Origin of the sequence: Enterobacter sp. MEB024 (assembly GCF_030209635.1) — a bacterium.
Taxonomy (GTDB): domain Bacteria; phylum Pseudomonadota; class Gammaproteobacteria; order Enterobacterales; family Enterobacteriaceae; genus Enterobacter; species Enterobacter ludwigii.
Genome location: NZ_JARVRQ010000009.1, coordinates 1 through 57,671, shown reverse-complemented (window position 1 = coordinate 57,671; position 57,671 = coordinate 1). Strand labels below are relative to the sequence as shown.

Annotated in this window: 51 protein-coding genes (1 of these 51 running past the window's edge); 14 read left to right on the top strand and 37 right to left on the bottom strand. The window is 55.0% G+C overall.

What is annotated here, in order from left to right:
- Positions 1–86, bottom strand: partial view of a cyclic di-3',5'-guanosine monophosphate phosphodiesterase PdeC gene (gene pdeC, locus QRN24_RS15945; RefSeq protein WP_086533135.1) — the 5' portion only. 1,480 nt of this gene lie to the left of the window's left edge; 86 of the gene's 1,566 nt are visible here — the first part of the coding sequence; it begins with the start codon at positions 84–86; its stop codon lies beyond the left edge, outside the window.
- Positions 87–425: 339 nt separating this feature from the next.
- The gene (locus QRN24_RS15940) at positions 426–1,826 is read right to left on the bottom strand and encodes a sensor domain-containing diguanylate cyclase (RefSeq protein WP_284942877.1); all 1,401 of its coding nucleotides are present in this window, start codon (positions 1,824–1,826) and stop codon (positions 426–428) included.
- A 489-nt stretch (positions 1,827–2,315) separates the two neighbouring features.
- Between QRN24_RS15940 and QRN24_RS15935 the strand changes: the two genes are divergently transcribed.
- Positions 2,316–2,597 carry a YjcB family protein gene (locus QRN24_RS15935; RefSeq protein ID WP_020882839.1) on the top strand — a complete coding sequence of 94 codons (282 nt, stop codon included), beginning with the start codon at positions 2,316–2,318 and terminating at the stop codon, positions 2,595–2,597.
- 63 nt (positions 2,598–2,660) lie between these two features.
- Here QRN24_RS15935 and ssb1 read toward each other — a convergent pair whose 3' ends face one another.
- On the bottom strand, positions 2,661–3,188 hold the full coding sequence (gene ssb1 / locus QRN24_RS15930) for a single-stranded DNA-binding protein SSB1 (RefSeq protein WP_020882840.1): 528 nt from the start codon (positions 3,186–3,188) through the stop codon (positions 2,661–2,663).
- 251 nt (positions 3,189–3,439) lie between these two features.
- Here ssb1 and uvrA point away from each other — a divergent pair, with 251 nt between their 5' ends.
- Complete coding sequence (gene uvrA / locus QRN24_RS15925) at positions 3,440–6,262, top strand: excinuclease ABC subunit UvrA (protein ID WP_014168220.1); 2,823 nt, start codon at positions 3,440–3,442, stop codon at positions 6,260–6,262.
- 3 nt (positions 6,263–6,265) lie between these two features.
- Here the strand turns inward: uvrA and QRN24_RS15920 are convergent, their stop codons facing one another.
- From QRN24_RS15920 to dnaB, 8 genes are all read right to left on the bottom strand, one after another.
- Positions 6,266–6,619, bottom strand: coding sequence for an MmcQ/YjbR family DNA-binding protein (locus QRN24_RS15920; protein ID WP_014168219.1), 354 nt, complete (start codon positions 6,617–6,619; stop codon positions 6,266–6,268).
- Positions 6,620–6,621: 2 nt separating this feature from the next.
- A complete protein-coding gene (locus QRN24_RS15915) occupies positions 6,622–7,038 on the bottom strand; it encodes a secondary thiamine-phosphate synthase enzyme YjbQ (protein ID WP_014168218.1) in 417 nt (138 codons plus the stop codon).
- Positions 7,039–7,151: 113 nt separating this feature from the next.
- Positions 7,152–7,865, bottom strand: coding sequence for an acid phosphatase AphA (gene aphA, locus QRN24_RS15910; RefSeq protein WP_014168217.1), 714 nt, complete (start codon positions 7,863–7,865; stop codon positions 7,152–7,154).
- Positions 7,866–8,118: 253 nt separating this feature from the next.
- Complete coding sequence (gene tyrB / locus QRN24_RS15905) at positions 8,119–9,312, bottom strand: aromatic amino acid transaminase (protein ID WP_032679391.1); 1,194 nt, start codon at positions 9,310–9,312, stop codon at positions 8,119–8,121.
- Positions 9,313–9,387: 75 nt separating this feature from the next.
- A complete protein-coding gene (locus tag QRN24_RS15900) occupies positions 9,388–10,398 on the bottom strand; it encodes an AAA family ATPase (RefSeq protein ID WP_025206390.1) in 1,011 nt (336 codons plus the stop codon).
- A complete protein-coding gene (gene pnuC / locus QRN24_RS15895) occupies positions 10,395–10,952 on the bottom strand; it encodes a nicotinamide riboside transporter PnuC (RefSeq protein ID WP_151887081.1) in 558 nt (185 codons plus the stop codon). The genes QRN24_RS15900 and pnuC overlap by 4 nt, the downstream gene beginning before the upstream one ends.
- A 22-nt stretch (positions 10,953–10,974) precedes the next feature.
- On the bottom strand, positions 10,975–12,054 hold the full coding sequence (gene alr / locus QRN24_RS15890; protein ID WP_014168212.1) for an alanine racemase: 1,080 nt from the start codon (positions 12,052–12,054) through the stop codon (positions 10,975–10,977).
- A 16-nt stretch (positions 12,055–12,070) separates the two neighbouring features.
- On the bottom strand, positions 12,071–13,483 hold the full coding sequence (gene dnaB / locus QRN24_RS15885) for a replicative DNA helicase (protein WP_284942876.1): 1,413 nt from the start codon (positions 13,481–13,483) through the stop codon (positions 12,071–12,073).
- Between the two features lie 66 nt (positions 13,484–13,549).
- On the opposite strand from dnaB, the gene QRN24_RS15880 reads away from it, so the two are divergent.
- Positions 13,550–14,533, top strand: a complete 984-nt coding sequence (locus QRN24_RS15880; protein WP_014168211.1) for a quinone oxidoreductase — start codon at positions 13,550–13,552, stop codon at positions 14,531–14,533.
- A 185-nt stretch (positions 14,534–14,718) separates the two neighbouring features.
- Here QRN24_RS15880 and pspG read toward each other — a convergent pair whose 3' ends face one another.
- The 4 genes from pspG to QRN24_RS15860 form a co-directional block, all read right to left on the bottom strand.
- Positions 14,719–14,961: an envelope stress response protein PspG gene (gene pspG / locus QRN24_RS15875; protein WP_020882842.1), complete on the bottom strand. Its 243-nt coding sequence runs from the start codon at positions 14,959–14,961 to the stop codon at positions 14,719–14,721.
- 136 nt (positions 14,962–15,097) lie between these two features.
- Complete coding sequence (dusA, locus tag QRN24_RS15870; RefSeq protein ID WP_014168209.1) at positions 15,098–16,093, bottom strand: tRNA dihydrouridine(20/20a) synthase DusA; 996 nt, start codon at positions 16,091–16,093, stop codon at positions 15,098–15,100.
- Between the two features lie 82 nt (positions 16,094–16,175).
- Complete coding sequence (locus tag QRN24_RS15865) at positions 16,176–17,435, bottom strand: conjugal transfer protein TraF (protein WP_153853120.1); 1,260 nt, start codon at positions 17,433–17,435, stop codon at positions 16,176–16,178.
- A gap of 221 nt (positions 17,436–17,656) precedes the next feature.
- The gene (locus tag QRN24_RS15860) at positions 17,657–18,145 is read right to left on the bottom strand and encodes a cupin domain-containing protein (RefSeq protein WP_149377033.1); all 489 of its coding nucleotides are present in this window, start codon (positions 18,143–18,145) and stop codon (positions 17,657–17,659) included.
- 115 nt (positions 18,146–18,260) lie between these two features.
- Here QRN24_RS15860 and zur point away from each other — a divergent pair, with 115 nt between their 5' ends.
- Positions 18,261–18,773, top strand: coding sequence for a zinc uptake transcriptional repressor Zur (gene zur / locus QRN24_RS15855; protein ID WP_014168206.1), 513 nt, complete (start codon positions 18,261–18,263; stop codon positions 18,771–18,773).
- A 48-nt stretch (positions 18,774–18,821) separates the two neighbouring features.
- Here zur and QRN24_RS15850 read toward each other — a convergent pair whose 3' ends face one another.
- The 4 genes from QRN24_RS15850 to QRN24_RS15835 all read right to left on the bottom strand — a co-directional run bounded on the left by QRN24_RS15850 (position 18,822) and on the right by QRN24_RS15835 (position 21,637).
- Positions 18,822–19,031, bottom strand: a complete 210-nt coding sequence (locus QRN24_RS15850; protein WP_014168205.1) for a CsbD family protein — start codon at positions 19,029–19,031, stop codon at positions 18,822–18,824.
- A gap of 119 nt (positions 19,032–19,150) precedes the next feature.
- Positions 19,151–20,488, bottom strand: a complete 1,338-nt coding sequence (gene dinF, locus QRN24_RS15845; protein WP_014168204.1) for an MATE family efflux transporter DinF — start codon at positions 20,486–20,488, stop codon at positions 19,151–19,153.
- Between the two features lie 63 nt (positions 20,489–20,551).
- On the bottom strand, positions 20,552–21,160 hold the full coding sequence (gene lexA, locus QRN24_RS15840) for a transcriptional repressor LexA (RefSeq protein WP_014168203.1): 609 nt from the start codon (positions 21,158–21,160) through the stop codon (positions 20,552–20,554).
- 108 nt (positions 21,161–21,268) lie between these two features.
- A complete protein-coding gene (locus QRN24_RS15835; protein ID WP_014168202.1) occupies positions 21,269–21,637 on the bottom strand; it encodes a diacylglycerol kinase in 369 nt (122 codons plus the stop codon).
- A gap of 154 nt (positions 21,638–21,791) precedes the next feature.
- On the opposite strand from QRN24_RS15835, the gene plsB reads away from it, so the two are divergent.
- Positions 21,792–24,212, top strand: coding sequence for a glycerol-3-phosphate 1-O-acyltransferase PlsB (gene plsB, locus QRN24_RS15830; protein WP_020882845.1), 2,421 nt, complete (start codon positions 21,792–21,794; stop codon positions 24,210–24,212).
- 64 nt (positions 24,213–24,276) lie between these two features.
- Here plsB and ubiA read toward each other — a convergent pair whose 3' ends face one another.
- From ubiA to malK, 5 genes are all read right to left on the bottom strand, one after another.
- The gene (gene ubiA / locus QRN24_RS15825) at positions 24,277–25,146 is read right to left on the bottom strand and encodes a 4-hydroxybenzoate octaprenyltransferase (protein WP_025206398.1); all 870 of its coding nucleotides are present in this window, start codon (positions 25,144–25,146) and stop codon (positions 24,277–24,279) included.
- A gap of 12 nt (positions 25,147–25,158) precedes the next feature.
- On the bottom strand, positions 25,159–25,656 hold the full coding sequence (ubiC, locus tag QRN24_RS15820) for a chorismate lyase (protein WP_014168199.1): 498 nt from the start codon (positions 25,654–25,656) through the stop codon (positions 25,159–25,161).
- 180 nt (positions 25,657–25,836) lie between these two features.
- Complete coding sequence (gene malM / locus QRN24_RS15815; protein WP_020882847.1) at positions 25,837–26,790, bottom strand: maltose operon protein MalM; 954 nt, start codon at positions 26,788–26,790, stop codon at positions 25,837–25,839.
- Positions 26,791–26,904: 114 nt separating this feature from the next.
- Positions 26,905–28,215, bottom strand: a complete 1,311-nt coding sequence (locus QRN24_RS15810; protein ID WP_020882848.1) for a maltoporin — start codon at positions 28,213–28,215, stop codon at positions 26,905–26,907.
- Positions 28,216–28,257: 42 nt separating this feature from the next.
- Positions 28,258–29,367, bottom strand: a complete 1,110-nt coding sequence (malK, locus tag QRN24_RS15805) for a maltose/maltodextrin ABC transporter ATP-binding protein MalK (RefSeq protein WP_014168196.1) — start codon at positions 29,365–29,367, stop codon at positions 28,258–28,260.
- A 372-nt stretch (positions 29,368–29,739) separates the two neighbouring features.
- On the opposite strand from malK, the gene malE reads away from it, so the two are divergent.
- From malE to malG, 3 genes are all read left to right on the top strand, one after another.
- Positions 29,740–30,930, top strand: coding sequence for a maltose/maltodextrin ABC transporter substrate-binding protein MalE (gene malE, locus QRN24_RS15800; protein WP_020882849.1), 1,191 nt, complete (start codon positions 29,740–29,742; stop codon positions 30,928–30,930).
- 66 nt (positions 30,931–30,996) lie between these two features.
- Positions 30,997–32,541: a maltose ABC transporter permease MalF gene (gene malF, locus QRN24_RS15795; RefSeq protein WP_020882850.1), complete on the top strand. Its 1,545-nt coding sequence runs from the start codon at positions 30,997–30,999 to the stop codon at positions 32,539–32,541.
- Positions 32,542–32,555: 14 nt separating this feature from the next.
- Positions 32,556–33,446, top strand: a complete 891-nt coding sequence (gene malG, locus QRN24_RS15790) for a maltose ABC transporter permease MalG (protein ID WP_014168193.1) — start codon at positions 32,556–32,558, stop codon at positions 33,444–33,446.
- Positions 33,447–33,542: 96 nt separating this feature from the next.
- On the opposite strand, the gene psiE is transcribed toward malG, so the two are convergent.
- Positions 33,543–33,953 carry a phosphate-starvation-inducible protein PsiE gene (psiE, locus tag QRN24_RS15785; RefSeq protein WP_020882851.1) on the bottom strand — a complete coding sequence of 137 codons (411 nt, stop codon included), beginning with the start codon at positions 33,951–33,953 and terminating at the stop codon, positions 33,543–33,545.
- Between the two features lie 129 nt (positions 33,954–34,082).
- On the opposite strand from psiE, the gene QRN24_RS15780 reads away from it, so the two are divergent.
- Complete coding sequence (locus QRN24_RS15780; protein WP_284942875.1) at positions 34,083–34,598, top strand: GNAT family N-acetyltransferase; 516 nt, start codon at positions 34,083–34,085, stop codon at positions 34,596–34,598.
- A gap of 8 nt (positions 34,599–34,606) precedes the next feature.
- Positions 34,607–35,062 carry an acyltransferase gene (locus QRN24_RS15775; protein WP_063157172.1) on the top strand — a complete coding sequence of 152 codons (456 nt, stop codon included), beginning with the start codon at positions 34,607–34,609 and terminating at the stop codon, positions 35,060–35,062.
- Between the two features lie 38 nt (positions 35,063–35,100).
- On the opposite strand, the gene QRN24_RS15770 is transcribed toward QRN24_RS15775, so the two are convergent.
- The 5 genes from QRN24_RS15770 to pgi all read right to left on the bottom strand — a co-directional run bounded on the left by QRN24_RS15770 (position 35,101) and on the right by pgi (position 40,947).
- Positions 35,101–37,197, bottom strand: coding sequence for a YjbH domain-containing protein (locus QRN24_RS15770; RefSeq protein ID WP_014168189.1), 2,097 nt, complete (start codon positions 37,195–37,197; stop codon positions 35,101–35,103).
- Entirely contained in the window at positions 37,197–37,934 is a 738-nt protein-coding gene (locus QRN24_RS15765; protein WP_148576967.1) for a capsule biosynthesis GfcC family protein, read from the bottom strand. The genes QRN24_RS15770 and QRN24_RS15765 overlap by 1 nt, the downstream gene beginning before the upstream one ends.
- A complete protein-coding gene (locus QRN24_RS15760) occupies positions 37,931–38,569 on the bottom strand; it encodes a YjbF family lipoprotein (protein ID WP_020882855.1) in 639 nt (212 codons plus the stop codon). The genes QRN24_RS15765 and QRN24_RS15760 overlap by 4 nt, the downstream gene beginning before the upstream one ends.
- A gap of 118 nt (positions 38,570–38,687) precedes the next feature.
- Positions 38,688–38,930: an exopolysaccharide production protein YjbE gene (gene yjbE / locus QRN24_RS15755; protein WP_014168186.1), complete on the bottom strand. Its 243-nt coding sequence runs from the start codon at positions 38,928–38,930 to the stop codon at positions 38,688–38,690.
- A gap of 367 nt (positions 38,931–39,297) precedes the next feature.
- On the bottom strand, positions 39,298–40,947 hold the full coding sequence (gene pgi / locus QRN24_RS15750) for a glucose-6-phosphate isomerase (RefSeq protein WP_020882856.1): 1,650 nt from the start codon (positions 40,945–40,947) through the stop codon (positions 39,298–39,300).
- A gap of 375 nt (positions 40,948–41,322) precedes the next feature.
- On the opposite strand from pgi, the gene lysC reads away from it, so the two are divergent.
- The 3 genes from lysC to QRN24_RS15735 all read left to right on the top strand — a co-directional run bounded on the left by lysC (position 41,323) and on the right by QRN24_RS15735 (position 44,032).
- On the top strand, positions 41,323–42,672 hold the full coding sequence (gene lysC / locus QRN24_RS15745; protein WP_014168184.1) for a lysine-sensitive aspartokinase 3: 1,350 nt from the start codon (positions 41,323–41,325) through the stop codon (positions 42,670–42,672).
- Positions 42,673–42,764: 92 nt separating this feature from the next.
- Positions 42,765–43,709, top strand: coding sequence for a ketopantoate/pantoate/pantothenate transporter PanS (gene panS, locus QRN24_RS15740; protein ID WP_014168183.1), 945 nt, complete (start codon positions 42,765–42,767; stop codon positions 43,707–43,709).
- 50 nt (positions 43,710–43,759) lie between these two features.
- Positions 43,760–44,032: a YjbD family protein gene (locus QRN24_RS15735; RefSeq protein WP_014168182.1), complete on the top strand. Its 273-nt coding sequence runs from the start codon at positions 43,760–43,762 to the stop codon at positions 44,030–44,032.
- On the opposite strand, the gene rluF is transcribed toward QRN24_RS15735, so the two are convergent.
- The 3 genes from rluF to metH all read right to left on the bottom strand — a co-directional run bounded on the left by rluF (position 44,033) and on the right by metH (position 50,466).
- On the bottom strand, positions 44,033–44,902 hold the full coding sequence (gene rluF, locus QRN24_RS15730) for a 23S rRNA pseudouridine(2604) synthase RluF (RefSeq protein WP_284942874.1): 870 nt from the start codon (positions 44,900–44,902) through the stop codon (positions 44,033–44,035). It abuts the gene before it with no gap.
- Positions 44,903–45,036: 134 nt separating this feature from the next.
- Complete coding sequence (locus tag QRN24_RS15725; protein WP_020882860.1) at positions 45,037–46,668, bottom strand: Na/Pi cotransporter family protein; 1,632 nt, start codon at positions 46,666–46,668, stop codon at positions 45,037–45,039.
- Positions 46,669–46,782: 114 nt separating this feature from the next.
- Entirely contained in the window at positions 46,783–50,466 is a 3,684-nt protein-coding gene (gene metH / locus QRN24_RS15720) for a methionine synthase (RefSeq protein ID WP_284942873.1), read from the bottom strand.
- A 194-nt stretch (positions 50,467–50,660) separates the two neighbouring features.
- On the opposite strand from metH, the gene iclR reads away from it, so the two are divergent.
- The gene (gene iclR / locus QRN24_RS15715) at positions 50,661–51,488 is read left to right on the top strand and encodes a glyoxylate bypass operon transcriptional repressor IclR (RefSeq protein WP_020882862.1); all 828 of its coding nucleotides are present in this window, start codon (positions 50,661–50,663) and stop codon (positions 51,486–51,488) included.
- Between the two features lie 43 nt (positions 51,489–51,531).
- Here the strand turns inward: iclR and aceK are convergent, their stop codons facing one another.
- From aceK to metA, 4 genes are all read right to left on the bottom strand, one after another.
- On the bottom strand, positions 51,532–53,259 hold the full coding sequence (gene aceK, locus QRN24_RS15710; RefSeq protein WP_284942872.1) for a bifunctional isocitrate dehydrogenase kinase/phosphatase: 1,728 nt from the start codon (positions 53,257–53,259) through the stop codon (positions 51,532–51,534).
- Between the two features lie 88 nt (positions 53,260–53,347).
- Positions 53,348–54,652 carry an isocitrate lyase gene (aceA, locus tag QRN24_RS15705; protein WP_020882864.1) on the bottom strand — a complete coding sequence of 435 codons (1,305 nt, stop codon included), beginning with the start codon at positions 54,650–54,652 and terminating at the stop codon, positions 53,348–53,350.
- Between the two features lie 31 nt (positions 54,653–54,683).
- Positions 54,684–56,285 (bottom strand): malate synthase A, encoded by a 1,602-nt coding sequence (gene aceB / locus QRN24_RS15700; protein WP_032681929.1) that lies wholly within the window; start codon positions 56,283–56,285, stop codon positions 54,684–54,686.
- A gap of 270 nt (positions 56,286–56,555) precedes the next feature.
- The gene (gene metA, locus QRN24_RS15695) at positions 56,556–57,485 is read right to left on the bottom strand and encodes a homoserine O-acetyltransferase MetA (RefSeq protein ID WP_193163535.1); all 930 of its coding nucleotides are present in this window, start codon (positions 57,483–57,485) and stop codon (positions 56,556–56,558) included.
- Positions 57,486–57,671 lie beyond the last annotated feature (186 nt).

Sequence of the window (57,671 nt, the reverse complement as noted above, 5' to 3'; positions counted from 1 at the left end):
AACCATAGCGCAAGCATCACCGGCAGCATAACTACCATGATGATCCCTACCACCCTGAGCATCTTGCGCCGCGCGCTACGATTCATTTCCCGCCCTATATCCCTGCATGTTGTACGCCTGTAGTAATGAAGGCCGGATGCTTTGTTTAACAGGTGATTACGTTGCATGAATCATGCGAAGTTAGCAACTGACTTTTAGTATTAAAAATCTTAATTTTCGTTATGACGATAATATTTTCCCGTAAGCTAAACTGTAAGTATTCGTTCCGTTTCAATTAAGGAAAATAATTATCCAGCGGGTACGGGAGGTTTGAAGATAACACAACAGAGGATCGTTGATTAAGCCAAACTTCTGGCAGTGTGAAAAAACAACAACGGCAACATGACATTTTATGCTATTTACTCGCGCGTATTTTGTTTTTTGATTTATAAATAATCAGCAGCCACCACCGTTTTCCCCCGACCCGTACGCTTAGCGTCATATAATGCTTTATCGGCACGCATCAGTAATCCTGAAGTATCGCGTTGGCCCTGGCAAACCTCCACCGCCCCGGCGCTGAATGACAGCACCAGCTTTTTCTCTCCCACCACGAGCGGGTTGGTTTTGAGGGCAATACGTAGCCTCGCCGAAAAAAGGGCGCCCGCGTTGCCGTCGGTTCGTGCCAGCAGGAGCAAAAACTCCTCGCCGCCCACACGGCCAAGCGCAGCGTTCTCGGGGCTTAACTCACGGATAGCCTGGCAAAAGTGGATAAGCGCCCGATCGCCCACCTGATGCCCCCACCGATCGTTGATCTGTTTGAAAAAATCCAGGTCAAACATGAGCACGCAAAAATGGCTGTCAGCATCCTGCCTGGCATTTGCCGCCAGCGCGGATTCCAGCTGCTGTAAAATGGTTGAACGGTTAAAACACCCGGTAAGATCGTCCGTGGTCGCTTTCACTTCCAGCTGCTGTTCGGCTTTTTTACGTTCGGTAATATCAAGCCCGATATTCAGGACTGAGCTGTCCGGCAGCAGAATGTTTGACCACAAAACCGTCAACGGCGTACCGTCTTTACGCAATGGATGCCACTCGTACATATCCTTTAGCGGCGAGACATTTACCGACTCCCTGACCCGTCGCCGTTCTTCCGGGTCGGGGTAAAACAGTGAGAGCGGATCGGCATGGGCGCTAATCTCCGCCATTGTCCAGCCAAACACTTTTTCACACTCAGCATTCCACAGCACGCAGCGGTTAAATTTATCGAATGAGTTCATTAAAACAGGCGCTCGTTCAAACAGGGTTTTATATTGGGTCACCACACGCTGCATTTCCTGCGCTGTTTTTTCACGAACGATAATTTCTGAAAAATAGTCTTTTAATTTTTCGACCAGTACCGCAACAATACTTTTCAGGATGGCCAGAGAATATAACGGCTCAGCAAACGCCAGAAAGAAATAGCCGCTGCCTTGTCCGTTATGGGTTGAAAGCTTGCATAACACCCCGCTTTGCAATTGCGAATAACCCGGATGATGAGCGGAGAATAATGCGCGGCCGATATTCTCTTTCCAGTAGACGACCCGCCACGCACGGTGATGCTTCTCCAGCAGGGTACCGGCAAGAAAATCGGCCACCTCAAATGAGTGACAGGTCACTTCACCGGCACAGACCACGCGCTGTAGCCCGTCAGTATCAACGCTAATCCAGGCCAGGCTTGCCCCGAAGGCCCGGTTGATCGTCTCAAGCATCTCGCCCAGCGAACAATGGGCGTGAAGCTGGGGCATCAGATCTGCCAGCGCATGCAACGCCTGCAGGCTGTCATTAACAATCTCACGTCGTTTTTCTTTCATTTTTTTCGCAGATTATTAAGCGTTAAACCGGACGCAACTTTCTTCAGATTCAAAAATCGGCGAGCCAGAGTAGGATGCTGAATATCAGCACAGCTGGAGTGCGAGACGCTGTGTGTAATTAAAAACGTACAAAGAGAAAAAAACCAATAAAATTCAAAAACCTGAATTATAGAATGCGAGTAAATTTATTTATCCACTCAAGCATAATCCAAAGGGTTGTTGCTGTAAACGTTCTACAGCACACCTCAATTTGCAGAGGATTTGTTATCTCAATGAATTTATTACCTGGAAGCGATAAAAGGGGGTCATTAGCGTGCAAAGATATATTTTCCCCTCAATCCTCGTGCGACGCCTGGCTGTGATAATTCCTGCTTTTTTCACCCTTCTGAGGCTGGCGAATAAATCAACAAATGTGATATAGTTCACACATATTGTGTAACGAGAAACACTGTTTCATTCAGTTCGTCTGTTTTGTTGAGGATGGGTTTTATGGCAACCATTACTACCAGCATGGTTCTCCTGCGCTGGCCTTTGTTAAGTGCGGTGCTGATGTTCCTGGCCAGCACGCTAAACATTCAGTTTCGTAAATCTGACTATGCTGGCCTTGCTGTCATCAGCACCCTGTTGGGGTTGGGCGCAGCATGCTGGTTCGCAACGGGCCTGCTTGGCATCACCCTACTGGATCTCGCTGCCGTCTGGGAAAATATTAAAGTCGTCATGGTGGAAGCCATGAGCCATACCCCGCCAGACTGGCCGATGGTGATTACCTGATCCCTGAGATGAAGAAAAAAACCCAGACCGAGGTCTGGGTTTTTTGTTTTAAACCGTCGGATATCAGAACGGAATATCGTCGTCGAAGTCCATTGGGGGTTCGTTAGACGGTGCTGGCGCGGACTGCTGCTGTGGGCGAGACTGCGCGCCACCGCTGAACTGGTTGCCGCCCTGTGGCTGCTGAGGCTGACCCCATCCGCCCTGCTGCTGCTGACCGCCACCTGCTGGTGCGCCACCGCCCTGACGGCCACCGAGCATCTGCATGGTGCCACCCACGTTGACCACAACTTCCGTGGTGTACTTCTCAGCGCCGGCTTGATCGGTCCATTTGCGGGTACGCAACTGGCCTTCAATATAAACCTGAGAACCTTTACGCAGATACTCACCAGCCACTTCCGCCAGTTTGCCAAACAGCACTACGCGGTGCCATTCGGTCTGCTCTTTCATCTCACCGGTCGCTTTATCACGCCAGGATTCGGAAGTAGCCAGCGTAATGTTGGCAACTGCGCCACCACTCGGCATGTAGCGTACTTCCGGGTCCTGGCCCAGATTACCGACGAGAATCACCTTGTTTACGCCTCTGCTGGCCATGTTCGTGTCTCCTGAATACGTTTCTTAATAGTGTAAACGCGCGAGTGTACCATTTCCACGCTGCAATTTGCATAGTTGCGTAGTCGGTTCCGAAATCTCTCGCGAACTCGACATTGTTACACAGTGAATCAGAAAATGCATTCCAATACTGTATATTCAAACAGGTCATTTTGTGTCATAATTAGCCGTTTCTGACAGCCGTTTGTCCTTCAAACAAACCAGGCAATCCGTGTTCCAACCGGGAAAGGTGAATGGATAAGATCGAAGTTCGGGGCGCCCGCACCCACAATCTCAAGAATATCAACCTCATAATCCCTCGCGACAAACTCATCGTCGTGACCGGGCTTTCGGGGTCTGGCAAATCCTCACTGGCTTTCGACACTTTATATGCCGAAGGACAGCGTCGTTACGTGGAGTCACTCTCTGCATACGCACGTCAGTTCCTGTCACTGATGGAAAAACCGGATGTAGACCATATTGAAGGGTTATCACCTGCTATCTCCATTGAGCAGAAATCCACCTCGCATAACCCGCGTTCAACGGTTGGTACGATTACCGAAATTCATGACTACCTGCGTCTGCTGTATGCACGCGTGGGTGAACCGCGCTGCCCGGATCACGACGTCCCGCTGGCCGCGCAGACCGTAAGCCAGATGGTGGATAACGTGCTGTCGCAGCCGGAAGGCAAACGCCTGATGCTGCTGGCGCCCATCATTAAAGAGCGTAAGGGCGAGCACACCAAAACGCTGGAGAACCTGGCAAGCCAGGGCTATATCCGCGCCCGTATCGACGGCGAAGTGTGTGACCTGTCGGATCCGCCTAAGCTGGAGCTGCAGAAGAAGCACACCATCGAAGTGGTGATTGACCGTTTCAAAGTCCGTGACGATCTGGCGACCCGCCTGGCCGAATCCTTCGAAACCGCGCTGGAACTCTCTGGCGGTACGGCCGTGGTCTCCGATATGGACAACCCGAAAGCGGAAGAGCTGCTCTTCTCCGCCAACTTTGCCTGTCCGATTTGTGGTTACAGCATGCGCGAGCTGGAGCCGCGTCTGTTCTCGTTCAACAACCCGGCGGGCGCCTGTCCGACGTGTGACGGGCTGGGCGTACAGCAATATTTTGACCCGGACCGGGTGATCCAAAACCCGGAGCTGTCGCTGGCTGGCGGTGCGATCCGCGGATGGGATCGCCGCAACTTCTACTATTTCCAGATGCTGAAGTCGCTGGCAGAGCACTACAAATTCGACGTCGAAGCCCCGTGGGCCAGCCTGAACCCGAACGTGCACAAAGTGGTGCTGTTCGGTTCCGGCAAAGAGAACATCGAGTTCAAGTACATGAACGATCGCGGTGATACCTCCGTGCGCCGTCACCCGTTTGAAGGGGTGCTGCACAATATGGAGCGCCGCTACAAAGAGACCGAATCCAGCGCGGTTCGCGAGGAGCTGGCGAAGTTTATCAGCAACCGCTCCTGTGCGACCTGTGAAGGTACGCGTCTGCGCCGTGAAGCTCGCCATGTGTTTGTTGAAAACACGGCGCTGCCGACCATCTCAGACATGAGCATCGGTCACGCGATGGACTTCTTCAACAACCTGAAGCTCTCCGGCCAGCGCGCGAAAATCGCGGAAAAAGTCCTGAAAGAGATCGGCGATCGTCTGAAGTTCCTGGTGAACGTCGGCCTGAATTACCTGACGCTTTCCCGCTCCGCAGAGACCCTCTCCGGTGGCGAAGCTCAGCGTATCCGCCTCGCGAGCCAGATTGGCGCAGGCCTCGTCGGCGTGATGTATGTGCTGGATGAACCCTCAATCGGCCTGCACCAGCGTGACAACGAGCGTCTGCTCGGCACGCTTGTCCACCTGCGTAATCTCGGTAACACGGTGATTGTGGTTGAGCATGATGAAGACGCGATCCGCGCCGCTGACCACGTTATCGATATCGGCCCGGGCGCTGGCGTACACGGCGGTCAGGTGGTCGCGGAAGGAACGTTGAAAGATATTATGGCGGTGCCGGAGTCATTGACCGGCCAGTACATGAGCGGCAAGCGCAAGATTGAAGTGCCGAAACAGCGTGTACCGGCGAACCCGGAAAAAGTGCTGAAGCTGACCGGCGCCCGCGGCAATAACCTGAAAGATGTGACGCTGACGCTGCCGGTTGGGCTGTTTACCTGTATCACCGGCGTATCCGGTTCCGGTAAGTCGACGCTGATCAACGATACGCTGTTCCCGATTGCGCAGACGCAGCTGAACGGCGCGACGCTGGCCGAACCGGCGCCGTACCGTGACATCCAGGGGCTGGAGCATTTCGATAAAGTGATCGATATCGATCAGAGTCCAATCGGGCGGACTCCGCGTTCCAACCCTGCCACCTATACGGGCGTGTTCACACCCGTACGTGAACTGTTTGCAGGTGTGCCGGAAGCGCGTTCACGCGGGTATACGCCAGGACGTTTCAGCTTTAACGTGCGCGGCGGACGCTGTGAAGCGTGCCAGGGCGACGGGGTTATCAAGGTTGAGATGCACTTCCTGCCGGATATTTACGTGCCGTGCGACCAGTGCAAAGGCAAACGCTATAACCGCGAAACGCTGGAGATTAAGTACAAAGGCAAAACCATCCACGAAGTGCTGGATATGACCATCGAAGAGGCGCGTGAGTTCTTTGACGCGGTCCCTGCGCTGGCGCGTAAGCTGCAGACGCTGATGGATGTGGGCCTGACCTATATTCGTCTGGGGCAGTCTGCCACCACGCTGTCTGGCGGTGAAGCACAGCGCGTGAAGCTGGCGCGTGAGCTCTCCAAACGCGGTACCGGCCAGACGCTGTACATTCTCGATGAGCCGACCACCGGTCTGCACTTTGCCGATATCCAGCAGCTGCTTGATGTTCTGCATCAGCTTCGCGATCAGGGCAACACGATTGTGGTCATTGAACACAACCTGGACGTGATTAAAACCGCGGACTGGATTGTCGATCTCGGCCCGGAAGGCGGCAGCGGCGGCGGTGAAATCCTCGTCTCCGGTACGCCAGAGACCGTTGCAGAGTGCGAAGCCTCGCACACCGCGCGCTTCCTCAAACCGTTGCTGTAATTGTCACACGGAGAGTTGCTGTCGGGTCGCTTCCGGCAGCAGCTCTACCGCCTGCTGATAAGACGCGTCCACCAGATAGTAAATTTGCGAACCCGGCAGTGAACCGTCGAGATAAACGGTGCTCCAGTGCGCTTTGTTGAGATGCTTGCTTGGCCGGACGTCATGGTGCTGCTGGCGTAACAGCTCCGCCAGTTCCGGGCTGGTTTTCAGCGACGCCGCCGGGCGACCCTCAACCTCTTTCACCATCGCAAACAGAATATCCCCCACTTTAATCTGCGTGGCTTTCCAGTCGCTGTGAACGCTCTGCTCCGCGCCAGGTTTACTCATGCAGTACTGAAGTAGCTCCGAAATTGTCATCTTTATTCCCCTTGTAGCGTTGCGATAATTTTACGCGAACCACCGTGAATACGATGTTCTCCCAGCCAGATCCCTTGCCACGTTCCCAGCAGTAACCGACCATTGTGCACCGGCAGCATCAGCGATACGCCCAGCAGAGAGGATTTGATATGCGACGGCATGTCATCTGCTCCCTCATAGTCATGTTCATAAGGGGCGTTGTCCGGAACGGTTTTGAGAAAATGCTGCTCCATGTCAGACCGGACGGTGGGATCGCAATTTTCATTAAGCGTGAGAGAGGCTGACGTGTGCTGAAGCAGCAGATGCAGTAACCCCGTCCTGATGCGCGAGAGGTCGCGAATTTGCCCAATGACTTCATCAGTCACCAGATGAAATCCACGAGGTTTCGCGCTTAAGGTCAGGGTCTGTTGATACCACATGTGCTGCTCCGTTATGAAAGATGAATCTTTCTAAGTGTGCAGCAAGAAAGCGAAAGGTAAAACCCACAGCGGCGAGATTTGATTAAAAAAGAGGCAGCCTCGCCGCCCGGCGGTTAATACTCAGAATTAACAATCACTTCTTCGCCAAACTTTCCGGCCATGGGCAACGGTCGATACGTAGAGTTTGAGGCGCGTAACACCCTGATCCCTCTGGCTCCGACGTCATGCGCGGCGGTGATATCGTTATCTGAATCGCCATAGAAGACTTTGATGTTCTTCTGTTCCAGCCATTGGGTTTTGGTGTTTTGGCCGGGTTTGTCGCCGGCAAAAATAACCGGATTCATGCTGGAAGCCGGGATCTGAAAATCATCCTGCAGCGTTTTAGAGACGGTTTCGGTTTTGGTCTGGCTGCGTCCGGTCACAAAGTAAATGCTGTCACCGCGTTTAACGTGCATGGCGATAAGCGCGCGCGCCACCTCTTTAGGAATGCTGAACTCGTCCCAGCCGTTATTCATCTTTTCCCAGAACTCGGGGTTCTTCAGATACGCTTCGCTGTCCGGTGAGTAGGTTTTTTTGCCCCGCCAGAATCCCGGGCTGGAAAACAGGACCGTATCGTCGATATCAAAGCCTACAGCCATTGGCGGGCGCCCTAACAGGCTATTTTCGATTTGGGCTACGGATACCCAGTGAACAGGTGCTTGCTCGGCAAGCATGGCAGCTGTTGTGCCGGTGTAAAGCGGCGTCGGTGCGGAAGCGCGCGCGACGACGGCACTATTTAGCGAGAACAATAAGCAGGCGGCGCTGAGCGCCAGTGTGATCTTGCGCATGTTTTCCCCTGAATATTCAGTTTGTTATCGTTTTATTTTGAGTGAATGGTCAAAAAACTATCCGACCATAACCCCGGGGGGAGATGAAGGGAAGGAGTTTTTACTTATGAAGCTGAATAAAAAGAAGAAGATCACAAAGCGCGGATGAGGTCTGAAAGCCCGGTAGACGCAGCGCCACCGGGCAAGATTTTTGTGCGTCCTGACGCTCTCACCCGGCCCTCTCCCGCAGGGAGAGAGGGATGATAGTGAGTGCTTACATCACTGCGGCAAACGCCTGCGCAACACGATGAACGTTGCTGGCATTAAGCCCCGCCACGCACATACGGCCGCTGGAAATCAGGTAGACGCCGAACTCTTCACGCAGGCGATCGACCTGAGCCGCGCTGAGGCCGGTGTAGCTGAACATCCCACGCTGCTTAAGCAGATAGTCAAAATTATGCCCTGGGACGGCCTCTTTCAGCACGTCGACCAGCTCCTGACGCATCGTCAGGATGCGCTTGCGCATAGATTCTACTTCGGCGAGCCACGACGCTTTCAGCCGATCGTCACCCAGCACCGTGGCGACTACCTGCGCACCAAAGTTTGGCGGGCTGGAGTAAATGCGGCGCACGGTCGCCTTCAGCTGACCGAGCACGCGTCCGGCCGCTTCAGCGTCCTCACAGACCACTGACAGGCCGCCGACGCGCTCACCGTACAGGGAGAAGATTTTTGAGAACGAGTTGCTGACCAGCGCAGGCAGTCCGGCGCTGGCAACGGCGCGGATAGCGTAGGCATCTTCTTCCATGCCCGCGCCAAAGCCCTGATAGGCGATGTCGAGGAAGGGGATCAGGTTACGCGTCTTCAGCACGTCGATTACCGCATCCCACTGGGCATTAGTCAGGTCTGCACCGGTCGGGTTATGGCAGCACGGATGCAGCAGAACAATACTGCGCTCCGGCAGCGTATTCAGTTTTTCCAGCAGCGCGTCAACACGCACGCCGTTGGTTTCGCTGTCAAACCACGGATAGGTCTGCACCGTAAAGCCAGCGCCCTCAAAAATCGCCACGTGGTTTTCCCACGTCGGGTCACTGACCCACACGCCAGAATCCGGGAAGTATTTTTTCAGAAAGTCAGCGCCAACTTTTAATGCGCCCGAGCCACCCAGCGTCTGGATGGTCGCCACCCGTTTTTGTGTCAGCACGGCGTGATCGGCACCAAACAGCAGCGGCGCAATGGTGTTGCGGTAGCTGTTTAACCCTTCCATTGGCAGATAGAGCGAGGCTCCGTGCGGGACGGCGTTAAGACGCGCTTCCGCTTCTGCTACGGCTTGCAGCTGAGGAATAATGCCCTCCTCGTTGTAATACAAACCAATACTGAGGTTGACTTTGTCGCTGCGAGGATCTTCTTTGAAACGCTCCATTAAGGAGAGAATGGGGTCGCCGGCATAGGCGTCAACTTTCTGAAACACGCGATGATTCTCCGGAATTCGATGAGGCAGGGATTTCAACAATAAACCGGATATGACAGAAGATCGAGAGCGATATCAGATCCGTTCCTGCAGATGTCGTCGAATCTGTTCAATGCGTTCAGCAAGCGAACCAGAAACAGGCAGATAGGGGATATTTCTGTCAGTTAACGCGCGGATGTACCATGCCTGTTGTCGCTGGCGGAATGCAGCCCCCTGACGGGTACCATCCTGAACAAAAGGAAACTCATCGCCACAGAGCACCACCAGAGAATATGCGCGCCCGGCTAATTCCTCTAGCTCGCGTGGCGCGCTGCCAAACTGGTCGAGCATATAAAACAGCGTGGTTAAGGGCGAGGTATCGCAAACCAGGAAGGGAGCCGTGCTGGCCATCGCTTCACGACGCACCTGCTCGCGGGCAATATGCAGCAGATCATCGCATCCCAGCACGCCATTCTTCTCTTCCCAATATTCTCGGCCAAACTCGGCGACAAATGGGGCGTTGAGCGTCGTCGCCAGTGCGCGGGAAAGCGTGCTTTTTCCTGTCGATTCGCCCCCCAATAAACAAATCCGAAAGACAAAGCTACGGTAGACCTCCGGGGACATCATCGTGCGGTAGCGATGGACGTCAGAACGTATCAGGGTTCCCGAGGGCGCATCAGGCCCCTTCGGACGCTGGAGGCGGACATGCGTAACCTGCTTGCCAAAACGCTGGCTTAACACCGCCGCAAATCCGTCGCCGTAGTCTTCGGCGGTAAATACGGCCTGTGGCTGGCAGTGAAGTATTTTTTCACACAGCGTTGCCACGTAATGCCGGTGAAGATCGGCATCCGCATCATTATGCGGCAGTGGTTCAAGCGCATGGGTCGCGATGACCTCCGGTGTCAGCACAAGGTGATGACATTGCGGGAAGCGCGCGCTTAACCAGTGAAGGCGCTTGTCGGGGTCATAACCCGGGATTTCCGGACGCGAATAACTGATGATATAGACCGTCTCACACTGGGCCAGCGCAGCATTTATCAGCGCTTCATGCCCCACGTGTAATGGCGCAAATTTGCCCACAACCAGACCGTCGCGATAAGGCTTCACTGGGCGCGAATCTCCTTACGCCACTGATATAAACCGTGCCAGGCATTAAACCAAAACACCAGATATAAACCCGCGGTCAAATGCAGATCTCTCATCGCATATAACGGGACCGCCAGCGTGTTTACAGCCAGCCAGACGTACCAGTTCTCCAGGCGTCGCCCCATTAACATAAACTGTGCAAGCACGCTGAATGTCAAAATAACGGAGTCCACCCAGGGGGCCCAGGCGTTAGTGTAGCGATGCAAGATCAGGCCATAAATCGCGGCCACCAGCAGGGCGCAGGCGAGCAGGATGAAGAAATGTCTGAGCCGGGTACGCCGAACGGGCAATACCTCCCCGCGATGACCTTTGAGCCAGTGCACCCAGCCGGTGATGCTGGTGATGATGAAAAAGAGCTGCAGGGTAACGTCTGCGTAAAGCTGAACCGAATAAAAGACCCAGCCATAAAGCCCACTGCCGATGATGCCTATCCACCACGTGTGAATACTGTTTCTGGCAGCCAGCCAGACCGAGAGGGCATAAGCCAGACAAGCGGCCATTTCGGATGGTGACATTACCCCTCCCTGGAAAGGTCTGTTAGTCGATGTACTTCATCGCAACCCTTGATGTCAGGCGCGTGATAAGTTCGTAAGCACTCACTTTTGTGATTTCAGCGATGCGTTCAACAGGCAAACCCTCACCCCACATCACCACGTCATCACCCGGTTTATCCTGTGCATCTGGCCCGAGGTCAATACAGATCATGTCCATCGCCACGCGGCCCACGATGTTCGCTTCACGGCCATTGACCAGTACCGGCGTGCCAGACGGCGCGGCGCGGGGATAACCGTCGCCATAGCCCATCGCCACCACGCCAAGGCGTGTGTCGCGCTCACTGGTCCAGGTTCCGCCGTAGCCCACGGGCTCACCCGCTTTGTGATCGCGCACGGCAATCAGGTTAGACACAAGGGACATTACCGGCTGGAAACCAAAATCCGGCCCCCAGGGTCTGTTCTCCAGCGGAGAGACGCCGTAAAGAATAATGCCTGGACGCGCCCAGTCGAAGTGCGACTGCGGCCACAGCAAAATACCGCCAGACGCGGCAATGGAGCGCATTCCTGGCTTGCCTTCGCAGAAAGTATTAAAAATATCCAGCTGCTGCTCGGTCGCGCCACACTCGGGTTCATCGGCACGGGCAAAGTGGCTCACGATATTCACCGGCTGACGGACATTTTTGCACTGACACAGACGCTGATAAAACGCGTCCGCCTTTTCCGGGCGCACGCCCAGACGGTGCATGCCGGTATCGAGCTTCATCCAGACGGTGACAGGCTCACTCAGTTCGGCAGTTTCCAGCGCCGCGAGTTGTTCTTCGTTATGTACCGCGGTGTGCAGATGCTGGTCAGCAATGGTCGGCAGATCTGCCGCTTCAAAAAAGCCTTCCAGCAGCAAAATCGGTTGAGTGATCCCACCCGCGCGCAGGCGGATGGCTTCTTCAAGACGGGCGACGCCAAAGGCGTCGGCATCGGGGAGCGTTCGCGCGGTCTCAATAAGACCGTGTCCGTAAGCGTTCGCTTTCACGACTGCAACGAGTTTACTGGCGGGAGCCAGTTCACGCAGACGTTGCAGGTTGTGTCGCAGAGCGCGGCGGTTAATGACTACAGTTGCCGCTTGCATTTGAATTCCTTAGAAATTACTCATCATCATATTGAGGACCGGCGTAGTTGTCGAAACGCGACCACTGTCCGTTAAAGGTCAGACGTACCGTACCGATAGGGCCGTTACGTTGTTTACCAATAATAATTTCGGCGATCCCTTTCTGGTCGCTGTTCTCGTGATAAACCTCATCACGGTAGATGAACATGATTAAGTCGGCATCCTGCTCGATGGAGCCCGATTCACGCAGGTCGGAGTTGACCGGGCGCTTATCAGCACGTTGTTCCAGGGAGCGGTTAAGCTGCGACAGCGCCACCACGGGCACATGCAACTCTTTGGCTAACGCCTTGAGCGAGCGGGAAATCTCCGCGATTTCCAGCGTACGGTTGTCGGACAGCGACGGCACGCGCATCAGCTGAAGGTAGTCAATCATGATAAGGCCAATACCGCCATGTTCACGGGCGATACGGCGCGCACGGGAGCGCACTTCCGTCGGCGTCAGGCCGGAGGAGTCATCGATATAAATATTCCGTTTTTCCAGCAGGATACCCATGGTGCCGGAGATACGCGCCCAGTCCTCATCGTCGAGCTGGCCGGTACGGATACGGGTCTGATCCACGCGCGACAGCGACGCCAGAGAACGCATCATGATCTGTTCTGATGGCATTTCAAGACTGAAGATAAGAACCGGCTTGTCCTGCAACATCGCCGCATTTTCGACGAGGTTCATCGCAAATGTCGTTTTACCCATGGAGGGACGCGCCGCGACGATAATCAAATCCGACGGCTGCAGACCCGCGGTTTTCTTATTGAGATCGTCATAGCCGGTGTTCACGCCGGTGACACCGTCGTGCGGCTGCTGGAACAGTTGCTCAATACGCGCGACGGTAGCATCAAGCACATCAGCGATATTTTTCGGGCCTTCGTCTTTATTTGCCCGACTTTCCGCGATTTTAAAGACGCGGGACTCGGCGAGATCAAGCAGGTCTTCGCTGGTACGCCCCTGCGGATCAAAACCGGCTTCGGCGATCTCATTCGCCACCGAGATCATCTCACGAACAACAGCACGTTCGCGCACGATATCGGCATAAGCGCTGATATTCGCCGCACTTGGCGTATTTTTTGACAGTTCCGCCAGGTAAGCAAACCCACCCACGCTGTCCAGTTGCCCCTGACGCTCCAGCGATTCCGCGAGCGTGATAAGGTCAATCGGGCTGCCCGACTCCTGCAGACGTGCCATTTCAGTAAAGATATGACGGTGCGGACGGGTATAGAAATCCTCGGACACCACGCGCTCGGCGACGTCGTCCCAGCGTTCGTTATCCAGCATTAAACCGCCCAACACCGACTGTTCCGCTTCAATCGAGTGCGGCGGGACTTTTAATCCTGCGACCTGGAAATCACGCTCGCGAGGTTCAGTCTGTTTGTTGAAGGGTTTGTTTCCTGCCATAGTGAATGGAGTTACCGAGATAAAGAGTGGGTCGAAAGATTACCATATTTTTCTGACGGAGGGAGCATGGCAACGCGCATTGAATTCCAGAAACATGGTGGGCCAGAAGTGTTAAACGCGGTGGAGTTTACCCCCGCAGCGCCTGGTGAAAACGAAGTACAGGTTGAAAACAAAGCCATCGGCATTAACTACATCGACACCTATATTCGCGGCGGTCTCTATCCGCCTCCCTCCATGCCAAGCGGACTGGGAACGGAAGCGGCAGGCGTCGTGCTCAAAGTGGGCAGCGCCGTTAAGCATATTAAAGAGGGCGATCGCGTGGTGTACGCGCAATCCGCGCTGGGTGCCTACAGTTCCGTGCACAACGTGCCGGCCGATAAAGCCGCCCTTCTGCCAAATGCCATCTCGTTTGAACAAGCGGCCGCCTCATTCCTGAAAGGGCTAACGGTCTATTATCTGCTGCGCAAAACCTATGAGATCAAACCTGACGAGCAGTTCCTGTTTCATGCCGCGGCGGGCGGCGTGGGGCTGATCGCCTGTCAGTGGGCCAAAGCGCTCGGTGCAAAACTTATCGGCACGGTGGGCAGTGCACAAAAAGCCCAGCGCGCGCTTCAGGCCGGCGCCTGGCAGGTGATTAACTACCGTGAAGAGAGCATTGCTGAGCGCCTCAAAGAGATAACCAACGGCAAAAAGGTGCGCGTGGTTTATGACTCGGTGGGTAAAGATACCTGGGAGGCGTCGCTGGATTGTCTGCAGCGTCGCGGGCTGATGGTGAGCTTCGGCAACGCCTCGGGCGCCGTGACCGGCATTAATCTTGGCATTCTCAACCAGAAAGGGTCGCTGTATGTGACTCGCCCTTCCCTGCAGGGGTATATCACTAACCGGGAAGAGCTGATCGAGGCCAGCAACGAGCTCTTTTCGCTGATCGCCAGCGGTGTGATTAAAGTGGATGTGGCGGAGGCGCAGAAATACGCGCTAACCGATGCCAGGCGTGCACATGAGGTGCTGGAGAGCAGAGCGACACAGGGTTCAAGTCTGTTAATTCCCTGATCCCTAAAAAGAAATTGGGCTTCCCGTGGGAAGCCCTTTCTTTTTTTTAGTTCGGCTGTATGTAGGGTACAGCTCGATGAATTCTTTAGCGGCAGTCATAGTGACAGATTCGATAAGTAAATCCTATTCTGTTCTAAGCAATGCTGCCGGAAAAGTTGCAGGTATGTGACGAACACCTCAATACCTTAGTAACGAAAACGGTTATTGCGCTGATAAGTGGGCAGTTTTGGTGATTTAATCGCCCGTATTACCCACACCACGGCAATGGCCAGCAGCAGCCACGGCAGGAGCTTCAGCGTCAGGGCAAATAATCCCCCGATAAACATGACCACCGTCGCCACGACGATAGCCGCCAGAATCCCGAGCAGGGAAATCCCCGTCATCATCAGCATGACAAAAAAGCCAATCACAAAAAGTAGTTCTAACATGGTGCTCTCCCACGCGTTCCCAAATGATACCGCGATCATTACAAGAATCATGCCAACCATAACCCGCTGTTCTTAAAGCAAAACGCCCCGCACGGGTGTGCGAGGCGTGGTGAATTTGACGATCTTTTAGCGAAAATTATCGCTTATCAGCGACCAGACGTAGCGCGTGTTCCAGCACCTCGATGTCTGCACCGGCTTTATGCGCGTTCTCGCTAAGGTAGCGACGCCACTGGCGTGCTCCCGGGATCCCCTGGAACAGGCCCAGCATATGACGGGTGATATGACCAAGATACGTCCCGTTACTCAGCTCACGCTCAATGTAGGGATACATGGCGCGTACCACGGCCACCGGGTCGGTATCTGCGCCTTCAACGCCAAAGATTTCCCTGTCGACCGTCGCCAGAATGCCTGGATTTTGATACGCCTCGCGCCCGACCATTACGCCATCCATATGCTCCAGGTGTGTTTTGGCCTCTTCCAGCGATTTAATGCCGCCGTTGATCGACATCGTGAGCTGCGGGAAGTCACGTTTTAGCTGGTACACGCGCGGGTAGTCCAGCGGCGGGATTTCACGGTTCTCTTTCGGGCTAAGTCCGGAGAGCCAGGCTTTACGCGCATGGATGATAAACATCTCGCACTCGCCTTTCCCGGAGACCGTATTGATAAAATCGCAGAGAAATTCGTAGCTGTCCTGGTCGTCAATGCCGATACGGGTCTTGACCGTCACCGGAATGGAAACCACATCGCGCATCGCCTTGATGCAGTCTGCCACCAGGGATGCATTGCCCATCAGACACGCGCCGAACATGCCGTTCTGCACACGATCGGACGGACAGCCAACGTTAAGGTTAATCTCGTCATAGCCGCGCGCTTCTGCAAGCTTTGCACACTGCGCCAGCGCAGCGGGATCGCTACCGCCAAGCTGCAGCGCAACCGGATGCTCTTCTTCGCTGTAGGCCAGATAGTCGCCCTTTCCGTGAATAATTGCTCCGGTGGTCACCATTTCGGTGTACAGCAACGTATGGCGGGAGAGCTGACGCAGGAAGTAGCGACAGTGTCTGTCCGTCCAGTCGAGCATCGGCGCAATGGAGAAACGGTGTGCAGGGAAAGCAGTCTGTAATTCTGACGACATGGCGAAGTTTTAAGCATCTGGTGAAAAGGGGGCGCTACTATAGCACAAAGAAAAGCCGGAGGCGCAGCGCCTCCGGTGCACTTTAGAAGGTCATGCTCAACTGGGCGCCTGCGCCCCAGGTCTCGTCTTCACCATACAGGCCCATCAGGTCGACATGGACCGTGTTAAACGGTGCAAAACCGACACCGCCTGTGAAGACATTGCTGTCATTACCTTTCATATCAGCACGGAAACCCGCACGCACCGCCAGCCAGTTCAGCGGCGTCACTTCGGCGCCTACGCCAACATACTGAGAAGTGTCTTCGCTTTTGAAGCCTTTGGTTTCCGTCAGATCGCCATCGGCGGTTAACGTCACCAGATCGTTATGCCAGGCGGCACCCGCGGTAACCAGAGGGCGGATCTGGTAGGTGTCTTTATAGCTCACCACCTCCCCCGTGCGCCCGTTGCGGATGCGAATGTCTTTGGTGTCGATATCGCGTGACATCAGGTTTTGTCCGCTCACGCCGACCGTCCAGTGCTCACCAAAATCGGCCGCGATACCGGCATCAACGTTAAAGCCGGTGTCGTCAGTACGGTAGCGGCTGTCGTTCCACTTGTTGCTGTCATAATCGTAAATGGAGGTGGTGTAGTTATAGACCCAGGTCTTTTGCAGTTTTGGAGTCACGCCAACAGACACCGGAACACCGCCAAGCTCGAACTGACGCGCCACCGCGATACCATAGTCGGAGACAATTGCCGCCCGGCCAGACGCCGTTGAGTTGAGGTTTTTCGTGATTTGATCGGTGCCGTTCAGCGCAGCGTCCAGTGCAACGCCGGCAGCCACCGCATCGCTGCGTTGAATACCGCGCAGGTAATCAATATCTTGCTGATCAATAGAAGAACTGACGCGTCCGTGGGCATAGCCTTTAGCCATAAAGGCCACGGAAAGGACATCGTTAGGAATACTGACGGCTATCCCCGCACCCGCCGTGGCGCGTGCCGTTTTGCCCTTAAGATAGTCCAGCTCATCGGCGAGATCTTTCGCCGCGCCCTGGAACTGGTTGATGGAACCTAACGGGTTGGTAATGATCTCAATCGGTGTAAGGTTATCAACCACGTCTTTGTAATGGTTGATTTTATCGTTGATGGTATCAATCTCATCCTGAAGATTGTCTTCATCGGTCACCTGCACGCCAGCGGACGGTAAAATGACCGTCACATCGTCGTCCGGTTTCGCCTTCGCCAGTAGCGCAGGGTTGATTAACGCCCCGCTGCCATAGTTTCCGGCCGCGACACCCGTGCCCCCCATGGCGTCGCTACGTGATTCTGTCCAGGTATTGGCTGCTCCCGCCTGATTTGCCATAAACAAGGAGACAGCGATGCTAACCACCGAAAATTTAAAATGTTTTTTCACAGTATGCTCGTCTTATAGTCTGTTATTAAATAACCCCTGTCTGTTATCTCCCAAACAGGAACGAACTATTGCTGTGAATAAGTGCAAAAAGACCCGCCATTTCCTTAAGTTAAATTCCCGCCAGGCCTGTTGTTATTTGTGACGGCCCTCAATATTTATAGAAGAGGAAATTATTTTTTCCCAGGTTTTCCATCGTGCGGTCCGAAAAACTGAGGAGGGTGGTCTACCCAGCGATCGTCGCGCGTGGCGGCGTACTCCGGATTAAGCGGGTAATAGATACGGTTATGCTTCTTGTTGGCCTCACCCACCACCAGAAGCCGTACCTCTTCGCCGGTGTTGTTGATGAAGGTATGACAGACCCCGGTTCCGGCGGGAAAGCCCACGCTGTCGCCAGGTTCAAGTTTCCATAAATATCCGTTAATCCAGGCCTCAGGGTAGCCTTCAAGCACGTAGATAAACTCTTCTTCGTCGCTTTCAGCATGTGGATAAGAGGTCCGTCGGCCTGGCGGTAAACGCTCATGGTGTATACCAATGCGTCCAAGACCGAGCTTACGCGCCAGCGGTGCGCCAATGGAAAAACGTTCACTACTGTCGGGATAGGTTGAGTCATCTGCGCCTTCTATGTCGCGCCAGTGTCGAATACAGTCAGGTCTTTTCATCGTTTATTCCCCGGATTGCGTTGCGTCAGGTATAGCACAGCCTGGCGGATCTCGGTGTTTTTAGCAGAACATGATAAAGTGGGGGTTTTCCAGCCTATAACATCCGGGGTGCTAAATGGATAAGTCCACAAAAGAGCTGTTAGCGCAGGCAGAAAAGCTGTGCGTGCAACGCAATGTGCGCCTGACTCCGCAGCGCCTTGAAGTATTACGTTTGATGAGCCTGCAGCAGGGCGCGATCAGCGCGTACGATCTGCTTGATCTGCTGCGCGAAAGCGAGCCACAGGCTAAACCACCAACGGTGTACCGCGCGCTGGATTTCCTGCTGGAACAGGGCTTTGTGCATAAAGTTGAATCGACAAACAGCTATGTGCTGTGCCATCTGTTCGATCAGCCAACCCATACGTCGGCCATGTTTATCTGCGATCGCTGCGGCAGCGTGAAGGAAGAAGGTGCGGAAGGCGTTGAAGATATTATGCATACGCTGGCAGCCAAAATGGGCTTTGCGTTGCGTCATAACGTGATTGAAGCGCACGGCCTGTGCTCAGCCTGCGTAGAGGTAGAAGCCTGTCGACACCAGGATGAGTGCCAGCACGACCATTCGGTACTGGTGAAGAAAAAGCCGCGTTAACGGCAAAAGAAAAGGCGGCCCGAAGCCGCCCTCAGGGGGAGTAAAGGATTACCAGCGATAATCGTTACGGGTTTCCCAGTCTTTCACTTCGTTTTCAGCACGATCTTTCTCGTAGCCGTAACGTTCCTGAATTTTACCCACCAGCTGATCGCGTTTACCTTCGATGATGGTCATATCATCATCCGTCAGCTTACCCCACTGTTCTTTCGCTTTACCTTTGAACTGCTTCCAGTTGCCGCCGATTTCGTCTTTATTCATAATCGTGTCCTCGTGTTAAGCGTCTGTAAGTTTCGTCCGCTTCGTTCTTTTCTGCTGGACGTGATTATTATTGTAGTTAAGGATCCGGCAGTTGTTTTTATATTCGGAATCTTTAACCGTCACGATATATCGTGGCGGGAAGGCAGCCAGGTGTTATTTCGCCAGTGACGATGCCAGATAAAGGCCAGCGACAGACCACGTAACGCGAGGAAAACCGCCAGAGCCAGCCACAAACCGTGGTTGCCCAGATACGGCAGCGTCAGCAACGTCAGACCAAATCCCGCCGCAGCGACCGCCATGCTATTGCGCATCTCCGCACCTCGCGTCGCGCCAATAAACATGCCGTCCAGCAGATAACACCACACGCCCACCACCGGTAAGATTGCCTGCCAGAAGAGATAGTGACTCGCCAGTTCGCGCAGCGATGGGAGGGAGGTAAGTAAGGCAACGATCTGTTCACCCAGACAGGCGTAAATGAGTGCAAACGCCAGCGCCACCAGGCCTGACTGACGACAGGCGGCCCGCCACACCTCGCGGAGCTGGCCGCTTTCGCGTGCGCCATACGCTTGCCCGGAATGGGCTTCAACGGCATAGGCAAAGCCATCCAGCGCATACGCGGTAAAGGTCAGCAGCGTCATCAGGACCGCATTAACCGCGACGATCTCCGGCCCAAGTCGCGCCCCAAAGACCGTCAGCGCGCCAAAGCAGAGCTGAAGCAGTAACGAGCGCAGCATAATGTCGCGGTTAAGCGCCAGCAGCGTGCGGATATTACCGCGCCACGCGGTTTTGAGCATCGCAAGCGAGATACCGCGCAGGGCCAGCACGCGCCAGACCATCCACAGGCCGATGAAAAAGGTACCGTATTCTGCAATTGCCGTCGCCAGCGCGGCGCCCTGCACGTTCATATGCAGACCCATCACCAGCCAGACATCAAGCACGATGTTGAGAAGATTGCCTGCCACCAGCAGAATGACTGGCGCACGGGCATACTGCACGCCGAGTAACCAGCCAAGCAGGACCAGGTTCGCCAGTGATGCAGGCGCGCTGAGCCAGCGAATTTCAAGGAAGCGTCGCGCCTGCTCAAGTACCGCCTCGCTCCCGCCAACGACATGCAGCGCCAGATCAATCAGTGGCGTGCGCAACACCACGATCAGCGCACCCGCGCCCAGTGCAAGGATCAAGGGTTGTACCAGCGCTCGCGCCAGACGCAACGGATCTTTTGCGCCGTACGCCTGAGCCGTAAGCCCTGTGGTACTCATGCGCAAAAAGAGCAGCAGCATAAAAAGGAAGCTGGTTGCCGTCGCGCCGATCGCGACGCCGCCCAGATAAACGGGGGAATCCAGATGACCAATAACAGCCGTGTCTACCAGTCCCAGCAGAGGGACGGTGATATTGGAAAAAATCATTGGCAGTGCAAGACGCCACAATGCCTTATCTGATGTCGTCAGCAGTGACATGAAAAATACCGGCAGTGGAGATTGAATCAGGCTACGGCAGGTCCGTAGCCTGTTATGACATGATTACAGCCATTCACCGTTGCGGATAACCCCAACAGCCAGCCCTTCAATAGAGAAGTTATGTTCGCGGAGATCCACCACAATCGGGGAGAACTCGTTGTTTTCAGGCAGTAACTGGACGGTGTTACCCTGCTTTTTCAGACGCTTAACGGTAACTTCATCGTCAATACGCGCGACCACAACTTGCCCGTTGCGCACGTCCTGGGTTTTATGAACTGCGAGCAGATCGCCGTCCAGAATACCGATATCTTTCATCGACATGCCGCTGACGCGCAGCAGGAAATCTGCGCTCGGTTTAAACATGCCCGGGTCAACCTGGTAGTGACCTTCAATATGCTGTTGTGCCAGCAAAGGTTCACCTGCCGCGACACGGCCCACCAGCGGAATGCCTGTCTCTTCTTCCACCAGCAGACGGATGCCACGCGAAGCGCCCGATACAATCTCAATGACGCCTTTACGCGCCAGCGCTTTCAGGTGTTCTTCGGCAGCATTCGGAGAACGGAAACCCAGACGCTGAGCGATCTCCGCACGCGTGGGTGGCATACCCGTCTGGCCGATATGATCCCGGATGAGATCAAACACCTCTTGCTGCCTGGTCGTTAACGCTTTCATTCCGCCCCCTGGGTGTATATACAGTTATGCTGTGAGTATATACAGTCAAAGGCGATTTTGGAACCAAAAACTGCACAAAAAACCAGGGACTTAATTATTTCTCGAGGCTTATCGGAAATGTGACCAAAGCAGCGTGACCCAGGTGATGACCGCAGTGATAATCGCCAGCAATACGGCAGCAGACCCCATGTCTTTCGCCCGGCCGGAGAGCTCATGGAAATCAGAGCCGATACGGTCCACCACGGCCTCAATAGCGCTATTGAGAATTTCCACTATCATCACCAACAGCACGGAGCCGATCAACAAAACGCGGGTAATCGCATCAACATCAAGGAAACAGGCGATAATCACCGCGATGATAGCGGCGACGCCCTCCTGGCGAAACGCGGCTTCATTGACCCACGCGGCACGGAAACCTTTCCATGAATAGCCGGCGGCTTTGATGATTCGGGTTAACCCAGTGGTATTATTGGCCATTAAAAGAACCTTTTAATTAAAATAGCGTCAGTAACAGTAGGCGCAGCGTGTTTCGCTGCTGCCTGAAGTATGACGGGTAACAACAGAAATTTTGCGCGCTTTCTGTTATCCTTGCGCCGCAATTGCATTATTAACCAGAGGCTTTACATCGTTTATGTCCGGCTGGCCACGAATTTACTACAAATTACTTAATTTACCATTAAGCGTCCTGGTAAAAAGCAAGTCTATCCCAGCGGAACCCGCGCTGGAATTGGGGCTCGATACGTCACGCCCAATTATGTACGTTTTGCCTTATAACTCGAAGGCAGACCTACTGACGCTTCGCGCCCAGTGTCTGGCGCATGATTTACCTGACCCGCTTGAACCCCTCGAAGTCGACGGCACTCTGCTGCCGCGCTATGTGTTCATTCACGGCGGGCCGCGCGTGTTTACCTATTACACGCCAAAGGAAGAGTCCATCAAGCTTTTCCACGACTATCTCGACCTGCACCGCAGCAATCCGGGTCTGGATGTGCAGATGGTGCCGGTATCGGTGATGTTTGGTCGTCGCCCGGGCAGAGAGAAAGGTGAAGAGAACCCACCGCTGCGCATGCTTAACGGCATTCAGAAATTCTTCGCGGTCTCCTGGCTGGGACGTGACAGCTTCGTGCGTTTCTCCCCGTCCGTTTCGCTGCGCCGTATGGCGGACGAACACGGCACCGACAAGATTATCGCGCAGAAACTGGCGCGCGTGGCGCGTATGCACTTCGCCCGTCAGCGTCTGGCTGCCGTCGGCCCGCGTCTTCCTGCACGTCAGGACCTCTTCAACAAGCTGCTGGCCTCCAAAGCGATTGCCAGGGCCGTTGAAGACGAAGCGCGCAGCAAAAAGATTTCCCATGAGAAAGCACAGCAGAACGCTATTGCGCTGATGGAAGAGATTGCCGCGAACTTCTCTTACGAGATGATTCGTCTTTCCGATCGTATTCTGGGCTTTACGTGGAACCGCCTCTATCAGGGAATCAACGTTCATAACGCCGAGCGCGTACGCCAGCTGGCCCATGATGGCCATGAGATTGTCTATGTCCCCTGCCACCGCAGCCACATGGACTATCTGCTCCTCTCCTATGTGCTCTATCACCAGGGTCTGGTACCGCCGCACATCGCTGCCGGCATTAACCTGAACTTCTGGCCAGCCGGCCCGATTTTCCGTCGCCTGGGGGCGTTCTTTATTCGTCGTACCTTTAAGGGCAACAAGCTCTACTCCACCGTATTCCGTGAATATCTTGGCGAGCTGTTCAGCCGCGGTTATTCCGTTGAATACTTCGTGGAAGGGGGTCGCTCCCGTACCGGTCGTCTGCTCGATCCTAAAACCGGCACGCTGTCGATGACCATTCAGGCGATGCTGCGCGGGGGAACCCGCCCGATCACGCTGGTACCCATTTACATTGGCTACGAGCACGTGATGGAAGTGGGCACCTACGCCAAAGAGCTGCGCGGTGCGACCAAAGAGAAAGAGAGCCTGCCGCAGATGCTGCGCGGCCTGAGCAAGTTACGCAACCTTGGCCAGGGCTACGTCAACTTTGGCGAGCCGATGCCGCTGATGACCTACCTGAACAACCATGTTCCGGAGTGGCGCGAGTCTATCGATCCTATCGAAGCGATTCGCCCGGCCTGGCTGACGCCTACGGTCAACAGCATCGCCTCTGAACTGATGGTGCGTATTAACAACGCCGGTGCGGCAAACGCCATGAACCTGTGCTGTACGGCGCTTCTGGCCTCTCGTCAGCGTTCACTGACCCGTGAACAGCTTACGGAGCAGCTGGATTGCTATCTGGATATGATGCGCAACGTGCCGTACTCGGTGGATTCGACCGTACCGGTAAGCACGGCAAGCGAGCTTATCGAGCATGCCCTGCAGATGAACAAGTTTGAAGTCGAAAAGGACACCATCGGCGACATCATCATTCTCCCGCGTGAGCAGGCGGTGCTGATGACTTACTATCGCAACAACATCGCGCATATGCTGATGCTGCCCTCGCTCATGGCGGCCATCATCACCCAGCATCGTCGCATCTCGCGTCAGGAGCTGTTGCGTCATGTTGAAACGCTCTATCCAATGCTGAAAGCGGAGCTGTTCCTGCGCTGGGACAAGGACGAACTGGCGACTGAGCTGGATAAACTGACCGAAGAGCTGCGTCGTCAGGGGCTGATTACCGTCACGAACGACGAGCTGCATATCAATCCGTCACGGTCCCGTACCCTGCAACTGCTGGCGGCGGGCGCGCGTGAAACGCTGCAGCGCTACGCCATCACCTTCTGGTTGCTGAGCGCGAATCCGTCCATTAACCGCGGTACGCTCGAGAAAGAGAGCCGGACGCTGGCACAGCGCCTGTCTGTTCTGCACGGGATTAACGCCCCGGAATTCTTCGACAAAGCGGTCTTCAGCTCTCTGGTGCTGACGCTGCGTGATGAAGGGTTTATCAGTGATACGGGCGATGCCGAGCCGGAAGAGACGCTGAAGGTGTACCAGATGCTGGCCGAACTGATCACGTCTGATGTGCGTTTAACGATTGAAAGTGCGACGCAAGGCGAGTGAAGCGTGCAGCGGTCTGATGACCTGTGATGAAAGCAAAAACGGCAGCCTTCTGGCTGCCGTTTTTTTACGAAAAGTAGCTCATCGCCAGCCCTAAAAACAGCACCAGACCGACATAGTTGTTATTCATAAACGCCTTGAAGCAGGCTTCACGCTCCCGTTTCGCAATCAGCTTCTGCTGGTAGACAAACAGCATTCCCGCCACCAGCACGGCCCAGTAAAACGCCCAGTTGAGCCCGTTCAGGTAACCCATCGTCACCATTAACGCCAGCACCGCAACCTGCAGGATACCGATGATCAGCTTGTCATGACGTCCGAAGAGGATCGCCGTCGATTTAATGCCAATCTTCAGGTCATCGTCGCGGTCTACCATCGCGTATTGCGTGTCGTATGCCACGGCCCAGAGAATGTTCGCCAGGAACATCAGCCAGCAGCTTAACGGGACGGACTCACTCACCGCCGCAAACGCCATCGGGATCGACCAGCCAAACGCCGCGCCCAGCACCACCTGAGGCAGGTGGGTGTAGCGCTTCATGAACGGATAAACCCAGGCCAGAGCCAGGGCCGCGACTGAAAGCAGAATGGTCATGGTGTTCAGGGTTAACACCAGCAGGAAAGAGAGCAGCACCAGTACGATAAACAGCGTACGGGCCTCTTTTTCGGTCACTTGCCCGCTGGGCAACGGACGATGGGCCGTACGTTTTACGTGCCCGTCGAATTTACGATCCGCATAGTCATTGACCACGCAGCCCGCCGCACGCATCAGCCAGACGCCTGCAATGAACACCCCCAGGATCCACAGCGGCGGTACCCCTGGTGTTGCTACCCATAGCGCCCAAAGGGTCGGCCACAGCAGCAGCAGCGCGCCGATGGGTTTATCTGTACGCATCAAGCGATGATAAGCCAACAGCTTATTCTGCGTCAGGCTCCACTCCATTTTTTCTTCCTCTCAGTACAACGGCGATGCCGGTAAAAAAAGCTCCGTCAGTATTAACGGTTTACCGCTCAGGCGAAGGCGGGAACGACGCCCCCACAGTTCGGCATCGCGACCAATCTCAATAAAATCCCGGGTAAGCTCGGACGACGTGAAAAGATAACGCCCCAGCGGCGTATTCCCCAGCCGTTGTAGCGCCAGCTCTGGCCCGGAAAGGGTAGACTCGGGAACGACCGTTCGTCCGGCAAGCCATGGCTCACCGTCTGCACAGAGTAAAATTTCGCGCAGCCAGTAGCGTTCTTCCTGCGGCAACAGCGGCAGCTCAGAGGCGATCTCAGCGCAAGAGACAAACCCTTCCTGAACCAGGGTCACCGTAACGGTTTTGCCCTGCTGCTCGAAACGTTTAGTCATGGAATCTTCCAGCAGCAGCCAGTCCAGTTGCTCCGGGTCAAGCGCAGGTATTTGGTCGAAATAGCGCAGCGCACGCAGTTGCGTTAGCGCGGGGTGTGACATGCCAGACTCTCCGATACATAACGTAATGGCATTGTATCGCAGAAAAGCGGATTGAGGGGGGCCAAACGTTATTTAACGATCACGATCGCAACAAGAGCGCAACAGCCCGTTTGACACCAAAAAAAGTGCGCCCACTCAGGCGCACTAAACTACTAACAAATCAGCACTGTGGGGAAACGGTTACCCCTTGCCTTTTACACTGCTGATAAAGGTGGAACGGGCAGTGGTTGAACCTAAACGTTCGGCTTCATCAAGCAGTTTCAGCGCTTTGTCGACATCGCCGCGCTTCACCGCCTGCTTAATGGCGTTATTGAAGTATTCTTCGGTGTCGTTCAGTACCGGCTCGGCTTTCTTCGCCGGAACTGGGGCTGCGGTTGCAGCCGGAGCCGCCGCCGTAGCAACGGGTGCGGCATACACAGGCGCAGCAGTGTTCCCCACCGTGACCGGGCCTGTACCGGATGAACCAAACAGAGGGCCAACCAGTACGCTGGAAGCACTGTTTGTTGAGACTTTCAGCTTCAGCAACCCGTCGGTGACATGACGCGCTAACGGATCCGGGATATCCGGAACAGAGTTACCGGTTCCTTTGGCATAGGCTTTTGCCGGGTCGGTGAGCTTAGTGGTCTGCTGCAAATCTTTGTCCGTGGTGAAGACCAGGACATAAATCTTCTGCTGTCCCAGAGCAGGCGTCAGGCGCATTTTGCCTTCGAGGCGGTCAGCGCTCATGACGCCAGGTTCCTGGTAGCCAAAATAGTCGCTCGGGAAGAAGGCAGATGGCGTCAGGTTTTGATCCAGAATCAGGACGTTAGGCGCAAATACGCTGGTCTGCTTGCTTACCTCGCTGGTCAGCGTCAGGGTCAGCTCACCAATATTGGCCGGGACGCTGAAAGCGGCAACCGGACCGGCAATCCCCGGCACGTTAAGCTGTTGGCCTGCCGCAGAAAGTTGGGTCGACTGGGTTTTGGATTGGTCAACCGGCGTCCAGGTCAGTTGCTGGAGCGCCGCCGCCGGGATGGCAGGCGCAGCGCTGGTATTTTGTGGCACGAAATTGACATCTGCGAAGGTGATCGCCGGAACACAGGCCAGCAGCCCCGCAGAGAGGCACAGCGCGACGAGACTTTTCTTCATTTTCATTGTTATTACCTCTGATAGCGTGAGCACTGCGGTGGCCAGGCAATAGCGCGCAGCACCCTAAGGATAGAGGGGCTTGCGCCCCTCTTTTTAGGTCATTACGTCAGGTCTACCGAATTACCACCAGATTTCCATCTGGGCACCGAAGGTCCACTCGTCGGAGTCGCCACGGCTGAAGGTTTTCGCGGAAGTGTCGCTATACGCTACGCCAGAGGTATAACCTGCGCCTGAGTCGTTGTTCGCATAGCCCCATTTCTCATCCCACTTCGCGTAGGTTGCGAAGACACGGATAGCCGGGCGAGACCAGATGCTGTCGCCTGCCTGCCATTGCTGTGCCAGGGTGATTTTGTATTGGCTGTTTTTCTCGTCAGTTTTCTGAGACTTAACGTTGTCGTAGCCCACTTCAAGCAGGGTGCTCATGATTGGCGTCCATTTGAACATTGGACGAACGCCGACAGTCCACCACTCTGTACCATTGTTGTTGTCACGATCGATATTCTGGTACATACCGACGTACATCAGGTCCCAACGGTCTGCCAGGGTGATTGCACCGTGGTCCAGCACACGCCACATGGAACCGTCGTTATCAATGCTACCGCCCTGCGGAATACCTTTGCCGTTAGAGGTCATGGAGTCCGTACCGTACTGCAGCACGAACTTGTTGAAGCCTTTCAACATGCTCTGGGTGTGCTCAGCGGTGAACAGCCAGCCATCTTTAGAGGCGCCAGGCTGCAGATAGTAGTCGTCAGGAATGTTGGTGTGACCATAGTCAACACCCAGTTCCAGTGTACCACCCGGGTTGGTTTCCAGGCCGGCCAGACGGACGTCGAAGACATCGTTTGGTACTACGTTGTCATAAATACGGTCGCCGTTCGCATCACGATCGGCGAAGGTTGCAGAACCGCCGGACTCAGAAGAACGGGTCGCGGCCAGAGACAGTTTACCGAAGCCCAGATCGATGTTTTCGATACCCGCACCAGGACCAGAGATATCCCAGTAGTAGAAGTCGATCATGTGGACGTCATGACGCTGATAGAAACGCTTACCGGCCCAGATGGTGGAGCCTGGCAGCCATTCAATCAGGTTTTTACCCTGCACGTTTGCTTCACGGAAGGCCGGGCTGGTGGATTCCCAGTCATTCTGCTGAGAAACGGAATACGCAACGTTAGTGTCGAAATAGAAGCTCTTATCGCCCTCTTTCCACACTTCCTGACCCAGTTTCAATTCGGCGTAGGTTTCACATTCGTTACCGAGACGGTATTTACTTTGTGCACCGGTTGCCTGGAAACATTGTTGTTCACCGCCACTCCCGGTCCAGCCAATGCCAGAACGAGCATAACCTTTAAAGTCCACGGCACCCGCGTGTGCAGACAAAATGCCTGCCGTCACGGCGATTGCCAGAGGAAGTTTGCGCAGAGTAATCATCATTCTATCTCCTGAGATCATTGCTTTTCTTTGTAATTGGAATGCTTAAACGCCTGGCTCTTTGTGCAACCGACGACATGCGGTGCCATCCTCACGGAACAGATGGCAACGCTCTGGCGGCAAACCGATAGCGAATGTGGCACCCTCTTCTACCAACACCACGTCATTCTGGCGGTAGACCAGGTTCTGACGGATGGCGGGGATCTGGATATGAATCTGTGTTTCGTGACCAAGTTGTTCGACGACCTGAACGTCACCTTCCAGCGTCACATCGGCGATGTGGCTCGGCAGTAAATGCTCAGGACGAATACCGAGGGACATATTGGCCCCCACCTGTACGTTGGCGCTGTCGACCGGCAGCCACACTTGCTGACGGTTTGGCAACTCCACCTGTACCTGTTCAATGGCTGTCGCGGTCACTTTGACGGGCAGGAAGTTCATCTTTGGCGAGCCAATAAAGCCCGCAACAAAGCGGTCTGCCGGGTAGTGATAAAGCTCCAGCGGTTTACCCACCTGCGCCACGCGACCGGCGTCCAGCACCACAATTTTGTCGGCCAGCGTCATCGCTTCGACCTGATCGTGGGTGACGTAAATCATCGTGCGGCCAAGACGTTTGTGCAGACGGGAGATTTCGATACGCATCTGGACGCGCAGGGCGGCATCCAGGTTAGAAAGCGGTTCATCGAGCAGGAACACGCGCGGTTCGGCGACCAGCGTACGGCCAATTGCCACACGCTGACGCTGACCACCAGAAAGGGCTTTTGGTTTACGCTCAAGCAGGTGTGCCAGCTGTAACACTTCCGCCACCTGCGTGACGCGCTGGTTAATCACCTCTTTTTTCGCGCCCGCCAGCTTCAGACCGAAGGACATGTTCTCGGCTACGGAAAGGTGGGGATAGAGTGCATAAGACTGGAAAACCATGCCGACGCCACGTTCGGCAGGCGGAATGTCATTCATTCGGGTATCACCAATCAGCAAATCGCCGCTGGTGATGGTTTCAAGACCGGCAATCATACGCAGCAGAGTTGATTTACCGCAGCCAGATGGGCCGACAAATACCACGAATTCACCTTCGTGGATGTCCAGATTGATGTCTTTCGACACCACAACGTCACCCCAGGCTTTCGTTACATTACGCAGCTGTACGCTCGCCATGCCCTTCTCCCTTCGTTACAACCTGTCACCGACAGAAACATTCAAGATAAGTTCACTATGGGGTATCCATTACTTTCGTGAATCCTCCACCCCCCGGCTTTTTTATGGGGGAGGAGGCGGGAGGATGAGAGAGCAGGCTCTGCGACCGCCGCTGGAGGGCTGAGGCGAAATTCGTGAAGCCACCTGCAAAATTCACTGTGTTTTTATGTGCGCCAGCACTCATAACTTAAATTTATGTAACGGAGATCACACAAACGGGGGGTGGGGCGTAGGGGTTGGGAGGATGGAAAGAGGATGTCAAATAAGGAGACTGAGTCACGTTGAACCACCTCAGTGTATCCACGAGCACATCACCAAAAAAGGATGGCAGATATGAAGATCAAGACTGGCGCACGCGTTTTCGCATTGTCCGCCCTTGCAGCAATGATGATTTCCGCACCGGCTCTCGCCAAAATTGAAGAAGGTAAGCTGGTTATCTGGATTAACGGCGATAAAGGCTATAACGGCCTGGCCGAAGTGGGCAAGAAATTCGAGAAAGACACCGGTATCAAAGTTACCATTGAACACCCGGACAAACTGGAAGAGAAATTCCCGCAGGTGGCTGCAACGGGTGACGGTCCGGACATCATCTTCTGGGCACATGACCGTTTCGGTGGCTACGCGCAGTCGGGTCTGCTGGCTGAAGTGACGCCGGACAAAGCTTTCCAGGACAAACTGTACCCGTTCACCTGGGATGCCGTTCGCTATAACGGCAAGATCATCGCTTACCCAATCGCGGTAGAAGCGCTGTCTCTGATTTACAACAAAGACCTGGTACCCAACCCACCGAAAACCTGGGAAGAGATCCCGAAACTGGATAAAGAGCTGAAGGCGAAAGGTAAGAGCGCGCTGATGTTCAACCTGCAGGAACCGTACTTCACCTGGCCGCTGATTGCTGCCGACGGCGGTTACGCGTTCAAATTTGAAAACGGCAAATATGACGTGAAAGACGTGGGCGTGGACAACGCTGGCGCGAAAGCAGGCCTGACCTTCCTGGTTGACCTCATCAAGAACAAACACATGAACGCGGATACCGACTACTCCATCGCAGAAGCGGCGTTCAACAAAGGCGAAACCGCGATGACCATCAACGGTCCGTGGGCCTGGACCAACATCGACAAGAGCAAAATCAACTACGGCGTAACCCTGCTGCCAACCTTTAAAGGCAAGCCGTCTAAACCGTTCGTTGGCGTGCTGAGCGCAGGTATTAACGCTGCCAGCCCGAACAAAGAGCTGGCGAAAGAGTTCCTGGAAAACTACCTGCTGACCGATCAGGGTCTGGATGAAGTGAACAAGGACAAACCGCTGGGCGCAGTTGCGCTGAAATCCTTCCAGGATCAGCTGGCGAAAGACCCACGTATCGCGGCAACCATGGATAACGCCCAGAAAGGCGAAATCATGCCGAACATCCCACAAATGGCAGCGTTCTGGTACGCCACCCGTACCGCCGTCATCAACGCAGCAAGCGGTCGTCAGACGGTTGATGCTGCGCTGAAAGATGCTCAGGGTCGTATCACGAAGTAAGGCTTTTATCCCCTCTCTCCCCTGCGGAGAGAGGGAGAACAAAATGTGTTGTAGAGGAAGAACCCCATGGATGTCATTAAAAAGAAACACTGGTGGCAAAGCTCTGCCCTGAAGTGGTCTGTAATGGGTCTGCTGTGTCTGCTGGTGGGTTACCTTGTTGTTTTAATGTACGTACAAGGGGAATATCTGTTCGCCATCATGACGCTGATTTTAAGCTCTGCTGGCCTGTATATTTTCGCCAACCGTAAAGCCTATGCCTGGCGATATGTTTACCCGGGCGTGGCCGGGATGGGTCTGTTTGTCCTGTTCCCGCTGATTTGTACCATTGCTATCGCGTTCACCAACTACAGCAGCACCAACCAGCTTGCGCAGGAGCGCGCCCAACAGGTGCTGATGGACCGCTCTTATCAGGCGGGCAAAACCTTTAACTTCGGCCTGTATCCTGCGGGCAGCGAGTGGAAGTTAGCACTCACTGACGAAGAAACCGGCAAAAATTATGTCTCCGACGCTTTCAAATTTGGCGGCGAGCAGAAGCTGGCCTTAAAAGAGGCTGCGGCCCTGCCGGAAGGCGAACGCGCTAACCTGCGCATCATTACGCAGAACCGTCAGGCACTGACGCAGCTTACCGCCCAACTGCCGGACGAAAGCAAAGTGACCATGAGTTCACTGCGCCAGTTCTCCGGGACACAACCGCTTTATACGCTGGCGGACGACGGCACGCTGACCAACAACCAGAGCGGCGTGAAGTACCGTCCAAACAACGACATTGGTTTCTACCAGTCCATTACGGCTGATGGCAAATGGGGTGATGACAAGCTCAGCCCGGGCTACACCGTGACGATAGGCTGGGACAACTTCACCCGCGTCTTCACCGATGAAGGGATCCAGAAACCGTTCTTCGCCATCTTTGTCTGGACCGTGGTGTTCTCCATACTGACGGTGATCCTGACCGTTGCCGTGGGCATGGTGCTGGCGTGTCTGGTGCAGTGGGAATCTCTGAAAGGGAAAGCCATTTACCGCGTGCTGCTTATTCTGCCGTATGCCGTCCCGTCGTTTATCTCGATTCTGATTTTCAAAGGGCTGTTTAACCAGAGCTTCGGTGAAATCAACATGATGCTGAGCGCGCTGTTCGGCATCAAACCGGCCTGGTTCAGCGACCCCATCACCGCCCGCTCGATGATTATCATCGTGAACACCTGGCTCGGTTATCCGTACATGATGATCCTGTGCATGGGCCTGCTGAAGGCGATTCCGGACGATTTGTACGAAGCCTCGGCAATGGATGGCGCGGGTCCGTTCCAGAATTTCTTTAAGATTACGCTGCCGCTGCTCATTAAGCCGCTGACGCCGCTGATGATTGCCAGCTTTGCCTTCAACTTTAACAACTTCGTGCTGATTCAGCTGTTGACCAACGGTGGGCCTGACCGTCTTGGCACCACCACGCCGGCAGGCTATACCGACCTGCTCGTCAGCTACACCTACCGTATCGCCTTCGAAGGCGGCGGCGGTCAGGACTTCGGTCTGGCGGCCGCGATTGCCACCCTGATCTTCCTGCTGGTTGGCGCTCTGGCGATTGTGAACCTGAAAGCAACACGCATGAAATTCGACTAAGGAGGGCACAGAATATGTCTATGGTCCAACCCAAATCTCAGAAACTGCGCCTCTTCGCGACGCATTTAGGGCTGCTGATTTTTATCGCGGCAATCATGTTCCCGCTGCTGATGGTCATCGCCATTTCCCTGCGTGCCGGTAACTTCGCGACCGGGAGCCTGATCCCGGATGAAATCTCCTGGGAGCACTGGAAGTTAGCGCTGGGCTTCAGCGTTGAACACGCGGATGGCCGCGTCACGCCACCGCCGTTCCCGGTGCTGTTATGGCTGTGGAACTCGGTGAAAATTGCCGGGATTACCGCGATTGGAATTGTCGCACTCTCCACGACCTGTGCTTACGCCTTTGCCCGTATGCGTTTCCCGGGTAAGGCCACGCTGCTGAAAGGGATGCTGATTTTCCAGATGTTCCCGGCGGTACTGTCACTGGTGGCGTTGTATGCCTTGTTTGACCGACTGGGCCAGTATGTGCCGTTTATCGGCCTGAACACCCACGGTGGCGTCATCTTCGCCTATCTTGGCGGTATCGCGCTGCATGTGTGGACCATCAAAGGGTATTTCGAAACCATCGACGGCTCGCTGGAAGAAGCGGCGGCGCTGGATGGCGCGACCCCGTGGCAGGCATTCCGTCTGGTGCTTCTGCCGCTGTCGGTGCCGATCCTGGCGGTGGTCTTTATCCTGTCGTTTATCGCAGCCATCACCGAAGTGCCGGTCGCTTCCCTGTTACTGCGTGATGTCAACAGCTATACGCTGGCCGTCGGTATGCAGCAATACCTCAATCCGCAAAACTATTTGTGGGGCGACTTTGCGGCGGCGGCTGTACTCTCCGCCATCCCTATCACCGTCGTGTTCCTGCTGGCGCAGCGCTGGCTGGTGAATGGCCTGACGGCGGGCGGTGTGAAAGGTTAAGTTTCATTTGTTATGCCACTGCAACCCTCAACTTTAGACGTATTGTATTGACCCAACTTGTGACTGTTGTTAGGCGGCCTCCGGGCCGCCATTTTTTTATTCCCGTTTCAGCCGTTTCGAATTGCACAGCCAGAGCGTGATCACCAGCAGCAGGATCGCCGCCGAATAGATCAGTACGTCGAGCGGGGAGGTATGATCCACGATGATCAGCCGCACAATCGCGGTGATCCCGATGTAAACAAAATAGCGTAGCGGGAAATGAAAGCCTGACTGGAAATACTTCACAATCAGCGCGATAAATTCAAAGTAGAGAAAGTAGACCACCAGGCCTTCCACCAGCTCATATTTGCTGGTTTGTTCAGGGGCGAACAGCACATCCGCCAGATGCACCGTCTCTTTTCCCAAAAAGACGACCAGTATCAGGCCAAGGCTCAGCAGACCGAGGTTCAGCACGGTCTGGAGGATTGTTGAGATAAACTCAACGCGCGGGCGAGTCAGGGATGTCATAGAGCACCTCATTCTCCAGGGCGAGGTTCCTGTATAACGCAAAAATGTGACGGTGATCTATATTTTTTGTTTATATTATGTTCAGCGCTGTGGCATGTTGCATTGTGACACGCTTATTTCGACGAAGGGATGATGAAATTAACCATTCAACGCGCCACCCTGGATGATGCAAAACAGCTGAGTGAAATGGGGTATGCCAGCTACCGGCATCACTTTGGGCATCTATGGGAAAGCCAGACAGAGCTTGCCGCCTTTCTTGAGCAGGAATACGCACCGCAGGCGATAGCAGACAGCCTGATGCAGCCGGGCACTTACTGGCTCATTGCCAGCGCACAAATGCCAGTCGGATTCGCAAAATTCTCAACCCAGCAGACCATCGAGCCCGAGGGGCTGTCGGGTACGCTCCTGCATAAACTCTATTTATTGCCGGATGCCACAGGACACCGCTACGGCGAGCAACTCCTTGCGGAAGTGATTCGCCAGGCAAAAGCCTGTTCGGAAAATCTGCTGTGGCTGGAAGTCCTCGAAAAGAACCCTCGCGCACGCCGGTTTTACGAAGCGCAGGGGCTGAAACATGTCAAAGACATTCTCTTCGTCACTGCGGCGCAAACCAGCACCCTCCATATTATGTCGATGCCAGTCTAAGGAGATGTATGCCAGAGCAACGCCAGGCGGCTATTCGTCATGTTGTCTGCGGCGAAAACGTCGTCATTTACGAACCCGCGAATCTTTATGAATGTTCGCTGGGCGATAACGTCTTTATCGGCCCGTTTGTTGAAATCCAGGCTAACTCGCACATCGGTGCTGACAGCAAAATTCAGTCCCATACCTTCATCTGCGAGTACGTCACCGTCGGCGAGCGCTGTTTCATTGGCCATGGGGTGATGTTCGCCAACGATATGTTCCGCGACGGTAAACCCAATGCCGACCGGCGCAGCTGGGGACACATTCGCGTGGGCAACGACGTTTCAATCGGCAGCGGGGCCACCATTCTGGCTGTCTCAATTTGCGATGGGACGGTGATTGGGGCGGGAAGCGTGGTGACAAAGTCCATCACCGAGAAAGGGGTTTACGCCGGCAACCCGGCGAGGCTGTTGCGGCGTTTGTAATGTGGCCGGCAGGCGTAACGCTACCGGGCACTCACGCATCATCTGAAGTTGATGTTCTTATCGCTGGTCATGTCGTACAGCTGGAATTTACGACCCAGCTGCTGACCACCGTCACGCGTCAGCGGCGTCCAGCCAATTGCCGCACGGCTGCGGGTTGGGCCTGACGAGAACAGATCCAGCGGAATGGAAACGTACACGCCTTTGGTGAAGTCCCCTTCCCCGTACTCGTCCGGCGAGACGTTAGTGATCGTGGCATAGCCACCGACCACCACACCGCTGTCGAAGTGTTTAGAGATATCCAGCGTGCCGCCTTTATCCCCCGCCAGATACTGACCAACGCTGGCTTTCACCAGTACGTCCGGGGCAAACGACGGCGTCCAGTAGGCCGTCAGATGGCCGGTTTTAACGCTGTAATCGGTGAACTTCATCATGTCCTGCGCGCTGCGCCAGTCACGCTGTTTGACGTAGTTGGCATCAAGACCAAACGCCCAGTTGCTGTCTACCGGACGGTAGAGCACTTCAGCCCCCGCGCCGCCAAACATCGTTTCCAGATAACCGCCGTAAACCTGGCCGTAGAAACCGTTACCAAAGTACTGGAAGTAGTTGGCCTGCAGGTTGTTTACGTAAGCGTCGTTCTGCACATATTCACGTACGCGAGTACGCACGCGCGGCAGCTTCGAGTCGTTCGGCGGGTTGGTATAGTTGAACTTGTCGTAGTTGTTGGCAAGGTTACCGAACAGGCTGCCGGTGGTCAGCAGGTGGTCGGTGACCCACAGATCCGCCGTCGCCATGACGCCCAGCTGATACATGTAGAAGTTTTCTGGCCCACCAACAGACTGGTTCAGCACCGGATCGATATGGAAATCAAAGCGCGACTTATCGATATACCAGCCCTGCTCGGTGGTGTCTGGCACCACTGGCTCAACGCGTTTTTGCACCAGCTCGGTTTCATGCCCAAGCGGTTCGCCTTCCAGATGGCGCTTAAGGCTGGCGACATCCGTTTCCGTCGTGACCTGCGGCATGTTCAGACGGTTTTCGGTCACGCGGATCGTGCTGATACCGTCCGGCAGATCGTTCATGATGATCCGGTTGGCGCGTTCGATCCCTTCCCGCGAGTCGCGGTATTTCACCTGCTCGCCGGTCACGTACAGCGTATCGCCTTTCACCTGAATCTTCGGATCCGCCAGTCCGGCGTTGTATTTCAGCAGGGTCAGCTGGTTCGCCACGACGGAGTGCTGCAGAATGGCATCCTGCGGCTCCGGCTGGTAGGCAGGGCGCGCGTTGTCGTTGTAGTGTGGCCGCATATCGTTAAAGTTGGTACGCAGCGTCACGCCAAACATCACGGTATTGCCACGCTCATAGCTGAGGTTAACGTCAGCCCAGTCAGCCACACGGTAAATGGCACCGACGTTAAATTTGCTCTTCTGCTCAATCTTGCCGGCGAAATCCTGTGAATAGTCATTCCCTTCGTATTCCAGTTTCAGGCGCAGCGGCTGCCAGGGCGTCTGGTACTCTACGCCGCCAAACAGCGAGGCCGGGCCGTGGAACATCTGGTCGCCGTTGATGGAGCCCGCTTTCTGATAGCTGTTATCGCGATAGCAATATTTGTCGCTGTAGGAGCAGAACGGGTTTTTCACGTTGCCGCTGGTGCCCAGATACCCCCAGCCGAGACCGAGTGAGAAATCAAACGGTCCCCAGGCTTTGCTGGCCACCACGTATTCCGCATCAAACAGACCGGTACCGCCGATATCCCGTGCGCCAACAGAGACCTGCGGCATCCAGTAACTCTCTTCCCACAGACGCAGCTTCACGTCGAACGCTTTATCTTTGTAGGTCTGATCGCCGGAGAAGGACTCGACGCTGCTGTACCGTTTGGTGCGCACATCAGTGTAGCGCAGCGTGGTTTCGAGCCACGGAAACAGCTGCACAGCGGCGGAGTAGTAGCGATACTGATCGTTATCACGGTAGTTGAGGCTGATTTCCCCTTCCCGCGCCATGCGCGCGGTAGGCGTTTGCAGTAAACCGACGCCGCCGAAATCTGACTGAGACGGGCCAATGGGTGCCGGATACGTTTCTGCATGGCAGGCGGCACTCACGCACAACGCCAGCATGCTATAGAGATAGGTTCTTTTCATTATTCCGGTATCCGCTGTTTCAGGGAGTGAAGGATATCGGCGTTCAGCCCGTCATATGCCTTCGTCCAGAAATGGTCGGCAAAACCGACAAAAATGACGCTGCCTGGCATCGGTTCGATATGGCGTTTATTCCAGTAGGCTACCGGTGCTTTTTGCGTTTGGCCGTCCGGGTACACCACCCATGCGTAGCTCTTATCCGCACCGCTCAACAAATTTTGTTCATCGAGATAGCTCGCCACATCGCGACCCGGCATAAACGGCTTATTACCCGGACTGCTGACAAGCCCGAACACGGTAATGGTAGAAGGCTGAACAGGTAGCCAGAGCGTGTACTCGCCTTCCAGTGACGGGTTAGCCGTCTCCGCGACGCGAACGTGGTCCGGATCGAGATTGACCGGCAACCGTCCGGTAACCTTCAGCGCCTTAAGCTGCTGGCGAAGGCTGTTAATGGCCGCCGCGTCGTCACCCTCTTCCTGCTCCGCCAGCCCTGTTAGCCTGGCGAGCAGCGCGTTATGTTGTTGCTCCGCCACCACCGTCGCCTGTCGTTCACTGATGACCGCACCCGGCCACCAGCTGTTCGCCAGCCTTGGCTGGCCGACGAGATCGATCAAGTGTCCGGCGTTGGCCAATGTTTTAGGCTTCGTATTGTCCTGCGTATAGACTTTCACCGTCCCGGCAGACCATGCGAGCGGCGTAGCAAAGCTTGCGATCAGCGCAACGCGAATAAGTGTTTTCATGATTTCGCGGCCTTGATCAGCGTGGTTTTGACCGGGAAGAATCCGGCACCCAGATACTGTAACGACTGGCGTATCTGGCCGTCATCGTCCACCCAGAAGCGGTTATGCCAGGTTGCCTGATCGGTAGTGACCTCTTCATCCAGCACGCGAACCCGGGTTTCGTCGCTGCCCACATTGACGCTGTCCGTGCCATCCCAGCGGAAGGTGGAGCGGGCGGTGGCATAGCGAACCTGCTTGTGTTCGGTCCAGCCCATCGTGCGGGTCCAGCTTGCCCCGTCGGTTATCTGGTTCGGCGTGTTCAGCGGATCGGCGGCGAGATTGTTGACTTCAAGCAGGTTGTCGCCCCCGAGCAGGGTTTTCACGATACGGCTATGCTGCGTTACGATGGTGGCCTGATCCTGCGTCACCCATTTCTGCTGCCCGTTTTCATCGAAAGCGAGCACCACAAACAGCTGTGGGCCATCGTTGAGCTGCATGTACTGACTGGCATAGGGCATGTTCTGAAGTTCGTCATCGGTCAGATGCACGCCCGGCGTACCGAACATGCTTTCCCACAGTGAATGGCCCAGCCCTTTGGTGGTGGCCGAGCACGCCTGCAAAAGCAGACAAATCAGGATGATCCCAGGTCGCTTCACGACTCTTCTCCGCATTATTGCCGGGTGATGCTGCGCTTACCCGGTCTACAGGTCCCGAAGGCTACTGAAAAGCCAGAATAACCACACCGAAGTGTGGTTATGATTAAAACACCCGTTATTACTGGGTGCTAGTGGTCGTGGTGGTCGTGGTTCCGGTATTGGAGCCATCACCGCCACCGGTTGCCGCCAGGGCGACACCCACGGCTGAACTTACGGTGCTGGCGCTGGACGCGGTAGAAATCCCCGCAGACGCAGACGTCGCAGCCGAACCTGCCGCTTCTCCGACCTGAACCGGAGCCGCATTAACAGATGTCGCCGCAAGCGCAGATATGGCGAAAATGCCATACAGTACTTTCTTCATAAGAATTTCCCTTCATTTAATGAATGGAGATTTGCCCAAAAAGAATTTCAGGCGGATTCGAGTATACACAACTAAAGGTGAGGGTTTGCCGTAGGGGTAAATAGAAGAAGGGTTTTCGGACAATTGGATAAAATGGAAACAAAAGGACGATTAGATAATAATATAACTTATATAAATCAATGAAATAGAATTAGATCCCGTGACAGTAATTATCCGTATTTTCCTAAAATAAACCGCAGCAATTAACAGGTTAACGGCTATTTTCAGATTAAACTCACTGCCGGAATTTGAGTTTAATAACAGACATAAGGAATTATCCGATAAAAAAATGCCGGCATTTCGCCGGCACTTTTTCATGACACTTTAATTACGCGCGCCATGCTTTATAACGGTTGATCAGACCATTTGTGGAGCTGTCGTGGCTGTTAATCGCGTTATCGTCACCCAGTTCAGGCAGGATACGGTTTGCCAGCTGTTTACCCAGCTCAACGCCCCACTGATCAAAGGTGAAGATGTTCAGGATAGCGCCCTGAGTGAAGATCTTATGCTCGTACAGGGCAATCAGCGCACCCAGGCTGAACGGCGTAATTTCGCGCAGCAGGATGGAGTTGGTTGGACGGTTGCCTTCGAACACTTTGAACGGCACAACGTGGTCCAGCGTGGCCGGATCTTTACCCTGGTCGCGGTATTCCTGCTCAACCACGTCACGAGACTTACCGAACGCCAGCGCTTCAGTCTGTGCGAAGAAGTTAGACAGCAGCTTCGGATGGTGGTCTGACAGCGGGTTATGGGTAATGGCCGGGGCGATGAAATCGCACGGAACCATTTTGGTGCCCTGGTGGATCAGCTGATAGAACGCATGCTGGCCGTTAGTGCCTGGCTCGCCCCAGATGATTGGGCCAGTCTGGTAATCCACAGCGTTACCGTTACGGTCAACGTATTTACCGTTGGATTCCATGTTGCCCTGCTGGAAGTAGGCCGCAAAACGGTGCATGTACTGGTCGTATGGCAGAATCGCTTCGGTTTCAGCCCCGAAGAAGTTGTTGTACCAGATACCAATCAGCGCCAGCAGCACAGGCAGATTTTTCTCAGGTGCGGTGGTGGAGAAGTGTTTATCCATCGCATGCGCGCCGGAGAGCAGCTCAACAAAGTTGTCGAAGCCGACGGAGAGGATGATCGACAGGCCGATAGCGGACCACAGAGAGTAACGACCGCCCACCCAGTCCCAGAACTCGAACATGTTCGCGGTGTCGATACCGAACTCGCTAACGGCTTTCCCGTTGGTCGACAGCGCGGCGAAGTGTTTCGCCACGTGCTTGTTGTCGCCTGCGGTTTTCAGGAACCAGTCGCGCGCGCTGTGGGCGTTGGTCATGGTTTCCTGAGTGGTGAAGGTTTTAGACGCGACCAGGAACAGGGTCGTTTCCGGATTCACGTTCTTCAGCACCTCGGCGATGTGGGTACCATCGACGTTAGAAACAAAGTGCATGTTGAGGTGGTTTTTGTATGGGCGCAGCGCTTCGGTGACCATGAATGGGCCGAGGTCAGACCCGCCGATACCGATGTTAACGACATCCGTAATCGGTTTGCCGGTGTAGCCTTTCCAGCTTCCGGAGATGATCGCTTCAGAGAAAGCTTTCATCTTTTCCAGCACCGCGTTCACTTCCGGCATCACATCTTTGCCGTCAACGATAATCGGAGTATTGCTACGGTTACGCAGCGCCACGTGCAGCACGGCACGGTCTTCGGTGCGGTTGATCTTCTCACCGGAGAACATGGATTTGATGGCGTCGGCCAGCTCAGTCTCTTTCGCCAGATCCTGCAGCTTCGCCAGCGTTTCTTCGGTAATGCGGTTTTTGGAGAAATCCACCAGCATCAGGTCATCGAAGGTCGCGGAGAACTTATTGAAACGATCGGCATCTTTCGCGAACAGGTCCGCGATGGTGACGTCTTTCATTTCATCATAATGTTTCTGTAGTGCCTGCCAGGCAGCGGTCTGCGTTGGGTTGATGTTTTTCATTAGCAATACTCTTCTGATTTGAGAATTGTGACTGCGGTCGATTGTAGCGCCTGCAAATAAAAATTGTGATGGTTTTTATGCCATTGCCCTGGCCTGCATCAAACACAGGTGAAAAGACCCGAAAAGTATAGCTGCTGAAACGCCCTTCAGGGGCGGCGAAATGTCGGTCAAAAGGCGGTAAAAAGGAGCATAAAATATGGCCCTGTTATAAGTCCTTTTACTGAGGGGTACCCCCCCATAAAAAATCCGCATAATCCCAGCATTGACAGGACCTCCCCCACATTTTATTTATAGGGCCGTATTTTGCGCCTGCACCTGTTCTCGTTTCATTCTTGTGCCAAGGTCGCTTTATTCATTCCCTGACACGAGGTTGTTATGACGAGTTTTGTGGTCGCCAAATTTGGCGGCACCAGTGTGGCCGATTACGATGCCATGAACCGCAGCGCCGATGTGGTGCTGGCCGATCCGAATACCCGCCTGGTGGTGCTTTCCGCCTCTGCTGGCGTGACGAACCTGCTGGTTTCTCTGTCTGAAGGACTGGAAGCAACCGAACGTTTCGTTAAGCTGGACGCACTGCGCAAAATTCAGTTCAACATCCTTGAACGTCTGCAGAATCCGAACGTGATCCGTGAGGAAGTGGAACGCCTGCTGGAAAATATCACTACCCTGGCTGAAGCCGCCTCTCTGGCGACCTCCACCGCGCTGACCGATGAACTGGTCAGCCACGGCGAGCTGATGTCCACGCTGCTGTTCGTGGAGATCCTCCGCGAGCGTAACGTCCATGCCCAATGGTTTGACGTGCGTAAAGTCATGCGCACCAGCGATCGCTTTGGCCGTGCCGAGCCGGATGTTGAAATGCTGGCCGAGCTGACCCAGCAGCAGCTAGCTCCGCGCCTGGCAGAAGGGATGGTGATCACTCAGGGCTTTATCGGTAGCGAAGCCAAAGGCCGTACAACAACGCTTGGCCGCGGCGGCAGTGACTATACGGCAGCCCTGCTCGGCGAAGCGCTGCATGCCACCCGTGTGGATATCTGGACTGACGTGCCGGGTATTTACACCACCGACCCGCGCGTGGTCTCTGCGGCGAAACGCATTGATGTGATCGCGTTTGAAGAGGCGGCCGAAATGGCCACCTTCGGCGCGAAAGTATTGCACCCGGCGACGCTGTTGCCGGCCGTGCGCAGCGATATCCCGGTCTTCGTTGGCTCCAGTAAGGATCCCAAAGCAGGCGGTACGCTGGTGTGCAAGAAAACCGAAAACCCGCCATTGTTCCGAGCGCTGGCCCTGCGCCGCCGCCAGACGCTGGTGACGCTGCACAGCCACAATATGCTGCATTCTCGCGGTTTCCTGGCGGAAGTGTTTGGCATCCTCGCGCGCCATAATATCTCCGTGGATTTGATCACCACATCCGAAGTGAGCATCGCGCTGACGCTGGACACCACTGGCTCCACGTCAACCGGCGACACCCTGCTGACGCAGTCGTTGCTGATCGAACTCTCTGAGTTGTGCCGCGTGGAAGTGGAAGAAGATCTGGCGCTGGTTGCCATCATCGGCAACAAGCTGTCGCGTGCCTGCGGCGTGGGCAAAGAGGTCTTCGGCGTACTCGACCCGTTCAGCATTCGTATGATTTGCTACGGCGCCTCCAGCTACAACCTCTGCTTCCTGGTGCCAGCCGATCAGGCCGAGCAGGTCGTGCAAAAACTTCATCAGAATTTGTTTGAATAAAATTCGTTAGCACGATAAACAATACCTATAAGCCGGGCACAGACCCGGCTTTTTTATAACTAAACAACACGACAATACTGCAAGGACTATCTATGTTATCCGCCATCACCCGGCTGTTCCCGTTGTGGGCACTGCTGCTTTCCGTACTCGCGTATTACACTCCCACCCACTTTACGGGCATTGGCCCGTGGGTCACGACGCTGCTGATGCTAATTATGCTCGGCATGGGCGTACACCTGAAAATTGACGACTTCAAACGCGTTCTGTCGCGCCCAGCCCCCGTAGCGGCAGGAATTTTCCTGCACTACCTGGTCATGCCGCTTGCGGCGTGGCTGCTGGCCATGGCCTTTAAAATGCCGCCAGATTTATCCGCCGGTATGGTGCTGGTCGGCAGCGTGGCCAGCGGCACGGCATCCAATGTGATGATTTACCTGGCAAAAGGTGATGTGGCGCTCTCGGTGACCATCTCTTCCGTTTCAACGCTGGTGGGCGTGATTGCCACGCCGCTGTTAACGCGTCTGTATGTGGATGCGCAGATTCAGGTAGACGTCATGGGGATGCTGCTCAGTATTCTGCAGATTGTGGTGATCCCGATTGCGCTGGGCCTGGTGATTCACCATCTGTTCCCACGCGTGGTCAAAGCCGTTGAACCGTACCTGCCTGCCTTCTCGATGGTCTGTATTCTGGCTATCATCAGCGCCGTGGTTGCCGGCTCTGCATCGCACATTGCCTCAGTGGGCTTTGTGGTGATCATCGCGGTGGTGTTGCATAACACCCTTGGTCTTTTGGGCGGTTACTGGGGCGGGAAGCTGTTTGGTTTCGACGAATCCACCTGTCGTACGCTGGCAATCGAAGTGGGGATGCAAAACTCGGGGCTGGCCGCAGCTCTGGGCAAGATCTACTTCTCGCCGCTGGCGGCCCTGCCGGGTGCGCTGTTCTCCGTCTGGCATAATCTCTCCGGCTCGCTGCTGGCAGGCTACTGGTCAGGCAAACCCATTAATGAGCCCGCGAAAAAAGATGCAGTGAAACAGGGTTAATTTCCTTCGCTTGCTTTACACTGGAGCCTCCCCTTCAGGAGGCTTCAGCAATGGCTACACCACGTTTGACCCAGAAAGACATGACGGAAGCTGAGCAGCGCGAACTGAAAACGCTCCTCGACCGCGCTCGTATCGCCCATGGCCGCACGCTGACTAACGCCGAAACCAATCAGGTTAAAAAAGAGTACATCGATAAATTGATGGCTCAGCGTGAAACTGAGGCGAAACAAGCCCGCAAGCTGAAAAAAGAGCAGGCTTATAAACCCGATAAAGAAGCGACCTTTTCCTGGTCAGCCAATACCTCACCCCGTGGAAGGCGCTAATTAGCGCCCTTTCTTTTTACGGCCCGGCTGGACGAAGCGTTTGCCCGCAGGCTTGCCGCGGCTTTTCTCTTCTGATGGCGGCGCTTTCACCACCGGGCGCTTAACGGCCTGGGTTTTCGGTTTGGCTTTCGTTTTTGGCTTCGCTTCAGACGATGAATTCTCGATGAGCCTGAACAGCTCAATCAGTTCGTCATCCGTTAAATCACGCCACTCGCCCAGTGGAATACCTGACAGACTCACGTTCATAATGCGCGTACGTTCGAGCTTCACCACGTCATAACCGAAGTGCTCGCACATCCGGCGGATCTGACGGTTTAAGCCCTGCACAAGGGTAATGCGGAAAGCAAACGGCGCCTCTTTCTTCACCTTGCACTTCTTCGTGACGGTCCCCAGAATCGGCACACCTGCGCCCATACCGCGGATAAAGTCGTCCGTTACCGGCTTATTGACCGTGACGATGTACTCTTTCTCGTGGTCGTTACCGGCACGCAGAATTTTGTTCACCAGATCGCCGTGGTTGGTCAGGAAAATCAGCCCCTGTGAGTCTTTATCAAGGCGGCCAATCGGGAAGATACGGCTGCTGTGATTAACGAAATCAACAATGTTGTCCCGCTCGCCGTCTTCCGTGGTACTGACGATGCCAACCGGCTTATTCAACGCGATAAATACCAGGTCTTCCGCATCACGCGGTTCAATGAGCTGACCATTCACTTTGACCACGTCACCGGGGACGACCTGATCACCGATGGTGGCGCGTTTGCCGTTGAGGAACACGTTACCCTGTTCAATGTAACGGTCCGCCTCGCGACGTGAGCAGATCCCGCTCTCGCTAATGTATTTGTTTAATCGTGTTGATTGAGTTGGCAGCATAGTTTCTCCTGTAAAGGCGAAATATACCTTAGGTTTGGGCTGGTAAAAAGATTAGCCGACGGTTACCGGGCATCATGCCCGGCGTAAACCTGCTGGTTTTCAGGTTAACCGCCTTATAAAGGCGCTTTCAGAGATTAATATTCATCTCGATCGTCGTCTTCATCCGGCTGCTCCATGACGCTATAAGCGACCGCGCAGAATAACGAGTTGAGACGCTTCATGTCCCCCAGCAACCCCAGGTGCAGGGAGCTGGTTTCAATGCTCTGGACGTTCTGCTGGTGCAGTCGTTCAACGTGGGCGTGCGAGTAGCGCCGGTTGAGGATACGGAAGCGATGTTTGTTACGACGCAAGCGGCGTGCGCTCGGTACGTCGCTGGAGAAGAAGACCAGCATCGCCAGCTTCAGGTTGCTCAGCAACTGCTCGTGCAGCGCCTCCAGCTCCTTCAGGCCTTCAACCGAGAAGGCGCGGCGCGCGGCAAGGGATTTGTCAGCAATTTCACTTCCCATACGCTCAACGATATCCGAGGCCTGCTCGAGGTTAAGCGACATTTCGATGATTTCCGCCCAGCGGCGGGACTCTTCCTCTGCCAGTTCATCCTGCGGAATACGCGCCAGGTAGAGCTTGATAGCGGTATAGAGCACGTTGATATCGTCCGCCAGCCTGCGCAGCTCTTTCTCTTCTCGCGGCTCTCCGTGCATGACCTTTTGCAGCCCTTCAAGCATCGTTTCCATGGCATCGCCCATGCGCAGCGTCTCGCGCGCGGCATTAGCCAGCGCCAGCGCCGGGGTATCCAGCGCGGAAGTGTCCAGATGCTTAGGTTTCAGACGCGCATCCAGCTCCGGTTCATCCCGGATAAGCCGTTCGCAGAAGCGGGCCATGGGTTCAGCAAAAGGCACCATCGCCAGGCAACGCACCAGGTTGTAAAACACGTGGAAATAGATAACCAGCTCAGCCTTCGGTAACGGGAGATTATCCATCAGGTTGGCCAGCGGATAGACAAACGGCAGAATAATCAGGCTGCCCACCAGCTTAAACAGCAGGCTTCCGAGCGCCACGCGCCGGGCAGCAGCGTTTGCGGCGCTGTTATTGAGCATCGCCAGCAGGCCAGAGCCAAGGTTGGCCCCGATCACCAGACACAGCGCGACCGGGAAAGAGATCGCCCCCGCGGCGGTTAACGTCGCCGTCAGCAGCACAGCGGCCAGGCTGGAGTAACTGACGATGGCAAATACCGCGCCGATCAACGCATCCAGCATGATGTCCCCGGTCAGCGAGGCAAAGATGACCTGAACGCCGTTGGCCTCGGTGATGGGGGTCACCGCCTGCACAATCAGCTCCAGCGCCAGCAGGATCAACCCAAGGCCAATCCCCACCCGGCCAAGCTGTCCGGCACGCGTCTGCTTACGGCCAAGGAAGAAGATAACACCGATAAAAATCAGCAGCGGCGACAGCCAGGAGAGATCGAAGGTCAGGATACGCGCCATCAGCGCGGTCCCCACGTCAGCGCCCAGCACAATGACCAGCGCGGGTGCCAGCGCCACCAGATCCTGCGCCACAAACGAGGTCACGAGCAGGGTCGTCGCATTACTGCTCTGCACCAGTGCCGTCACGCCGATGCCCGCGCAGAAGGCGAGCGGCTTCTTCTCAACGCTGCTGCTGAGAACGGTGCGTAAGCGCGCGCCAAAGACGCGCATAACGCCGGTACGGACAATATGCGTGCCCCATACCAGCAGTGCTACTGCGGAAAGCAAGTGTAACAGGGTCAGCACGGAAGGTTCTCCTCCTTATCGTTCTACGTTTTTATGATTCAGTATAAGGGTTTAAACGTAAGAAAGAGACAGGGCGCCTCATGAGCGCCCTGTTTGTTGTAAGGAAAAGTGACGTTAGTCAGCGTCGTAGCCTAAATTGGGTGCCAGCCAGCGTTCAACCTCTGAGACACTCATGCCTTTGCGCAGGGCGTAATCTTCAATCTGATCGCGCTGCAGCTGCGCGACGGCGAAGTATTTGCTGTCGGGATGGCTGAAATACCAGCCGGACACCGATGCCCCAGGCCACATGGCGAAAGACTCGGTGAGCTTCATGCCGGTATGGGCTTCTACATCCAGCAATGTCCAGATAGTGCCCTTTTCGGTGTGTTCCGGGCAGGCTGGATAGCCCGGAGCCGGACGAATCCCCTGATAGTTTTCGCGGATCAGCTCCTCGTTGCTGAGGTTCTCATTGGCCGCGTAGCCCCAGTGTACCTTGCGCACGCGCTCGTGGAGGTACTCTGCGAAGGCTTCCGCCAGACGATCGGCAATCGCTTTCACCATGATTTTATTGTAATCATCGTGCTGCGCGTCGAACGCCTCCGCCAGCGCATCTTCTTCAAGACCCCCGGTCACGGCAAACGCCCCGATATAATCCGCTTTCCCGGAAAGCTTCGGTGCAATGAAATCGGCCAAGCAGTAGTTAGCAAAGCCCACTTTCTCGGTTTGCTGGCGCAGATGGCGACTTACTGCCAGCACGTGCGTGCGGGTCTCGTCGCGATAAATTTCGATGTCGTCGCCCACACGGTTCGCCGGGAACAGGCCCACCACGCCACGCGGGTTGAGGCTTTTCTGCGCACTCAACTGATCAAGCATTTCGTTGGCGTCGTTGAACAGGCGTTTGGCTTCTTCCCCGACCACCTCATCTTCAAGGATGCGGGGATATTTGCCCGCCAGTGACCAGGTCATGAAGAACGGTGTCCAGTCGATGTAGTTACGCAGCGTCTCGATGCTGGCAGTGACGTCCTGAACGCCCAGACGATGCGCCACAGGGGGCGTATAGCTGGCCCAGTCAAACGCCAGATCGTTATCGCGTGCGGCCTGGAGTGTCACCGGCGGCGTCCGCGGTTTCTTACGGCCATGCTGAATACGCACGGTCTCGTACTCTTTGCGGGTACGCGCGACAAAATCATCGCGCTGGGTGGCAGACAACAATGCCGACACGACGCCCACGGTACGCGAGGCGTTTTGCACATAAACCGTCGGGCCACTGTAGTTCTGCTCGATTTTCACCGCCGTGTGCGCTTTGGACGTTGTCGCCCCGCCAATCAGCAATGGAATGGTAAAGCCCTGACGCTCCATCTCTTTCGCCACGTTGACCATCTCGTCCAGCGACGGGGTAATCAGCCCGGAAAGTCCAATCAGGTCAGCATTCACTTCGCGCGCGGTTTTGAGGATTTTATCCGCCGGCACCATCACGCCAAGATCGATAATCTCGTAGTTATTACACTGCAGTACGACGCCCACAATGTTCTTACCGATGTCATGCACGTCGCCCTTCACGGTGGCGATCACCATTTTACCGTTGCTGGAGCCTTTCTCTTTGCTGGCTTCGATAAAGGGTTCGAGATAGGCCACCGCCTGCTTCATGACGCGTGCGGATTTCACCACCTGCGGCAGGAACATTTTACCTTCGCCAAACAGATCGCCGACCACGTTCATGCCGTCCATCAGCGGCCCTTCGATCACTTCAATCGGGCGCGTCGATTGCTGTCGTGCTTCTTCGGTGTCCTGTTCAATAAACTCGGTAATTCCCTTAACGAGTGAGTATTCCAGACGTTTTTTCACGTCCCAGGCACGCCACTCCGCCTGCTGAATGTTTACCGATGCATCGGATTTACTGCCGCGGTATTTCTCGGCCAAATCCAGCATGCGCTCGGTGGCGTCATCACGCCGGTTGAGGATCACGTCTTCTACGGCGTCGCGCAGTTCCGCCGGCAGGTCGTCGTAAATGGCCAGCTGTCCGGCGTTAACGATCCCCATGTCCATACCGTTACGGATAGCGTAATAGAGGAACACGGCGTGGATAGCTTCACGCACCGGATCGTTACCGCGGAAGGAGAATGACACGTTCGAGACGCCGCCGGAGATCAGCGCATGCGGCAGCTCGCGTTTGATGTCTTCACACGCGCCGATAAAGTCCTGCGCGTAGTTATTGTGCTCTTCAATACCGGTAGCAACCGCGAAGATGTTCGGGTCGAAGATGATGTCTTCCGGCGGGAAGCCCACCTCTTCGGTCAGAATTTTGTATGCGCGGCGACAAATCTCAATTTTGCGCGCGCGGGTATCGGCCTGGCCCATTTCATCGAAGGCCATCACCACCACGGCGGCACCATAACGGCGCACCATCTTCGCGTGGTGGATAAAAGTATCAACGCCTTCTTTCATCGAGATGGAGTTAACAATGCCTTTACCCTGAATACACTTCAGCCCTTTCTCAATGACTTCCCACTTAGAGGAGTCAATCATGATCGGCACCCGGGCAATGTCCGGCTCACCGGCTATCAGGTTGAGGAAGCGCACCATCGCCGCTTCGGCGTCGAGCATCCCCTCATCCATATTGATGTCGATGATCTGGGCGCCGCTCTCAACCTGCTGGCGGGCCACGTCCAGCGCTTCACTGTACTTCTCTTCTTTAATCAGCCGTTTGAATTTCGCCGAACCGGTCACGTTAGTCCGCTCCCCGACGTTCACAAACAGGCTGTCGTCACCGATGGTCAACGGCTCAAGGCCGGCCAAACGGCAGGCAACCGGCAGCGTAGGCAGTTGACGCGGCGGCAGACCCGCCACCGCATTGCTCATCGCGGCAATATGCTCTGGCGTGGTACCGCAGCAACCACCGACGATATTCAGAAAACCGGATTCGGCCCACTCGCGGATTTGCGCCGCCATGGTGTCTGCATCCAGATCGTATTCACCAAAGGCGTTCGGCAGGCCGGCGTTCGGGTGTGCGGTGACATAGCATTCAGCGATGCGCGAAAGTTCCTGCACATACTGGCGCAGCTCATCGGGACCCAGCGCGCAGTTCAGGCCGAAGGAGAGCGCTTCAGCGTGACGCAGGGAGTTGTAAAAAGCTTCTGTGGTCTGGCCGGAGAGGGTACGACCAGAGGCGTCGGTGATGGTACCGGAAATCATGATCGGCAGGTCGACGCCCAGCGCCTCGAACTCCTCTTTCACCGCGTAAATCGCGGCTTTGGCATTGAGGGTGTCGAATACCGTTTCAATCAGGATCAGATCGGAACCGCCTTCCACCAGCGCTTTGGTCGATTCACGATATGCCGCCACCAGCTGATCAAAGCTGATGTTACGAAAGGCCGGGTCGTTCACATCGGGTGAAATCGACGCGGTGCGGTTGGTCGGGCCAAGCACCCCGGCCACGTAGCGCGGTTTGTCCGGCGTACGGGCTGTCCATTCATCAGCGCAGGCGCGGGCCAGCTTTGCCGCAGCAAGGTTTATCTCCGCCGAGAGGGATTCCATCTGGTAATCCGCCATGGCGATGGTTGTCGAGTTAAAGGTGTTGGTTTCGACGATATCCGCACCCGCCTCGAAATACGCGTTGTGGATCGCCGAAATGACCTGCGGTTTACTGAGCACCAGAAGGTCGTTGTTACCTTTGAGGTCGCATGGCCAGTCGGCGAAACGCTCGCCGCGGAAATCGTCTTCACTCAGACGATAGCTCTGGATCATGGTACCCATGCCGCCGTCCAGCACCAGAATTCGTTTATTTAACTGCGCACGCAGTTGCTCTACTTTGCTGCTCACACTTGCTCCCGACAACGCTCAACCAGGCCAAAAGGCCAGCAGTCCATACTGGCACAATCTCGCAGGGTGTAAAAGTCACACAGCGGTAACATGAGACATGTTCACTATCACTCATCCGATCAGTCAGGATAACGGTTGCAAAATCACCAAATAAAACGAAAATGATTTCCACGATACAGAAAAAGGAGTTCGTCATGGTCACGACCGTTCCCGCTAAACGCGGCAGAAAACCTGCTGCCACCACCGCCGCCTCTCAGGGCGGACAGGTTCAATCGCTCACGCGCGGTTTGAAGCTGCTGGAATGGATAGCCGAGTCGCACAGCAGCGTGGCCCTGACAGAGCTGGCACAGCAGGCTGGCCTGCCGAACTCAACGACCCATCGACTGTTGACCACGATGCAGCAGCTGGGCTTTGTGCGCCAGGTGGGTGAGCTGGGACACTGGGCGGTGGGCGCACATGCGTTTATCGTCGGCAGCAGCTTCCTGCAGAGCCGCAACCTGCTGGCGATTGTGCACCCTATTCTGCGTAAACTGATGGAAGATTCCGGCGAGACGGTAAACCTGGCCGTGCTCGACCAGAGCGACCATCAGGCCATTATCATCGACCAGGTACAGTGCACTCAGCTAATGCGTATGTCGGCACCAATTGGCGGCAAGCTGCCGATGCATGCCTCCGGGGCGGGGAAAGCGTTTCTGTCGCAGCTCAGCGAAGAGCAGGTCACCGGGCTGCTGCACCGGAAAGGGCTGCACGCCTACACCCACGCCACGCTGGTCTCACCGGTACATCTGAAAGAAGATCTGGCCCTGACCCGCAAGCGCGGCTATTCGTTTGATGACGAGGAGCATGCGTTAGGCCTGCGCTGCATTGCGGCCTGCATCTTTGACGAGCACCGCGAGCCGTTTGCCGCCATTTCGATCTCCGGACCGATTTCCCGTATGACCGATGACCGCGTCACGGAGTTAGGTGCGCTGGTGATTAAGGCGGCGAAAGAGGTCACGCTGGCATATGGCGGGATTCGATAACATCGGGTGCACCTGAATCCCTCTCCCGTCGGGAGAGGGGGCATTACACCGCATATCGGATGCAAAACCGTTGTTTGCGGCGATAGGCATACACATCTTCCACATGCCCATTCTTGATGCGCGTCTGCAGGCCCCGCCAGTAGCTGGCGCGGAACAGGTCATCATGCATCTCTTCAAACAGTGGCCTGATGCGCGGGTCAGCGCACAGCCAGTGGCGAAACTCCTCAGGAAAGACATCTCCCGGTGAGATGCTGTACCACGGCTCGCCGGACAGTTCATCTTCCGGATAGCGGGGCTGCGGTATATCGCGGAAATTAACCTCAGTCATATAGCAAATTTCATCGTAATCGTAGAACACCACCCGCCCGTGACGGGTGACACCGAAGTTTTTAAACAGCATGTCGCCCGGGAAGATATTCGCGGCGGCAAGCTGACGGATAGCGTTGCCGTATTCTTCTATGGCATCCCGCAGTGCCTGACCTTCGGACTGCTCCAGCCAGATATTGAGTGGGATCATGCGGCGTTCGATATAGAGATGGCTGATGGCAATTTTGTCACCCAGATCGGTGATTTTCGCCGGCGCTTCCTGCAGTAATAACGCCATTAATGCCGGATCGATCTGCTGCTTATCCAGCACAAAGTTCTCGAACTCCTGGGTGTCCGCCATTCGCCCGACGCGATCGTGCTCTTTAACCAGCTGGTAGCAGGCGCGGACGTGAGCAGCGGTCATCTCCTTCTGCGGCGCGAACGTATCTTTGATGACCTTAAACACCCGATCAAAACCCGGCAGGGTAAAGACCAGCATCACCATGCCGCGAATACCGGGGGCTTCGATAAATTGCTCATCTGCCGTGGTGACATAGCGCAGATATTCCCGATAGCTTTCCGTCTTGGCGTGTTTCTGACAGCCAATGGCCATGTACAGCTCGGCGGTGGTTTTCCCCGGCAGGATCTCGCGCAACCACTCCACCAGAGCAGCAGGCAGCGGGGCATACACCATAAAGTAGGAGCGGGCGAAACCAAAGACAATGCTGGCCTCGGCGCTGGTCGTCAGGCAGGTATCAACAAACAGTTCACCGTCATCGGTACGATGGATGGGTAACAGAAACGGCACAATGGCCGACGGTGTCATCAGTTTACCGACCAGCCAGGCGGCCTTATTACGGTAAAAAAGCTCATTGGCAACCTGCAAATGGCTTTGCCCGAGCACCTCTTCGCCAAAGGTCTCCTTGAGATGCGCAGAGATATAGCCGATATCACGGGTTTTATTCTCCCAGGGCAAACGCAGCGGCAAATCCGTTAATACGCGATGCAGGAGCTTTTCCCAGCCGCGATCGGGAAAGAAATCCTTCGCCAGCGGACGCGGAATAGTGCGAAAGCGGCGCTCCGGCTGGGAGCTGAAGATAAATAACCGCTCAGGAGATAATGAGCGGTGGTCAAATAACCGGCAATAGACGGAGTTGAAAAAGCTCTCCGCAATCTCGAAGCGCGGGTAATCAGGTAACAGATGGGTGTAATGCTCCTTCACGCGCAGTAAAAACTCCGCGTCAGGGATTTTGCCGTCGGTAATGCAGCGCAACTGCTCCACCACCAGACCCACATGGTGATCGTAAAGGTGGATTCGCTGCTTCATGGCCTGCTGAACCGCATGCCAGTCGGCGTGCTCAAATCGCTGCTGCGCGCCGGATGTGACTTCCAGGAAACGTCCGTACTGGGCATCGAAGCCCTGCAGAATAGTTTGGGCAATCAGTAATTCCAGACCACGCGGCATTGTTCATGCTCCCTCACCCCGGCCCCCTCCCGACGGGAGAGGGAGTATGTTCACAGGCCCAGTAGCGTGCCACCGGGCATTACACGGCTCAGAACTGGGCTTCTTCCGTCGATCCCGTTAAGGCGGTGACGGAGGAGGTGCCCCCCTGGATGATAGTGGTCACGTTATCGAAGTAACCGGTCCCGACCTCCTGCTGATGCGAAACGAAGGTATAGCCCTCTTTACCGGCAGCAAATTCCGGCTGCTGCACCTTCTCAACGTAATGCTTCATGCCTTCACCCTGCGCGTAGGCATGCGCCAGGTCGAACATGTTGAACCACATGCTGTGAATGCCAGCCAGCGTGATGAACTGATATTTGTAGCCCATGTCGGACAGCTGCTGCTGGAAGCTGGCGATGGTTTTATCATCCAGTTTCTTCTGCCAGTTGAAGGACGGCGAGCAGTTATAGGCCAGCAGTTTGCCCGGATATTTGGCGTGGATAGCATCGGCAAAGCGTTTTGCCAGCGCCAGGTCCGGCGTGGAGGTTTCGCACCAGACCAGGTCCGCATACGGTGCATATGCCAGCCCACGGCTGATCGCCTGTTCAATGCCAGCATGGGTACGATAAAACCCTTCGCTGGTGCGTTCACCGGTAATGAACTCGCTGTCGTAAGGATCGCAGTCTGAAGTGATCAGGTCAGCCGCATCCGCATCGGTACGGGCAATCACCAGCGTGGGTACGCCGAGCACGTCAGCCGCCAGACGCGCCGCAACCAGCTTCTGAATCGCTTCCTGGGTTGGGACAAGGACTTTCCCGCCCATGTGTCCGCATTTCTTCACTGACGCGAGCTGGTCTTCGAAGTGAACGGCCGCTGCACCGGCCTCAATCATCGATTTCATCAGCTCAAAGGCGTTCAGCACGCCGCCGAATCCCGCTTCCGCATCCGCGACGATTGGCAGAAAATAGTCAATAAAACGCGGATCGTTTGGCTCAATGCCTGCCGCCCACTGGATCTGATCCGCACGGCGGAAGGTGTTGTTGATCCGATCCACCACGGTTGGTACCGAGTTTGCCGGATAGAGCGACTGATCCGGATACATGCTGGAGGCCAGGTTGGCGTCCGCCGCAACCTGCCAGCCGGAAAGATAGATGGCTTCGATGCCGGCTTTCGCCTGCTGCAGGGCCTGGCCGCCAGTCAGCGCGCCGAGGCTATTGATGTAACCTTTTTTGGCACCGCCGTGCAGCAGATCCCACATTTTCGCCGCGCCGCGCTGCGCCAGGGTACATTCCGGATTGACCGAGCCACGCAATTTCACCACCTCTTCCGCGCTATACGGGCGGCGGATGCCTTCCCAGCGAGGTTGGGTCCACTCTTTCTTCAATTCTTCGATTTGTTGGGTACGGGTTTTCATGTGCAGATGCTCCATATTGTTGTGGGGTGAATTACGCCAGGAAGCGGTAGCCCGGCAGGGTCAGGAAGTCGATTAAGTCATCAGATGTGGTGATTTGCTCCATCAGGCGTGCGGCGTCATCAAAACGTCCGCTGCTGAAGCGGTGTTCACCCAGTTCGTCCTGGATCACCCGCATCTCTTCGGCCAGCATCTGACGGAACAGGGATTTGGTCACCGGCTTGCCGTTGCTGAGCGTTTTTTGATGGTGGATCCACTGCCAGATTGAGGTGCGAGAGATCTCGGCGGTAGCGGCATCTTCCATCAGGCCGTAGATCGGCACGCAGCCGTTACCGGAGATCCACGCTTCAATGTACTGGACGGCTACGCGGATATTGGCGCGCATACCCTCTTCCGTACGCTCGCCCGCACACGGTGCCAGCAGGTGTTCTTCAGCCGTTGGGGCATCCTCATCACGCGTCACAAACAGCTGGTTTTTGTTCTCACCGAGTACGCGGTTGAAGACGTCCATTGCCGTATCCGCCAGACCCGGATGCGCGATCCACGTTCCGTCATGGCCATTTCGTGCTTCAAGCTCTTTATCGGCTTTCACCTTGTTGAGCACCTGATTGTTACGTTCAGCGTCTTTGCTTGGGATAAATGCCGCCATTCCCCCCATCGCAAAGGCCCCACGCTTGTGGCAGGTCTTAATCAACAGGCGTGAGTAGGCACTCAGGAACGGTTTATCCATGGTGACAACCTGGCGATCCGGCAGCACACGATCGGGATGATTTTTCAGGGTTTTGATGTAGCTGAAGATGTAATCCCAGCGTCCACAGTTCAGCCCTACAATATGGTCGCGCAGCGCATGCAGAATTTCGTTCATCTGGAACACGGCAGGCAGCGTTTCGATCAGCAGGGTGGCTTTAATGGTGCCGCGCGGCAGGTTGAAACGATCTTCCGTGAAGCTAAACACTTCACTCCACCAGGCCGCTTCCTGCCAGGCCTGTGTTTTCGGCAGATAGAAATAGGGACCGCTGCCTTTTGCCAGCAGATTCTTGTGGTTGTGGAAGAAATAAAGGGCGAAGTCAAACAGACTGCCCGGAATGGCTTCGCCACGCCAGGTGACATGCTTTTCAGGCAGATGCAGTCCACGTACGCGACAGATCAGAACCGCCGGATTAGGTTTCAGTTGATAGATTTTGCCGGCTTCGTTGGTATAGCTGATGGTGCCATTTACGGCATCGCGCAGATTGATTTGCCCGTCGATAACCTTATGCCAGTCCGGCGCCAGTGAGTCCTCAAAATCTGCCATAAAGACTTTTACGTTCGCGTTCATGGCGTTGATCACCATTTTGCGTTCCACCGGGCCGGTGATTTCGACGCGCCGATCCTGTAAATCATCCGGAATGCCGCGGATTTTCCACTCACCACGGCGAATGGAAGCGGTTTCCGAAATAAACCCAGGCAACTTGCCATCATCAATTTCCTGCTGCTGATGAATGCGTGCCGCCAGCAGCTTATTGCGCGTTGGCGTAAAGCGGGTCACCAGTTCGGTCAGGAATTCGACAGCGTCTGCTGTCAAAATTTGCTGTTCTTGCTCGCCATGCGGCTGGGTAAAGGCCAGTTCATCGACCGTCGTTGCCTGTTGAGTCATTACTCTGCTCCTCATCAAAGATCCAAAATCACGCCCCCGATGCGAACGAAAGATCGTTGTGTAGTTTTCGCTCAGCAGAATTAAGACTATCTATATTTTCCACAAAATCAAAAACAATTTCCATTTTAATTATTAAATGCATTTAACACATTGATTAATATGTAATTAAAGTTTTATTGTTTGTTGAGTGGTATTTCGGAAATGAAAAAGGCACCCGAAGGTGCCTGATGTGAATAGCTGAAACGCTTTAGGATCGTTTAGTGCAGAAGATTACTCCAGCGTTGGATTCATGTGGCGCAGATCGTATGGTGTGATCTGGTAGACGTAATAGTTGAGCCAGTTAGTAAACAGCAAATTCCCGTGGCTACGCCAGGTGGCTCTCGGTTTGTTCTGTGGATCGTTTTTGGGGAAATAGTTGTACGGAACGTCCGGATTCAGACCGGCTTCAACGTCACGGAAATACTCCGACGCGAGGGTGTTCGGATCGTACTCAGGATGGCCGGTAACAAAGGCAATGCGCTTGTCTTTACTGGCAAACAGGTAAGCATCCCCGTCTTCGGTTTCGGCCAGGATATCGAGATCGGTGTAATCACGAATCAGCTGTGCCGGGAAATCGGCGTAGCGCGAGTGTGGGGCCAGGAAGGAGTCATCGAACCCGCGCGTCAACAGGGCGTGAGGTTGGACAAGGTGGTGCTCGTAAACACCTGAAAGCTTCTCAGTGCGGGTTTGTTTGGGGATCCCATAGAGGATATTCAGGGCGGCTTGCACCGCCCAACAAACAAACAGCGTGGACGTGACGTGATCTTTAGCCCACTCCAGTACCTGTTTGATCTGCGGCCAGTAGGCAACATCATTAAATTCGACCAGGCCCAGCGGTGCACCGGTCACAATCAGCCCGTCGAAGTTTTCGGCGCGAATGTCGTCGAAGTTACAGTAAAAATTATTCAGATGCTCAGAAGGCGTATTTCGCGACTCACGGGCATCGATTCGCAGCAGCTGGATATCAACCTGCAGCGGCGAGTTCGAAAGCAAACGCAGGAACTGGTTCTCTGTTTCGATCTTTTTCGGCATCAGATTGAGAATAAGCACCTTCAGTGGGCGAATTTCCTGACCTGTAGCGCGTGAAGTCGTCATCACAAAGACGTTTTCATCACGTAAGAAATTGACGGCTGGTAGCTCGTCCTGCACCCGAATCGGCATAACCTCATATCCTCACAGCATACGTATAAACGTTTAGACATCCAGACAGCTAACGATACCCAGAAACAGGCTGAATGTCGAGTCTGCAAGCGGAAGGTGAGAAAGTTTCAAGGAGGAAGTAAGAAGCCCAAAAAGCAAAAAACCCCGCACCATACGGTACGGGGTTCTTTTAATTGATGCCTGGCA

Bases quoted from the DNA above. Each gene is read 5' to 3' on its own strand.
- malM (WP_020882847.1), bottom strand. From the start codon at position 26,790: ATGAAAATGAAGAAAAGTCTCGTCGCGCTGTGCCTCTCTGCGGGGCTG.
- dnaB (WP_284942876.1), bottom strand. From the start codon at position 13,483: ATGGCAGGAAACAAACCCTTCAACAAACAGACTGAACCTCGCGAGCGT.
- QRN24_RS15860 (WP_149377033.1), bottom strand. From the start codon at position 18,145: ATGAAAAGACCTGACTGTATTCGACACTGGCGCGACATAGAAGGCGCA.
- yjbE (WP_014168186.1), bottom strand. From the start codon at position 38,930: ATGAAGAAAGTACTGTATGGCATTTTCGCCATATCTGCGCTTGCGGCG.
- aphA (WP_014168217.1), bottom strand. From the start codon at position 7,865: ATGCGCAAGATCACACTGGCGCTCAGCGCCGCCTGCTTATTGTTCTCG.
- malF (WP_020882850.1), top strand. From the start codon at position 30,997: ATGGATGTCATTAAAAAGAAACACTGGTGGCAAAGCTCTGCCCTGAAG.
- pspG (WP_020882842.1), bottom strand. From the start codon at position 14,961: ATGTTAGAACTACTTTTTGTGATTGGCTTTTTTGTCATGCTGATGATG.
- ubiA (WP_025206398.1), bottom strand. From the start codon at position 25,146: ATGGAGTGGAGCCTGACGCAGAATAAGCTGTTGGCTTATCATCGCTTG.
- QRN24_RS15770 (WP_014168189.1), bottom strand. From the start codon at position 37,197: ATGAAAAGAACCTATCTCTATAGCATGCTGGCGTTGTGCGTGAGTGCC.
- rluF (WP_284942874.1), bottom strand. From the start codon at position 44,902: ATGCTGCCAACTCAATCAACACGATTAAACAAATACATTAGCGAGAGC.
- uvrA (WP_014168220.1), top strand. From the start codon at position 3,440: ATGGATAAGATCGAAGTTCGGGGCGCCCGCACCCACAATCTCAAGAAT.
- panS (WP_014168183.1), top strand. From the start codon at position 42,765: ATGTTATCCGCCATCACCCGGCTGTTCCCGTTGTGGGCACTGCTGCTT.
- zur (WP_014168206.1), top strand. From the start codon at position 18,261: ATGGATAAGTCCACAAAAGAGCTGTTAGCGCAGGCAGAAAAGCTGTGC.
- plsB (WP_020882845.1), top strand. From the start codon at position 21,792: ATGTCCGGCTGGCCACGAATTTACTACAAATTACTTAATTTACCATTA.
- QRN24_RS15940 (WP_284942877.1), bottom strand. From the start codon at position 1,826: ATGAAAGAAAAACGACGTGAGATTGTTAATGACAGCCTGCAGGCGTTG.
- alr (WP_014168212.1), bottom strand. From the start codon at position 12,054: ATGCAAGCGGCAACTGTAGTCATTAACCGCCGCGCTCTGCGACACAAC.
- dusA (WP_014168209.1), bottom strand. From the start codon at position 16,093: ATGTCGTCAGAATTACAGACTGCTTTCCCTGCACACCGTTTCTCCATT.
- QRN24_RS15735 (WP_014168182.1), top strand. From the start codon at position 43,760: ATGGCTACACCACGTTTGACCCAGAAAGACATGACGGAAGCTGAGCAG.
- QRN24_RS15810 (WP_020882848.1), bottom strand. From the start codon at position 28,215: ATGATGATTACTCTGCGCAAACTTCCTCTGGCAATCGCCGTGACGGCA.
- malE (WP_020882849.1), top strand. From the start codon at position 29,740: ATGAAGATCAAGACTGGCGCACGCGTTTTCGCATTGTCCGCCCTTGCA.
- pgi (WP_020882856.1), bottom strand. From the start codon at position 40,947: ATGAAAAACATCAACCCAACGCAGACCGCTGCCTGGCAGGCACTACAG.
- lysC (WP_014168184.1), top strand. From the start codon at position 41,323: ATGACGAGTTTTGTGGTCGCCAAATTTGGCGGCACCAGTGTGGCCGAT.
- aceA (WP_020882864.1), bottom strand. From the start codon at position 54,652: ATGAAAACCCGTACCCAACAAATCGAAGAATTGAAGAAAGAGTGGACC.
- ssb1 (WP_020882840.1), bottom strand. From the start codon at position 3,188: ATGGCCAGCAGAGGCGTAAACAAGGTGATTCTCGTCGGTAATCTGGGC.
- ubiC (WP_014168199.1), bottom strand. From the start codon at position 25,656: ATGTCACACCCCGCGCTAACGCAACTGCGTGCGCTGCGCTATTTCGAC.
- QRN24_RS15880 (WP_014168211.1), top strand. From the start codon at position 13,550: ATGGCAACGCGCATTGAATTCCAGAAACATGGTGGGCCAGAAGTGTTA.
- QRN24_RS15865 (WP_153853120.1), bottom strand. From the start codon at position 17,435: ATGGCAAATCAGGCGGGAGCAGCCAATACCTGGACAGAATCACGTAGC.
- malG (WP_014168193.1), top strand. From the start codon at position 32,556: ATGTCTATGGTCCAACCCAAATCTCAGAAACTGCGCCTCTTCGCGACG.
- lexA (WP_014168203.1), bottom strand. From the start codon at position 21,160: ATGAAAGCGTTAACGACCAGGCAGCAAGAGGTGTTTGATCTCATCCGG.
- QRN24_RS15850 (WP_014168205.1), bottom strand. From the start codon at position 19,031: ATGAATAAAGACGAAATCGGCGGCAACTGGAAGCAGTTCAAAGGTAAA.
- iclR (WP_020882862.1), top strand. From the start codon at position 50,661: ATGGTCACGACCGTTCCCGCTAAACGCGGCAGAAAACCTGCTGCCACC.
- psiE (WP_020882851.1), bottom strand. From the start codon at position 33,953: ATGACATCCCTGACTCGCCCGCGCGTTGAGTTTATCTCAACAATCCTC.
- malK (WP_014168196.1), bottom strand. From the start codon at position 29,367: ATGGCGAGCGTACAGCTGCGTAATGTAACGAAAGCCTGGGGTGACGTT.
- QRN24_RS15920 (WP_014168219.1), bottom strand. From the start codon at position 6,619: ATGACAATTTCGGAGCTACTTCAGTACTGCATGAGTAAACCTGGCGCG.
- metA (WP_193163535.1), bottom strand. From the start codon at position 57,485: ATGCCGATTCGGGTGCAGGACGAGCTACCAGCCGTCAATTTCTTACGT.
- aceK (WP_284942872.1), bottom strand. From the start codon at position 53,259: ATGCCGCGTGGTCTGGAATTACTGATTGCCCAAACTATTCTGCAGGGC.
- QRN24_RS15935 (WP_020882839.1), top strand. From the start codon at position 2,316: ATGGCAACCATTACTACCAGCATGGTTCTCCTGCGCTGGCCTTTGTTA.
- pnuC (WP_151887081.1), bottom strand. From the start codon at position 10,952: ATGTCACCATCCGAAATGGCCGCTTGTCTGGCTTATGCCCTCTCGGTC.
- QRN24_RS15775 (WP_063157172.1), top strand. From the start codon at position 34,607: ATGCCAGAGCAACGCCAGGCGGCTATTCGTCATGTTGTCTGCGGCGAA.
- QRN24_RS15765 (WP_148576967.1), bottom strand. From the start codon at position 37,934: ATGAAAACACTTATTCGCGTTGCGCTGATCGCAAGCTTTGCTACGCCG.
- QRN24_RS15780 (WP_284942875.1), top strand. From the start codon at position 34,083: ATGATGAAATTAACCATTCAACGCGCCACCCTGGATGATGCAAAACAG.
- QRN24_RS15915 (WP_014168218.1), bottom strand. From the start codon at position 7,038: ATGTGGTATCAACAGACCCTGACCTTAAGCGCGAAACCTCGTGGATTT.
- dinF (WP_014168204.1), bottom strand. From the start codon at position 20,488: ATGTCACTGCTGACGACATCAGATAAGGCATTGTGGCGTCTTGCACTG.
- aceB (WP_032681929.1), bottom strand. From the start codon at position 56,285: ATGACTCAACAGGCAACGACGGTCGATGAACTGGCCTTTACCCAGCCG.
- QRN24_RS15835 (WP_014168202.1), bottom strand. From the start codon at position 21,637: ATGGCCAATAATACCACTGGGTTAACCCGAATCATCAAAGCCGCCGGC.